This window comes from Rhizobium sp. CF142 (assembly GCF_000281145.1).
In the GTDB taxonomy this organism is placed as follows: Bacteria; Pseudomonadota; Alphaproteobacteria; order Rhizobiales; family Rhizobiaceae; genus Rhizobium.
In genome coordinates this window covers 1-55,416 of the sequence record NZ_AJWE01000099.1, presented here as the reverse complement: position 1 = coordinate 55,416, position 55,416 = coordinate 1, and the positions used below count along the sequence as shown (strand labels likewise).

58 protein-coding genes (1 of these 58 only partly in view) are annotated in these 55,416 nt (G+C 61.2%); 25 read left to right on the top strand and 33 right to left on the bottom strand.

Features of this window, described 5'->3' with window-relative positions; genetic code table 11:
* Nucleotides 1–676 carry the 5' portion of an acetylxylan esterase gene (locus tag PMI11_RS22385; RefSeq protein ID WP_007821581.1) on the bottom strand. The gene continues 290 nt to the left of window position 1, outside the view, so only the first 676 of its 966 coding nucleotides appear in the window; it begins with the start codon at nt 674–676; its stop codon lies beyond the left edge, outside the window.
* A 336-nt stretch (nt 677–1,012) separates the two neighbouring features.
* Between PMI11_RS22385 and otnK the strand changes: the two genes are divergently transcribed.
* Both otnK and PMI11_RS22375 read left to right on the top strand, forming a co-directional pair.
* Nucleotides 1,013–2,275, top strand: coding sequence for a 3-oxo-tetronate kinase (gene otnK / locus PMI11_RS22380; protein WP_007821580.1), 1,263 nt, complete (start codon nt 1,013–1,015; stop codon nt 2,273–2,275).
* Nucleotides 2,268–2,903 (top strand): 3-oxo-tetronate 4-phosphate decarboxylase, encoded by a 636-nt coding sequence (locus PMI11_RS22375; protein ID WP_007821567.1) that lies wholly within the window; start codon nt 2,268–2,270, stop codon nt 2,901–2,903. Before otnK ends, PMI11_RS22375 begins: the two co-directional genes overlap by 8 nt.
* Nucleotides 2,904–2,962: 59 nt before the next feature.
* On the opposite strand, the gene PMI11_RS22370 is transcribed toward PMI11_RS22375, so the two are convergent.
* Together PMI11_RS22370 and PMI11_RS22365 are read right to left on the bottom strand one after the other, a co-directional pair.
* A complete protein-coding gene (locus PMI11_RS22370; RefSeq protein WP_007821565.1) occupies nt 2,963–3,772 on the bottom strand; it encodes an endonuclease/exonuclease/phosphatase family protein in 810 nt (269 codons plus the stop codon).
* 70 nt (nt 3,773–3,842) lie between these two features.
* Entirely contained in the window at nt 3,843–4,757 is a 915-nt protein-coding gene (locus PMI11_RS22365) for an SDR family oxidoreductase (RefSeq protein WP_007821564.1), read from the bottom strand.
* Between the two features lie 100 nt (nt 4,758–4,857).
* Between PMI11_RS22365 and PMI11_RS22360 the strand changes: the two genes are divergently transcribed.
* From PMI11_RS22360 to PMI11_RS22350, 3 genes are all read left to right on the top strand, one after another.
* Nucleotides 4,858–5,427: a TetR family transcriptional regulator gene (locus PMI11_RS22360; protein ID WP_007821563.1), complete on the top strand. Its 570-nt coding sequence runs from the start codon at nt 4,858–4,860 to the stop codon at nt 5,425–5,427.
* A gap of 103 nt (nt 5,428–5,530) precedes the next feature.
* Nucleotides 5,531–6,682: a class C beta-lactamase gene (gene ampC, locus PMI11_RS22355; protein ID WP_037071888.1), complete on the top strand. Its 1,152-nt coding sequence runs from the start codon at nt 5,531–5,533 to the stop codon at nt 6,680–6,682.
* Between the two features lie 130 nt (nt 6,683–6,812).
* Complete coding sequence (locus PMI11_RS22350) at nt 6,813–8,321, top strand: mechanosensitive ion channel family protein (RefSeq protein ID WP_007821558.1); 1,509 nt, start codon at nt 6,813–6,815, stop codon at nt 8,319–8,321.
* A 3-nt stretch (nt 8,322–8,324) separates the two neighbouring features.
* Here PMI11_RS22350 and PMI11_RS22345 read toward each other — a convergent pair whose 3' ends face one another.
* Complete coding sequence (locus tag PMI11_RS22345; RefSeq protein ID WP_007821556.1) at nt 8,325–8,819, bottom strand: YcgN family cysteine cluster protein; 495 nt, start codon at nt 8,817–8,819, stop codon at nt 8,325–8,327.
* Between the two features lie 187 nt (nt 8,820–9,006).
* On the opposite strand from PMI11_RS22345, the gene PMI11_RS22340 reads away from it, so the two are divergent.
* The 3 genes from PMI11_RS22340 to PMI11_RS22330 all read left to right on the top strand — a co-directional run bounded on the left by PMI11_RS22340 (nt 9,007) and on the right by PMI11_RS22330 (nt 12,463).
* Nucleotides 9,007–11,190, top strand: a complete 2,184-nt coding sequence (locus PMI11_RS22340) for a transglycosylase domain-containing protein (RefSeq protein WP_007821554.1) — start codon at nt 9,007–9,009, stop codon at nt 11,188–11,190.
* Nucleotides 11,191–11,334: 144 nt separating this feature from the next.
* Nucleotides 11,335–11,922: a DUF1214 domain-containing protein gene (locus PMI11_RS22335; RefSeq protein ID WP_007821552.1), complete on the top strand. Its 588-nt coding sequence runs from the start codon at nt 11,335–11,337 to the stop codon at nt 11,920–11,922.
* Nucleotides 11,915–12,463: a DUF1254 domain-containing protein gene (locus PMI11_RS22330; RefSeq protein ID WP_007821551.1), complete on the top strand. Its 549-nt coding sequence runs from the start codon at nt 11,915–11,917 to the stop codon at nt 12,461–12,463. Before PMI11_RS22335 ends, PMI11_RS22330 begins: the two co-directional genes overlap by 8 nt.
* Nucleotides 12,464–12,478: 15 nt before the next feature.
* Here PMI11_RS22330 and PMI11_RS37735 read toward each other — a convergent pair whose 3' ends face one another.
* Nucleotides 12,479–12,649, bottom strand: coding sequence for a hypothetical protein (locus PMI11_RS37735; protein WP_007821550.1), 171 nt, complete (start codon nt 12,647–12,649; stop codon nt 12,479–12,481).
* Nucleotides 12,650–13,191: 542 nt separating this feature from the next.
* Between PMI11_RS37735 and PMI11_RS22325 the strand changes: the two genes are divergently transcribed.
* A complete protein-coding gene (locus PMI11_RS22325) occupies nt 13,192–13,398 on the top strand; it encodes a hypothetical protein (RefSeq protein ID WP_007821549.1) in 207 nt (68 codons plus the stop codon).
* 256 nt (nt 13,399–13,654) lie between these two features.
* Nucleotides 13,655–14,707 (top strand): DUF2336 domain-containing protein, encoded by a 1,053-nt coding sequence (locus PMI11_RS22320; protein WP_037071900.1) that lies wholly within the window; start codon nt 13,655–13,657, stop codon nt 14,705–14,707.
* Nucleotides 14,708–14,819: 112 nt separating this feature from the next.
* Here PMI11_RS22320 and PMI11_RS22315 read toward each other — a convergent pair whose 3' ends face one another.
* The 4 genes from PMI11_RS22315 to PMI11_RS22300 form a co-directional block, all read right to left on the bottom strand.
* Complete coding sequence (locus PMI11_RS22315; RefSeq protein WP_007821547.1) at nt 14,820–16,406, bottom strand: ABC-F family ATP-binding cassette domain-containing protein; 1,587 nt, start codon at nt 16,404–16,406, stop codon at nt 14,820–14,822.
* 124 nt (nt 16,407–16,530) lie between these two features.
* The gene (locus PMI11_RS22310) at nt 16,531–16,869 is read right to left on the bottom strand and encodes a DUF1491 family protein (RefSeq protein WP_007821545.1); all 339 of its coding nucleotides are present in this window, start codon (nt 16,867–16,869) and stop codon (nt 16,531–16,533) included.
* Nucleotides 16,870–16,906: 37 nt separating this feature from the next.
* Entirely contained in the window at nt 16,907–18,355 is a 1,449-nt protein-coding gene (locus PMI11_RS22305) for a methyl-accepting chemotaxis protein (protein WP_007821543.1), read from the bottom strand.
* A 113-nt stretch (nt 18,356–18,468) separates the two neighbouring features.
* Nucleotides 18,469–19,443, bottom strand: a complete 975-nt coding sequence (locus PMI11_RS22300; protein ID WP_007821540.1) for an oxidoreductase — start codon at nt 19,441–19,443, stop codon at nt 18,469–18,471.
* A gap of 54 nt (nt 19,444–19,497) precedes the next feature.
* Between PMI11_RS22300 and PMI11_RS22295 the strand changes: the two genes are divergently transcribed.
* Nucleotides 19,498–20,565, top strand: coding sequence for an AraC family transcriptional regulator (locus PMI11_RS22295; protein WP_007821538.1), 1,068 nt, complete (start codon nt 19,498–19,500; stop codon nt 20,563–20,565).
* A gap of 93 nt (nt 20,566–20,658) precedes the next feature.
* Here the strand turns inward: PMI11_RS22295 and PMI11_RS22290 are convergent, their stop codons facing one another.
* Both PMI11_RS22290 and PMI11_RS22285 read right to left on the bottom strand, forming a co-directional pair.
* Nucleotides 20,659–21,612 (bottom strand): peptidoglycan-binding domain-containing protein, encoded by a 954-nt coding sequence (locus PMI11_RS22290; RefSeq protein WP_007821536.1) that lies wholly within the window; start codon nt 21,610–21,612, stop codon nt 20,659–20,661.
* Entirely contained in the window at nt 21,584–23,122 is a 1,539-nt protein-coding gene (locus PMI11_RS22285; protein WP_007821534.1) for a sensor histidine kinase, read from the bottom strand. Before PMI11_RS22285 ends, PMI11_RS22290 begins: the two co-directional genes overlap by 29 nt.
* 450 nt (nt 23,123–23,572) lie before the next feature.
* On the opposite strand from PMI11_RS22285, the gene PMI11_RS22280 reads away from it, so the two are divergent.
* Together PMI11_RS22280 and PMI11_RS22275 are read left to right on the top strand one after the other, a co-directional pair.
* Nucleotides 23,573–24,112 (top strand): DUF5330 domain-containing protein, encoded by a 540-nt coding sequence (locus PMI11_RS22280; protein WP_037071898.1) that lies wholly within the window; start codon nt 23,573–23,575, stop codon nt 24,110–24,112.
* Nucleotides 24,113–24,321: 209 nt separating this feature from the next.
* Nucleotides 24,322–24,744, top strand: coding sequence for a SufE family protein (locus PMI11_RS22275; protein ID WP_007821530.1), 423 nt, complete (start codon nt 24,322–24,324; stop codon nt 24,742–24,744).
* 107 nt (nt 24,745–24,851) lie between these two features.
* Here the strand turns inward: PMI11_RS22275 and PMI11_RS22270 are convergent, their stop codons facing one another.
* Nucleotides 24,852–25,277, bottom strand: a complete 426-nt coding sequence (locus PMI11_RS22270) for a YciI family protein (RefSeq protein ID WP_007821528.1) — start codon at nt 25,275–25,277, stop codon at nt 24,852–24,854.
* A 432-nt stretch (nt 25,278–25,709) separates the two neighbouring features.
* Here PMI11_RS22270 and PMI11_RS22265 point away from each other — a divergent pair, with 432 nt between their 5' ends.
* On the top strand, nt 25,710–26,000 hold the full coding sequence (locus PMI11_RS22265) for a type II toxin-antitoxin system RelE/ParE family toxin (RefSeq protein ID WP_007821527.1): 291 nt from the start codon (nt 25,710–25,712) through the stop codon (nt 25,998–26,000).
* A 50-nt stretch (nt 26,001–26,050) separates the two neighbouring features.
* On the opposite strand, the gene PMI11_RS22260 is transcribed toward PMI11_RS22265, so the two are convergent.
* The 10 genes from PMI11_RS22260 to PMI11_RS22215 all read right to left on the bottom strand — a co-directional run bounded on the left by PMI11_RS22260 (nt 26,051) and on the right by PMI11_RS22215 (nt 34,170).
* Nucleotides 26,051–26,332, bottom strand: coding sequence for a type II toxin-antitoxin system RelB/DinJ family antitoxin (locus PMI11_RS22260; RefSeq protein ID WP_007821526.1), 282 nt, complete (start codon nt 26,330–26,332; stop codon nt 26,051–26,053).
* Between the two features lie 262 nt (nt 26,333–26,594).
* Nucleotides 26,595–27,026 carry a MucR family transcriptional regulator gene (locus PMI11_RS22255; RefSeq protein ID WP_007821525.1) on the bottom strand — a complete coding sequence of 144 codons (432 nt, stop codon included), beginning with the start codon at nt 27,024–27,026 and terminating at the stop codon, nt 26,595–26,597.
* A 438-nt stretch (nt 27,027–27,464) separates the two neighbouring features.
* Complete coding sequence (mnhG, locus tag PMI11_RS22250) at nt 27,465–27,797, bottom strand: monovalent cation/H(+) antiporter subunit G (protein WP_007821521.1); 333 nt, start codon at nt 27,795–27,797, stop codon at nt 27,465–27,467.
* Entirely contained in the window at nt 27,797–28,108 is a 312-nt protein-coding gene (locus PMI11_RS22245) for a cation:proton antiporter (RefSeq protein WP_007821519.1), read from the bottom strand. The genes mnhG and PMI11_RS22245 overlap by 1 nt, the downstream gene beginning before the upstream one ends.
* Nucleotides 28,105–28,584, bottom strand: a complete 480-nt coding sequence (locus PMI11_RS22240) for a Na+/H+ antiporter subunit E (RefSeq protein WP_007821517.1) — start codon at nt 28,582–28,584, stop codon at nt 28,105–28,107. The genes PMI11_RS22245 and PMI11_RS22240 overlap by 4 nt, the downstream gene beginning before the upstream one ends.
* Nucleotides 28,581–30,128 carry a Na+/H+ antiporter subunit D gene (locus PMI11_RS22235; protein ID WP_007821515.1) on the bottom strand — a complete coding sequence of 516 codons (1,548 nt, stop codon included), beginning with the start codon at nt 30,126–30,128 and terminating at the stop codon, nt 28,581–28,583. Before PMI11_RS22235 ends, PMI11_RS22240 begins: the two co-directional genes overlap by 4 nt.
* A 229-nt stretch (nt 30,129–30,357) precedes the next feature.
* Nucleotides 30,358–30,735, bottom strand: a complete 378-nt coding sequence (locus PMI11_RS22230) for a Na+/H+ antiporter subunit C (protein ID WP_007821513.1) — start codon at nt 30,733–30,735, stop codon at nt 30,358–30,360.
* Nucleotides 30,735–31,154 carry a Na+/H+ antiporter subunit B gene (locus PMI11_RS22225; protein WP_007821512.1) on the bottom strand — a complete coding sequence of 140 codons (420 nt, stop codon included), beginning with the start codon at nt 31,152–31,154 and terminating at the stop codon, nt 30,735–30,737. Before PMI11_RS22225 ends, PMI11_RS22230 begins: the two co-directional genes overlap by 1 nt.
* Before the next feature lie 322 nt (nt 31,155–31,476).
* Nucleotides 31,477–33,834, bottom strand: coding sequence for a putative monovalent cation/H+ antiporter subunit A (locus tag PMI11_RS22220; protein ID WP_007821511.1), 2,358 nt, complete (start codon nt 33,832–33,834; stop codon nt 31,477–31,479).
* A gap of 132 nt (nt 33,835–33,966) precedes the next feature.
* A complete protein-coding gene (locus tag PMI11_RS22215; protein WP_007821509.1) occupies nt 33,967–34,170 on the bottom strand; it encodes a hypothetical protein in 204 nt (67 codons plus the stop codon).
* A 216-nt stretch (nt 34,171–34,386) separates the two neighbouring features.
* On the opposite strand from PMI11_RS22215, the gene msrB reads away from it, so the two are divergent.
* Nucleotides 34,387–34,800: a peptide-methionine (R)-S-oxide reductase MsrB gene (gene msrB, locus PMI11_RS22210; RefSeq protein ID WP_007821507.1), complete on the top strand. Its 414-nt coding sequence runs from the start codon at nt 34,387–34,389 to the stop codon at nt 34,798–34,800.
* A gap of 44 nt (nt 34,801–34,844) precedes the next feature.
* Here msrB and PMI11_RS22205 read toward each other — a convergent pair whose 3' ends face one another.
* The gene (locus tag PMI11_RS22205; RefSeq protein WP_007821505.1) at nt 34,845–35,912 is read right to left on the bottom strand and encodes an NAD(P)/FAD-dependent oxidoreductase; all 1,068 of its coding nucleotides are present in this window, start codon (nt 35,910–35,912) and stop codon (nt 34,845–34,847) included.
* A 76-nt stretch (nt 35,913–35,988) separates the two neighbouring features.
* On the opposite strand from PMI11_RS22205, the gene PMI11_RS22200 reads away from it, so the two are divergent.
* Both PMI11_RS22200 and PMI11_RS22195 read left to right on the top strand, forming a co-directional pair.
* Complete coding sequence (locus PMI11_RS22200) at nt 35,989–36,528, top strand: GNAT family N-acetyltransferase (RefSeq protein WP_007821503.1); 540 nt, start codon at nt 35,989–35,991, stop codon at nt 36,526–36,528.
* Nucleotides 36,525–37,271 (top strand): class I SAM-dependent methyltransferase, encoded by a 747-nt coding sequence (locus PMI11_RS22195; RefSeq protein WP_007821502.1) that lies wholly within the window; start codon nt 36,525–36,527, stop codon nt 37,269–37,271. The genes PMI11_RS22200 and PMI11_RS22195 overlap by 4 nt, the downstream gene beginning before the upstream one ends.
* Nucleotides 37,272–37,336: 65 nt before the next feature.
* Here PMI11_RS22195 and PMI11_RS22190 read toward each other — a convergent pair whose 3' ends face one another.
* From PMI11_RS22190 to PMI11_RS22170, 5 genes are all read right to left on the bottom strand, one after another.
* Entirely contained in the window at nt 37,337–38,035 is a 699-nt protein-coding gene (locus PMI11_RS22190; RefSeq protein WP_007821500.1) for a pentapeptide repeat-containing protein, read from the bottom strand.
* A gap of 104 nt (nt 38,036–38,139) precedes the next feature.
* Entirely contained in the window at nt 38,140–38,718 is a 579-nt protein-coding gene (locus PMI11_RS22185) for a GNAT family N-acetyltransferase (RefSeq protein ID WP_280110105.1), read from the bottom strand.
* 3 nt (nt 38,719–38,721) lie between these two features.
* Nucleotides 38,722–39,390 carry a PAQR family membrane homeostasis protein TrhA gene (locus PMI11_RS22180; protein WP_007821497.1) on the bottom strand — a complete coding sequence of 223 codons (669 nt, stop codon included), beginning with the start codon at nt 39,388–39,390 and terminating at the stop codon, nt 38,722–38,724.
* Nucleotides 39,391–39,509: 119 nt separating this feature from the next.
* The gene (locus PMI11_RS22175; protein ID WP_007821495.1) at nt 39,510–39,830 is read right to left on the bottom strand and encodes a TraR/DksA family transcriptional regulator; all 321 of its coding nucleotides are present in this window, start codon (nt 39,828–39,830) and stop codon (nt 39,510–39,512) included.
* Between the two features lie 11 nt (nt 39,831–39,841).
* Complete coding sequence (locus PMI11_RS22170; protein ID WP_007821491.1) at nt 39,842–40,252, bottom strand: universal stress protein; 411 nt, start codon at nt 40,250–40,252, stop codon at nt 39,842–39,844.
* A gap of 197 nt (nt 40,253–40,449) precedes the next feature.
* Here PMI11_RS22170 and PMI11_RS22165 point away from each other — a divergent pair, with 197 nt between their 5' ends.
* Both PMI11_RS22165 and PMI11_RS22160 read left to right on the top strand, forming a co-directional pair.
* The gene (locus tag PMI11_RS22165; protein ID WP_081493290.1) at nt 40,450–41,418 is read left to right on the top strand and encodes a VOC family protein; all 969 of its coding nucleotides are present in this window, start codon (nt 40,450–40,452) and stop codon (nt 41,416–41,418) included.
* Nucleotides 41,419–41,689: 271 nt separating this feature from the next.
* Complete coding sequence (locus PMI11_RS22160) at nt 41,690–44,512, top strand: phospholipase D-like domain-containing protein (RefSeq protein WP_007821487.1); 2,823 nt, start codon at nt 41,690–41,692, stop codon at nt 44,510–44,512.
* A 118-nt stretch (nt 44,513–44,630) separates the two neighbouring features.
* On the opposite strand, the gene PMI11_RS22155 is transcribed toward PMI11_RS22160, so the two are convergent.
* Nucleotides 44,631–45,704 carry an aldo/keto reductase gene (locus PMI11_RS22155; protein ID WP_007821485.1) on the bottom strand — a complete coding sequence of 358 codons (1,074 nt, stop codon included), beginning with the start codon at nt 45,702–45,704 and terminating at the stop codon, nt 44,631–44,633.
* Nucleotides 45,705–45,799: 95 nt separating this feature from the next.
* On the opposite strand from PMI11_RS22155, the gene PMI11_RS22150 reads away from it, so the two are divergent.
* Complete coding sequence (locus PMI11_RS22150) at nt 45,800–46,699, top strand: LysR family transcriptional regulator (protein WP_007821483.1); 900 nt, start codon at nt 45,800–45,802, stop codon at nt 46,697–46,699.
* Between the two features lie 81 nt (nt 46,700–46,780).
* Nucleotides 46,781–47,947 (top strand): AI-2E family transporter, encoded by a 1,167-nt coding sequence (locus PMI11_RS22145; RefSeq protein ID WP_007821480.1) that lies wholly within the window; start codon nt 46,781–46,783, stop codon nt 47,945–47,947.
* A gap of 100 nt (nt 47,948–48,047) precedes the next feature.
* Here PMI11_RS22145 and PMI11_RS22140 read toward each other — a convergent pair whose 3' ends face one another.
* Together PMI11_RS22140 and PMI11_RS22135 are read right to left on the bottom strand one after the other, a co-directional pair.
* Nucleotides 48,048–48,833, bottom strand: coding sequence for a polysaccharide deacetylase family protein (locus tag PMI11_RS22140; RefSeq protein WP_007821478.1), 786 nt, complete (start codon nt 48,831–48,833; stop codon nt 48,048–48,050).
* Between the two features lie 159 nt (nt 48,834–48,992).
* Nucleotides 48,993–49,385 (bottom strand): DUF930 domain-containing protein, encoded by a 393-nt coding sequence (locus PMI11_RS22135; RefSeq protein WP_007821476.1) that lies wholly within the window; start codon nt 49,383–49,385, stop codon nt 48,993–48,995.
* A gap of 231 nt (nt 49,386–49,616) precedes the next feature.
* Here PMI11_RS22135 and PMI11_RS22130 point away from each other — a divergent pair, with 231 nt between their 5' ends.
* Nucleotides 49,617–51,725, top strand: coding sequence for a S9 family peptidase (locus PMI11_RS22130; protein WP_007821474.1), 2,109 nt, complete (start codon nt 49,617–49,619; stop codon nt 51,723–51,725).
* Nucleotides 51,726–51,776: 51 nt separating this feature from the next.
* Nucleotides 51,777–52,307 (top strand): DUF1697 domain-containing protein, encoded by a 531-nt coding sequence (locus PMI11_RS22125; protein ID WP_007821472.1) that lies wholly within the window; start codon nt 51,777–51,779, stop codon nt 52,305–52,307.
* 8 nt (nt 52,308–52,315) lie between these two features.
* Here the strand turns inward: PMI11_RS22125 and PMI11_RS22120 are convergent, their stop codons facing one another.
* A complete protein-coding gene (locus tag PMI11_RS22120) occupies nt 52,316–52,996 on the bottom strand; it encodes a TetR/AcrR family transcriptional regulator (protein WP_007821470.1) in 681 nt (226 codons plus the stop codon).
* Between the two features lie 219 nt (nt 52,997–53,215).
* On the opposite strand from PMI11_RS22120, the gene PMI11_RS22115 reads away from it, so the two are divergent.
* Nucleotides 53,216–54,163, top strand: a complete 948-nt coding sequence (locus tag PMI11_RS22115) for a homocysteine S-methyltransferase family protein (protein WP_007821468.1) — start codon at nt 53,216–53,218, stop codon at nt 54,161–54,163.
* An 18-nt stretch (nt 54,164–54,181) separates the two neighbouring features.
* The gene (locus PMI11_RS22110) at nt 54,182–54,421 is read left to right on the top strand and encodes a hypothetical protein (RefSeq protein WP_007821466.1); all 240 of its coding nucleotides are present in this window, start codon (nt 54,182–54,184) and stop codon (nt 54,419–54,421) included.
* Nucleotides 54,422–54,437: 16 nt separating this feature from the next.
* Here the strand turns inward: PMI11_RS22110 and PMI11_RS22105 are convergent.
* The coding region (locus PMI11_RS22105) for an MFS transporter (RefSeq protein ID WP_007821464.1) at nt 54,438–55,416 on the bottom strand (979 nt) is incomplete at its 5' end.

Genomic DNA, 55,416 nt, shown 5'->3' with positions numbered 1-55,416 from the left:
CGCTGCCGACAGTCGGCAATGTCAGCCAAAGCTTGCGGTTTCCGAATGTCGGCACCGTCAGGTGCCCACGCTTGATCCTGCTATCGAAGGGAATGCCCAGCGCACCGATGCCGCCGCCGAAGCTGATGCCGCTATAGCCGATATGGCCATCGAGCGTGGGATAGAGCGACAGCAGCGCCGACACGGCAACCCAGAGATCCTCAACGCAGCCACCGATGACGTAATGGTCGGGATCATCGATACCATGCAACACATGCCCGGGGGCGTCAGGCGAAATCGGCGGATGGGCACTGCGCGACATGCCGCGGAAACAGGGAAAGAGGATCGCGGCGTCCTCGACCGGAATATCGAATTCAGGCTGGTCCCGTCCGCCATAGCCGTGGCCGACAACGAGGCCACGCTTGACCTCGCCCTTGCGGGGCGTGAGCAGCCAGCCGCCGATGCGGAAGCTGTCGGTGGAGGTATAGACGATATCGCGTACCTGCCAGTCCGGATGGGTGTCCTTGCTTGGGCTCAGGCGCGGCTCAGGCTTCACCGCCAGTGCCCTGGCATAACGCCTCTGCCAGAAGGCATCGAAACCCGGCGGTGCTTCCGGCGGGCGGATCGCCTGCAGGTCGGCAAGCGTCATGCCATAGGTGGGGTCGAAGTCGAAAGGGTATTCTGTCGGAATGCTCATGCCCGTTTGTTGCCGCGAAACCGGTCTTGGAGCAAGGCCCGTGGCCAGTTCCAACCTATAATCAAACCCGACCCTCCGCCCGAAATTGCGTGACAGCCTTGCCCGGCTGGTCTTAACTGGAAACGCACTGTGCCCGCCGACTCAGGCGGTGGCGTGTTTTCGGTTTGCGTTCATTCATCGGTCGGAAGGACCGCTTCAGATGAAAATCCTTGTGATCGACGCAGAGTTTGGATGCCAGCCTTTCGCCCGGCTTCACAGCCGAGACATCCTTTGACGACATTATCCGCGTCCATATCGAGGACGAATTGAACAACAGACTGCCGGAGCGCGCCTGACATGCTGCTTGGAGCCATTGCCGACGATTTCACCGGCGCCAGCGATCTGGCCAATACCCTTGCCCGCGGCGGCATGTCGACCATGCAGTTCGTCGGCCCCGGCCGCGGCAAGGTGAATTGCGAAGCCGGTGTGGTGGCGCTGAAGACGCGCTCGATCCCAGTCGAGGATGCGGTGTTGCAATCCATGGATGCGGCGCGCTGGCTGCTGGATCAGGGTTGCGAGCAGATCTTCTTCAAATATTGTTCGACCTTCGATTCCACACGTGAAGGCAATATCGGCCCGGTGGCGGAGGCCCTGCAGCGGTTGACGGGCGCCGATGTCACCGTCTTCTGCCCGGCCTTTCCGGCGACCGGAAGGCGGGTCTTCATGGGCCACCTCTTCGTCAAGGACAAGCTGCTCAGCGAATCCGGCATGGAGAACCATCCGCTGACACCGATGACCGACCCCGATATCCGCCGCTGGCTGCGCCACCAGACGCGCGGCGGTGTCGGCAGCATCACACTCGATACCGTGCGCGAAGGTTCGGGCGCCATCCGCAGCCGCCTGCGCGACGAACTGACCGATGGCAACCGCCTCGTCGTCGTCGATGCTATCGAGGATGCCGATCTGATCACCATCGGTGAAGCCGTCGCCGACCATGCGCTGGTGACCGGCGGATCGGGGCTGGCACAGGGGCTGGTGCGCAATTTCGCCAAGCTTGGCAAGCTTTCCGGTGTTCCCGCCGAAGTGCCTGTCGTTACTGGCCCCGGCGTCGTCCTCTGCGGCTCCTGCTCGCTCGCCTCGCAAAACCAGGTCGCTTGCCATCTGGAGAACCATCCAGGTCTTTCGATCGATCCGGCTGCCATCGTGCGCGGCACCATGTCGATGGAGCGCGCCGCCAGTTGGGTCGCCGCCAATGCGGCGGATAATCCGATCGTCTATTCCACCACCTCGCCCGATGTCGTGAGCTTCGTGCAGCAGCGCTTCGGCCGCGAGGAATCGGCAAAGATCCTTGAGGATTTCTTCGGCGGCCTTGCCAAGCGGCTCGCCGATTCCGGCACATGCCAGATCGTTGTCGGCGGCGGGGAGACCTCTGGTGCGGTCGTCGAGGCACTCGGCCTCAAACATATGACCATTGGTGCGGAGATCGATCCCGGCGTGCCGGTGCTGGTGTCCGAGCGCGGCCGGCCGGCGCGGCCGATCGGGCTCGCGCTGAAGAGCGGCAACTTCGGCTCGCCCGACTTTTTCGCCAAGGCCCTGGACAGGATTGCAGGCCATGAATGAGGCAGCGTTGCGCGAAGCCATCGTCCGCTGGGGAAAATCGCTTTTCGAGCGGGGGCTTACGGCCGGCTCCTCGGGCAATATCTCGGTAAAGACCGCAGACTTCTATCTCGCAACGCCGACCAATTCCTGCCTGGGCTTCCTCGATCCTGAGCGGCTGTCGAAGCTCGATAGCGACGGCAGGCACCTCTCAGGCGATGTGCCGACAAAAGAACTGCCGTTGCATTTCTCCTTCTATGAGAAGCGGCCGCAGACGGGCGCGGTCGTGCATCTGCATTCCACCTATGCGACCGCCCTTTCCTGCCTTGCCGATACCGATCCCAAGGACGCCATTCCGCCATTGACGCCCTATGTGGTGATGCGCGTCGGCAAGGTGCCTGTCGTGCCCTATACGCGGCCGGGCTCGGTAGACGTAAAGCCGCTGATTGCCGAGATCGCCGGCGAGCATAGCGCCGTGCTGCTGGAAAACCACGGGCCGATCGTGTCGGCTGCCACGCTCGATTCCGCCGTCTTCGCGATCGAAGAGCTGGAAGAGGCAGCGAAGCTTTCGGTCATCACGCGCGGCATGAAGGTGCGACAGCTCAATAGCGAGCAGATCACCGACCTGGAGCGGCACTTTAAGCTGCGTTAATTCTCTGTTTTCACGCATTTCCGGACGCAAAACCGCTGCGCACTTTTGCTGGAATTGCTTTAGGCAAGGTCAATCAAGAGAGCCCGGTGATCGGAAACTTCGGGAGCCTCCACCACCTCGAAGCGCTCCACCACCACCTCCGGCGTCACCAGCATGTAATCGGCAAAGCGCCCTTCCTTCGGATAGAGCGAGGTGCGGGTATCGGTAAAACCCCTGCCGGTGACGAGATCGTTGAGGCCGAGGCGGCCAAGCTTTTCGAAGGTTATGCTGTCGGGCAGCACGTTGAAATCGCCACAGACGACCAGGCGTTCATCACCCGGCCAGACGCGTTCGATCAGCTCGACGAGCGCATCCGCCTGCGCATGCCGGGCCGGAATATCACCCTTGCCAGCGGGATCACGCAGGCCGTGGAGCTGGGCGATGGTGACGGAAAAGCCGCCGGCATAATCGAACAGGCGAATGCAATGGGCATTGCGCGAACGCGGATGCTCACCCCAGCCATTGGACGAGAAACCGCCATGGATGAAGTCCACCGCCTGGCCGATTATCGCATGCGACTTGCGCACGAAGGTGGCGATACCGAATTCGGTCGGGAAGACCGCCTCGCCGTGAAAGAGATCACCCCGTGCAAAGGGGCAGAAGAAGCCGTCATGATCAGGGAGAACGGCGGCGATCTCGTCATAGAGATGGGCGCGCTGCGGCAGCACAACGCTGCCGTCGCGATATTCCAGCCATCTCGGGGTATCGGTTGCGGACCGGACCACCTCCTGCAGACAGAAGACGTCGGCCTCCGCATGCGCAAGATAGTCGATCAGCGGCGCGTGGATACTGCCGCCCCAGGCATTCAATGAAACGATACGCAAAGCCATGCGAGCTCCCTCTTCGTCGAGAGACTAGCAGATTCGCATGGGGATCGATCCCTCGGGCGGCAGCGCCCGATCAGCGGTAGCCGGTGTCATCCGCCGGCTTGCCGGGTTCCTGCACCTCGGCGAGGTAACGCCAGCAGTCCGGCCGGCTGCCATCGAGATCGGTGAAACCGTAGGCGTCTGCCAGCTGGAAGCTTGAGAGCGACTGACCGTTCCATCTGTTGCGGTCGGGATCGGCCGCAAGTGCGGCGACCGCCCGGCCGGTGAAACGCGGCGTTTCCGAGATGACGAAATGCGGCTGGACTTTTGTACCGTCGCGCCAATTTTCTTCCTTAACCCCATAGATTTCCAGCATCATTTCCGAGCGCATCCAGCCGGGCGAGAGCGAGACGGCAGTGGCACCATGCGCTGCCAGATCTTTGGCGTGCGCCCAGGCCATACGGTTCGTGCCCGTTTTCACCAGATCGTAATAGGGGCAGAGCCTGTAATGTGTGGCGTTATACTCCGCCGTGCCATCGGTCATCTCCACCAGCAATCCGCCCGGCTGCTCGATCATCAGGGCCAGCGCGTAATGGGCGGTGATGAAATGGGTGTCGATCGCAAGCCGCAGCATGCGCAGGCCCTTGTCGAGGGAATGCTCCCAGACCGGTTTGTTCCACTCCGTCAGATGCTCACCGCCCCAGATATCGTTGACGAGGATATCGAGCCTGCCCTCCTCCGCGCGGATGCGGGCAACCAGCGCTTCGACTTGCTCCTGAACCAGATGATCCACCTGCACGGCGATGCCACGCCCTCCCGCCGCGCTCACGAGTTCGGCGGTTTCCTCGATGGTCTCAGGCCGGCCATATTCGGATTGCTGCGCGCGGGTCGTGCGGCCAGTCACATAGACGGTCGCGCCTGCCGCGCCCAGTTCCACCGCAATGCCGCGGCCGGCGCCGCGCGTTCCGCCGGCAACAAGCGCCACCTTTCCCTTTAAGTTCGCTGTCACTTCACTGTCCTCCCGCTAGAAACAACTAACCGGCCTCGTCGGCCACTTGTATATAAACGAACGTTCGTTCATAAATATGTCGAACGCAAGGGGAAATTTCATGCCGCGTCCGCGCACGCTTTCCGATGAACAGCTACTTTCGATGGTTCTCGATGTGATCCAGTCCGAGGGGCCGGATGCGGCGACCTTTGCGGCGGTCGCGAAGGCGAGCGGCCTTTCCGGCTCGACGCTGGTGCAGCGCTTCGCCACCAAAGCCGGCATGCTGCGCGCCGCCCTGCTCTACGCCTGGGACCGGCTGGACGCGGAAACGGCGCGGCTTGCCGACACGCTGCCGAAGACCGCTGACGGAGCGATCGCGCTGCTGACCGGTCTTTCCCAGGACTATGGCGACAATCCCGCCTCCTATGCGGAAGGCCTGCTTCTGCTGCGCGAGGATTTCCGCGATCCGGTGCTGCGCGCCCGTGGCGGGGCCTGGGGTGCTGCGCTGACTGCAGCGATTGCCGAGCGTTTTGGGGGACAGGGACAAGCGCAGACCATTGCCCGGCTGATGCTCTCGCAATGGCAGGGATCGCTGCTCTGGTGGGGCTTCTCGTCCGAGGGAGCTGTGGCCGATTACGTGGAGCGGGAACTGCGGCTCTTTCTTGCCGCCCTCGAGCCCAAATTAAACTAGGGTCTCCTGCGAGTTCTTATCGTTTGTGGAGGGACAAAAGGCCACGCTATCGACCGGGTATCGGCCATATTGCCGGACGCACGGAGAGGAACCGCTCGTGAATATGAGACACTGCCTTATCGCCCTTGCCGTGTCAGCAAGCCCGCTTCATGCGGCAGACATGACGGACAAAGCGTTCCAGGAGATCGCAGATCGCATTTTTCAGCCGGTGATTAGGGAATACGACATTCCGGGACTGGCCGTCGGCGTGACGATCAACAGCTCGGAATTCTATTACACCTATGGTGAAGCCTCGCGCGAGACGAAAGCGCCCGTTACCAGCGACACGATTTTCGAGCTCGGCTCCGTCAGCAAAATTTTTAACGTCACGCTTGCCGCACTTGCCGAACAGCGCGGCCTGTTGTCGATGGAGCAGCGGGTTTCGACCTACCTGCCGGAGCTCGAGGGCAGCGCCTTCGACAAGATCACCCTCGTCAATCTCGCCACCCATACGTCGGGCGGCTTGCCGCTGCAGGTGCCGGACAGCGTGACTGACGATGCTGATCTGATGACCTACCTGAAGAGCTGGAAGCCGGCCTACAAGGCGGGCACCATGCGCTCCTATTCCAATGTCAGCATCGGCCTTCTCGGGCGGATCTCCGGTGAACGTCTCGGCGGCACTTACAGGCAGGCGGCCGAGGGTGAGCTGTTTCCCGCCCTCGGTCTCAAGAGCACCTTCATCGCGGTTCCGCCTGATGTCATGGATCGCTACGCCTTCGGTTATTCCAAGGCCAACAAGCCGGTCCGCGTCGGACCCGGCGTTCTTGACGACGAGGCCTACGGCATCAAGACCACAGCCCGCGACATGGTGCATCTCCTGGAGCTGAATTTGAAGCCGGATACTCTGGTACCCGAATTCAAGGCCGCGATCGAGAAGACGCATACGGGCTATTTCGATACGGCCTATTACACACAGGACATAGTCTGGGAACAATATGCCTGGCCCGTGGCGCTCAAGAAGCTCCTCGACGGCAACTCGGCCAAGATGAGCCTGGAAAGCCAGCCGGTCAAACAGCGGGCGAAGCCGCTTGCGCCGCAAAGCGCAGTGCTGATGAACAAGACCGGGTCGACGAACGGCTTCGGCGCCTATGTCGTGCTGGTGCCGAAGGTGCATATCGGCCTGACGGTGCTGGCGAACCGGAATTATCCGAACACGGTCCGCGCCGAAGTGGGGCTGAAGCTCGTCCAGGCGCTGGAAGCTTACGCGGCGAAATAGCCCAAATGGCCGGTCGGGCAAAAATCCCGGCCGGCATTATCAACGGTCACGACACCCTATCCATTCGTGTCGGAGGACAGAACTTCTTCTTCCGTGATATAGGGTCCAACGCCCAATCAGGATGTACTGCATGTCATGGCAGATGCTGGAAGATCCGCTGTATCAGTTTATTGTTCTCGTTCTGGCCAGTGCCGCGGCGCGGTTCATTTTCGGACGGGAACCTGCCTTCCGGCTGATCGCCAACTTCATCTTTTTCGTGCTGCTGACCTTGCTGCTCGTGAAGCACGAGATTGCCCCCTATACGTCCGATATGGGCAAGGCCGACGATCTCTTCCGGCGCATCTTCGTCGGGGTCGCCAAGGCCGTCTGGTGGATCGGCGGCGCGATGGTGCTGGCGAGTTCGGTGCGGCTCTTCCTGATCTTCGAGCGCAAGCCGCGCGAGGCACGGCTGCTGCAGGACCTCGTCGTCGGCATCATCTATCTCGGCGCCGGGCTTTCGGTCGTGGCTTACGTCTTCGGCGCGCCGATCGGCACGCTGATTGCTACATCGGGTGTCTTCGCCATCGTGCTCGGCCTTGCGCTGCAGAGCACGCTGAACGACGTCTTCTCGGGCATCGCACTCAATCTCGGCCGGCACTATAGCGTCGGCGACTGGATCGTCCTCGACGATGGCGTGCAGGGCCGCGTGGTGGAGACGAACTGGCGTTCAACCCATCTTCTGAACGGCACCAACGACCTCGTCATCGTTCCCAACAGCGCGCTTGCCAAGGCGCGGCTGACGAACCTGACGAGCCCTGAGGAAGCGCATGGCGTCTCGCTGAAGATCCGGGTTGTTCCCTCGATCCCACCGGCGACCATCGAAGAAACGATGCGCACGGTACTTTTGAGCAGCAACGCCATCCTGAAATCCCCTACCCCTGTTGTCAGCGTCACGGGGCTCGACAGCAATGCCATCGAATTCGAACTTTCCTTCCGCGTCTCCGGACTGGGCGAAGCGACCGCCGCCCGGAACGAAGTCTACGATCTCGTCTATCGTCACGCCAAGGCGGCGGGCCTGCAGCTTGCGCCGCCGGCCGGCTCCCCAGTTCCCCCGGTTGTTGATGCTCTGGAGGAGGCTGGAAAGCACCCGAATTCGGCCTGGCGGCTGCTGAACGCCATCCCGCTCTTCTCAACGCTGACGGAAGACGAAAAGGAGTCGCTCGCGGCCGACATGAAACGGCTGAACTTCCGCAAGGATGCGCTGATCGCGACGCAGGATACCTCGCTGACCTCCCTGATGATCGTGCGGCGCGGCGTTGCCGTCGTGGAGCGGATCGAGGGCAACGAGATCATCGAGCTCGCCAGAATTGCGCCCGGCGATCTGTTCGGGGAACGCGGCGTGCTGATGGGGGCGCTCGAGCCGGCCAATATCCGCGCACTCACATCCGTCATCGTCTATGAAATCGCCAAGGACCATCTCGCCGCGATCATGCAGGAGCGGCCGGCGCTTGCCGAAGAGCTGGGACTGCTGCTGTCGCGGCGGATCGAATCCGAGAAACATCACTTCAGCGCCGGCGTATCGGCTGAAGGCAGCCACCCGACGACGCTGACGACGCGCATCCGGCATCTGTTCCAGATCCCCCATAGCACCTGGTCTTAGCGGTCAGCCGGCCTTTTCCTCGGCTTCCCGGGTTTTTTCGGCGTCCTCTCCGACCGTCAGCGGCCAGTCGACGACATAGTCCTCGAAATCATCGACATCGACGTCGTTTTCGCTGATGGTGCGGCCGCGGGCCGAGATGCCGGCAGTGTGGACGGTTTCCGGATCCCCTGATACCAGCGGGTGCCACCAGTAGAGATCGCGGCCCTCATTGATGAGGCGATAACCGCAGGTCGGCGGCAGCCATGCGATCTCGGAGACATTCTCCTTGGTGAGCTGAACGCAATCAGGCACGAAATCCCAGCGGTTCGGATAGCTGGAACATTGACAGCTCTCGCTGTCGAGCAGCTTGCAGCGGACCGAGGTGAAATAGACGTCGCCGCTATCCCATTCCTCGATCTTGTTGAGGCAACAGAGGCCGCAGCCGTCGCAGAGGCTTTCCCACTCCTCGGCATTCATTTCGGCAAGCGTCTTGCGCTTCCAGAAGGGCAGATCGTTCATCGTTCGTTTCTTGCAACAGCCGCCCGCAAATTCACGTGACGACCGTTCAACTCTCTTGTTCTTGTGCGCAAAATCAACCAATCATTCAACATGCTCCGGCTATCCGGAGAGTTGCGGCCCCTTTCAGGCCCCGCTCCTGCGTCCGGGTTTCACGGCCGCCGAGCGTGCTCAGGCGGGAATATAGGACGTGCAGGATCCGGACAACCCAGATAATGGGCCAGACGAGCCCGAAAACGGGCAAGGCAAGAAGCCTCAGAAGCAGCAGTCGAAAAACCGACACCTGTTGCTGCGTATCGATTCATGGATCGACTCGACCGTCTGGAATGCCGGCTTTCGCGCCGCCGAAATCTGGGAAGACACCACCATCTTCTTCCGCCGCTTCCGTGTTCGCGGCTGGAAACGCGCGGTTTTCGAACTCGCCGGCGAAGGGCTGACGCTCGGGGCCGTCGGCTTGGTGCTGATGCTGGCGCTCGCGCAGCCGGCTTTCGAGGCCACCAAGGAAGACTGGCGCAACCGCGGTGATTTCGCGGTCACCTTCCTCGACCGCTATGGCAATGTCATCGGCCATCGCGGCGTGATCCATCAGAATTCCGTGCCAATCGACGAGCTGCCGGATTCGCTGATCAAATCCGTCATCGCGACCGAAGACCGCCGCTTCTTCGATCATTTCGGCATTGACGTCATCGGCCTCTTCCGCGCCATGGTCACCAATGCCCAGGCCGGAGAAGTCGTGCAGGGCGGTTCGACGCTGACGCAGCAGCTCGCCAAGAACCTTTTCCTTTCCAACGAGCGCTCGATCGACCGCAAAATCACCGAGGCTTTCCTGGCGTTCTGGCTTGAAGCCAATCTCTCCAAGAAAGAGATCCTCGCCACGTATCTGGACCGCGCCTATATGGGCGGCGGCACATTTGGTGCTGCGGCTGCGGCGCAATTCTATTTCGGCAAGAACATCACCGACGTGAACCTCGCCGAATCCGCGATGCTCGCCGGCCTGTTCAAGGCACCGGCCAAATATGCGCCGCATGTGAACCTGCCGGCGGCGCGCGGCCGCGCCAACGAGGTGCTGACCAACCTCGTCCAGAGCGGGCTGATGACCGAGGGGCAGGTGATCGCCGCGCGGCGCAATCCCGCCACCGTCGTCGACCGCAACGAGGTGGAATCGCCCGATTTCTTCCTCGATTGGGCCTTCGACGAGGTGCAGCGCCTTTCGCCGCGCTTCCACCAGCGCTCACTGATCGTGCGCACCACGATCGACATGGGCATCCAGCAGGCGGCCGATGATTCCATCGAGACATCGCTGCGCGAATATGGCGAAGCCTATCACGCCAAACAGGGTGCGATGGTGATGATCGAAAATGGCGGGGCGGTGCGCGCCATGGTCGGCGGACGAGACTATGGCGAAAGCCAGTTCAACCGCGCCACCAAGGCGCTGCGCCAGCCGGGCTCCTCCTTCAAGGTCTATACCTATTCGGTGGCCATGGAGAGCGGGATGACGCCGAAGACGACGATCATCGATGCGCCCATCTCCTGGGGCAACTGGAGCCCGCACAATTACGCCAACCGTTATGCGGGCCGCATCACGCTCGAAACCGCGGTCGCCCAGTCGATCAATACGATTCCGGTGCGCCTTGCCAAGGAAAAGCTCGGCATTCAGCCGATCCGCGCCATGGCCAAGGCCATGGGCGTCGAAACGCCGATCCGCGACGACGTGACGATCCCGATCGGCACGTCCGAGGTGACCGTACTCGATCAGGCAACAGCCTATGCAGTGTTCCCGACCGGCGGCTATCAGTCTCGTCGCCATGGCATAACGCAGGTTCTCGATTACGATGGCGACGTTCTCTACGATTTCGATCGTGACGAGCCGCCCGCCCAGCGCGTGCTTTCCGAACAGGCGGACAGCTACATGAACCAGATGCTGTCGCGGGTGCCCTATGTGGGTACGGCGCGAAAGGCGGCGCTGGACAACGGCGTCGTCACTGCCGGCAAGACGGGCACGACGCAGGCCTATCGCGATGCCTGGTTCGTGGGCTTTACCGGCAACTACACCTGCGCCGTCTGGTTCGGGAACGACGACTACACGTCGACCAACAACATGACCGGCGGTTCGCTCCCCGCCATGACCTTCAAGCGCGCCATGGACTATGCCCATCAGGGTGTCGCGCTGCGCCCCATCCCCGGCATCGAAAACCCGCTGCCGTCCGAAAAGGATGTCGCCAAGGCCCAGGCCGACAAGCCGAAGGACGGCACGCCGACTCTCATTCGCCCGCGCATGCTCTCGGTGCAATCGACAAACATTCTCAAGGGCATCGGCGAGAAGCTGAAGGATGCTGCACCGCTCGAAGTGCAGAAGGTCGCGAGCGCGGAGTGATGTTTGCGCTGTTTTGGTCAAATCGGAATATCCGGTTTGGCAAGACTTGGGGGAGACATCGCCTCACGGCATTCCACCCTGCCAGAATCAGTGGTAACCCTTTCAACTGATTTGATCTTCAAGTCTGATCTTCAAGGGCGCAAGGTGTTTCGGTTTCCCCTTTTCATCCTGATCACGCTGATCGTCGCCTTCGGCGGCGGCATCATGATTTCGCTTTATGCGCTGGATGCAACGCAGGGATTCGGAGCGATCAAGCTCGGCGCCTGGGAGGCCTTTCCGGAACTGCAGACCGTCGACGCGGATCCCTATGCGAAGTCGCATCGCGCGCGCGCAGGCAAACTACTTTATGGCAGTGCCGAAGGCCTGACCTTTACAGCAAGCGTGGATGACAGCGGCGAACGGCTGAACGCCGCCTGCCATTACCGCATCACCGGCCAGACGCCGCCGGCGCGGCTGTGGACGCTGTTTACTGCCGACAATGCCGGCAACCCTGCTTCGCTGCAGGCGAGCCTGCCGGCGGCGCTGAATTCCTGGACGGTGCTGCGCCAGCCAGACAGCAGCTTCACCATCGATATTGCAACACGCGCTCAACCCGGCAACTGGCTGGCGCTGCCGCAGGCCGGCACGTTCCGGCTGGTGCTGACACTTTTCGACACACCAACGGCCGGCAGCTCCGGCGTGATCGACCTTTCGATGCCGAAGCTGACCAAGATCGGATGCGGCAATGCTTAGGGTGTTCTTCGCCCTCCTCACCGGGCTTTTCGGGGCAGCCCTTCTGCACCTCGTCATCATTCTCGCGCTGCCGCACTTCACCGGCCGCGATGCGGCGACGCGCGTGGAGGCGGAGGGCGATCCGAACACTTTCTATCTGCTTACCGGCCGCTATGACGAGGCAGGGCTCGCCAATGGCGATCCCTTCGTGCGCACCGCCGTCTGCTCCTTCGATGTGAGCGAGGCTCCAGTGCATTTCACCGCCAAGGGCAATGTGCCCTTCTGGTCGATCGCGATCTATGACGGCGCCTCTAACGAGGTCTTCAGCATGAACGACCGCACCTCCGTCGGCGGCGCGCTCGATGTTGTTGCGGCAAGCCCGATCCAATTGACGGACCTCCGCAAGAACCTGCCGCAGGAACTGCAGCAGACGATCATGGTGGAGATGGCACATCCTGAGGGATATGCAGTGCTGCGCACGCTGGCGCCGCAGGCAAGCTTCGATGAAGCCGCGCGAGCCTTCCTGACGCAAGCGGCCTGCGATGAACTGGACGCCCGCTAGGGTTGTTTTCGCGCGTTACTTGTTGTTGACACGCGGCGCAGGATGCGCCGGATTTTTCTTCGGGGCTTCGACGATCCGTTCGTAACGGACGCCGGTGAACCAGAGGATTTTTGCTTCGCGGGGCTCCTTGCCCGTGCGGCGCGGCTCCTCACGCAGCCGGTCCGCCAATGCGACTACAATTGCCATTCTCGTCTCCATGCACTGCCCGAGACGGATGAACTTGCGATGGATTTCACCCTGCCCGCCATGCTGCGGACCAGCGCGTCCTCAAGCGCCGGATGAACCGGACCGAGGGCATTCGCGCCTTTCTCACGGCACCTGATCGAAATACCGTGATGCTGCGGAGCTTCCACGATCCATATCCCCAAATCGCGTCGTTCCTGTCCGAATTGAGACACACGACCGTTAACAGATTACTAATATTCAGCCACTGCTCTCAGCAGTCTGCTCGACGCTGAGATAACGCGCAGAATGGTTGTTTGGTTTCAGTCGCGAAAAAGAAAAGACAGGCTGGAAGTCGCCCGATAAAATTAGAGACAATTCACATAGTTAACAGCTCTTCTCCGCTGAAGCGGCATCTGCGCCGTGGGTGTTGCAAATATGTGTCACAAAAATATTAATTGCTGCAAGGGTGGTTGGGTGTATTCTGCCCCTATCGGTCAAAGGTTTTAAGGCGATGGCCGCTTGGGAGATTATACGTGCTCTTGCTGTCATACGGAGAGCAACCCATGCCCTTTCTGTATAACTCCGCATTCACCTCAGAAGATTTGGATGTGCTGCGCGGCGCGCTTGACGCGTGGTGCGCGGAAAAACACATCGACATCAGAAGTGTCGAAGCGCAGTTCGCTGCTTCGACCGCGCTCGACCTTTACCAGTCTGGCCATGACGATCACGACAAACTGCTGTCGGCACTCAGAGGCCGCAAGGGTCTTTAGATTATTTGCCGGCTATTTATCCACATCTTTAAAAACTGGAAATCGCCCCGCTTCCGGGGCGTTCGATTTTATTTTGCCGGCTCATTAATCCACGACACGCGAAACGTGTATATTTCTATTGCATTTTAATAGAATCTTCAGCATCCATTAACCGTGCCGGTGTAGGATTTGTTCATAACCGTATGTCTGACATGCGTCCCGCCAGCGCTTGTCGGCCCACGGTCTCCCGCTTGTTCTGCGTTTTCGGGGTGTTCTTGTGCGTGACCGGTTTCGAGACCTAGAGGGCCCCATGGCCATCAGGAAGAAGGACGTGGTGTTAATGGCGACTGTCAGCAGTTTCGAGAACCTGTCACATCCGACACGCTCCGAACTGCGCCAGTTTGCCGAACTCTTCATGCCGCTTTTCCAGGCCTCCTCCGAAGAGGCAAGACGCCAGGCCGTAGCAGCTCTTTCCCAATGCGAGAACATTCCGGCAGCGGTTGCACTCTTCATCGGCAACCAGCCGATCGAAGTCGCCGCACCTTTCCTCGCTGCCTCCAAGGCAATCAGCGACGATACGTTGATCACCATTGCCCGCACCCATGGTGCTGCGCATGTGAAGGCGATCGTCAGCCGGGATTCCCTATCGCCGAAGGTCATCGATGCGCTGGTGGCGCTGCGCCAGGCCGAGCCGCGCCCGTCCTCCGCCGTACCTGCCGAGCAGCCGGCCATGCCGCTTTCGCCGATGCCTGCCGTACCCGAAATGGACCAGCAGGAAGCAGAACGCATTGCCAATGAAGAGGCGCTGCGCGAGCGCATCCGCGGCCTTGCCGGCCATCTCGGCCGCAACGATGAGGACCGGCTCGGCCTTCGCTCGCTGTCCGACATTCAGGAGGCGCTGCTCGTGCGCTTTGCCCGTTCTAGGGAAGCCATGCATTTCGCCACCGCACTTGCCGATGCGCTGTCTGCCAGCCGCTGGCTTGCCGAGCGTATCATGCTCGACCTCTCCGGCCAGCAACTCGCCACGACGCTGACGAGCCTCGGCATGGGCTTTCTCGATTCCGTCTTCGTACTGGAAAAGCTCTATCCGCATCTTGCCGAAGTGCAGCACAATGTCAGCCGCGCCTTCCTTGTTCTCGATGCGCTGGACCCGGAAGAGTGCCATGCCCGCGTCGAAGCATGGCGCCGCGCCGACAGCTACACCTACAATCCGCAAAGCCCGGCTGCAGCCCAGCCGGCACCCGCAGCACAGCCACAGGCCGCGCCGACCTATCGCTTCATCCGGCAGGCGCCGGTGCGCGACCTCAAAAGCGTCAACAGGGCGCGCTAACCTCAAGGTAGTCTCGACGATACTGCTGCGGCGCCACACCGTTTATGCACTTGAACGCGTTGCTGAAGGGGCTTTCCGACTGATAGCTTGGCCAGTCGACTCCTTCGCGTAACTATCTTGCAGGCAATTCCAGCCGGCGCGTGATGCCAACCATCTCCAGAAACACCTCGTCATGGCTGACGATCAGCAGTGCGCCGTCATAAGCCCTGAAACCCGCTTCGACGGCGGCGATGGAATCGATGTCGAGGTGGTTGGTCGGTTCATCGAGGATCAGCAGCGACGGCGGTGTCGCGCCGCCGAGAACGCAGGCAAGGCCGGCGCGCAGAAGCTGGCCGCCTGACAAAGTCGAAACGATTTGCAGCGCCGCATCCGCCCGGAACATGAAGCGGGCGAGCGCTGCGCGGCAGGCGTTCTCATCCGATTGCGGGTTCAGCCGCCGGAAATTGTCGCGGATCGAGGTCGCGGGGTCGAGCAGGCTGACGCGCTGGTCGAGCATCGAGACAGAGGTCAGCACGCGGACCGTTCCTTCCCATGGCTGCAGATCGCCTGAAATCAGTGCGAGCAACGTCGTCTTGCCCGAGCCGTTCGGGCCGGTAACGGCAATACGTTCAGGGCCGGTGATATCGAAAGACAGTTTGCGGATGATGGGTTCGCCCGTCTCGTAACCGGCCGTGACGGCGTCGAGCTTCAGCACAGATCTGCTTGGCGGCAGGCCGGTCGAGGGCAGCTTGACGGAGAGCGGCTGCAGGATCTCGATGCGCTTGCGCGCCTCCACGCCATCCTCGAGCGCCTGCATGTGACGTCGTTCGGCAAGGCGAGCATTCTCGCCGCTGGTATTTTCCGCCTGCCGCTTCAGACCGCCGGCAACGATGCGCGGCATGTCACCCTTGGCCGCTTTCTTCTTGCCGGCACTATCCTTGCGGGCCTTGCGCTCAGCCGTTTCCTGCGCGCTACGGGCGACCTCCGCCACACGTTTTTTGGCGTCCGCCAGATCATGCGCGGCGGCGGCAAGTTCCAGCGCCTTGCGGGCGCGGTAATCGCTCCAGTTTCCGCCGTAGCGGGTAGCACACAAGGTCGTCAGCTCGACGATGACGTCCATCGTCTCCAGCAGTTCGCGGTCATGGCTGACGACCAGAGCGCCGTGGCGCCAACCGCCGAGAAGCGAGATCACCGCTTCGCGTCCATCCCGGTCCAGATTGTTGGTCGGCTCGTCGAGGATGAGGAAATCCGGATCTTCGAAGATCAGGGCGGCGAGTGCCGCACTGGTGCGCTGGCCGCCGGAGAGCGTCGCCAGCAGCGTCTGCGGCCCGGCGGCGAGGCCGGCACGTTCCAGTGCGGCTTCCATGCGGGCTTCGAGCGTCCAGTCGGCAACGGCAAGCTCGTCAGCGCTCGCTTCGCCACTTTCGGCACGGCGGAGAATGGCAAGCGCCTGCGCCGCACCGAAGAGATCGGCGACCGTTTCATCCGGGCCGACCTGCACGCTCTGGCGCAGTATGCCTATGGTGCCGGATACGGCGACAGAGCCGGTCTGCGGCTGCAGCTCGCCAGCGACCAGCTTCAAAAGCGTGGTCTTGCCGACGCCATTGCGACCGACGAGACCGGTGCGCTCTGCGTTGAAGCTCAGATCGATATTGGAGAAAAGCGGCCGGCCGTCAGGCGTGGACCACGAAAGATTGGAAAGCGTAATGGATGCAGGCATGGAAATCCCCGATGGCAAGGCGAATTGGCATTGCGATCAGGTTGGAATCCATTTTGCACCGTCATGTTGGTATTGCGGATGGCGGTAAACTAGGCGGGAACTGGCGTAAATTCAAGGCAGGCCGTCAGCCGGCCATCGGGATAAGTTCCGAGACCTTGTCTGTCTCCAGCTCGACAATCCAGAGATCGGGGTCGAACTTGCGCTCGCGGTCCAGCATCTCCCGCACCTTGTCCGGCTCGGCGCGCTCCAGCCTGACTTCGAACAGGCGATCACCGCTGCTCTCCTCGTCGAAGAAGCTCTGCGGAGCAGGCGCATAAAGGGTTTCGAGGCCGTCACGGAAGCGCTGGCGGATGAAGATAGCGCCAGCTTCCTCTGCGCCCTTCTTCTCTACGGCAGCAAAATCGCCCGCGGAGAAAACCCTGCGGACGAGAGCGGAAACGTAGATATCGGCGCGCAATCTCATGGGCGCGGTATAGACCGTGCGGCAGGTGGCGGCAACGCTATACCTTGACCGCCAGCCGCAGACCGCCCCAATGCCGGCCACGAACGGTGATCGGGGCGGAAATATCCTTCATCATGACGAAATTGCCGCCGCCCATGTCCCGCCGGTAGGTCTGGACGAGGAAGGGCGCAGTGCTTCTGCCGGCGGCAAGGCCGACACGGTCGTTGAAGATGCGGCGATTGCGGCAGTTCGCAGTATTCCAGACGATATCGCCCGGCCGCTGCGGCTCAGAGAATTTTCTGACATGGGTCGGCAGGTAGCCATTTTCATCGACGGCGGCGCAGAAGGCGATGCGCTGGTCGGAGCCGGCCACCGGCTCCTGGATCGGCGGCAGCAGGCGGTCGGTGAGATCGGTGAAGAGGGCCATCATCTGCACCGGATCGGTGCCCGGAATCGGCTGGTACTGGCGGTTAAACAAGCTCTCCATGCCGATTGCACCTTCGGCAACGGCACGCTCCAGAGCATGCGATATCTGGCCAGCGACGGATTGCGCCTGTTCGATCCAGTGGCGATCGGCGGTTTCCACGCCGGCGCTCGCGGTCAGCTGGATCAGCGTTTCCGACAGACCGACGACGCTGTCGACGCGTTTTGCCGCCTGCTGCAGCCTGCCGTTGGAATCCAGCACCTCGGCGGACATTTCGCCAAGCTTGGCGACGAAGCCGGCGCAATCGCGGTCCACGGCCTCGGTCGTGTTGGCCATGACGGCGGATGAATCGAGGATGCTGGTGATGACATGTTCCATGGTTTCGAAGGCGCCGCGCATCGCCTCAGACTTTTCGCTGACGCCAGCGGCACTCTTGCGCGCCCCGCCGCCGACAGTCGAGAGACGGTCGATCTTGACGCGAAGCTGCTCCAGCGTTTCCTGAATGGAGCCCGTCGCCTTGGAAGTCTGCAGCGATAAAGCGCGGATTTCCGAAGCGACGACGGCAAAGCCCTTGCCCGCCTCGCCGGCGCGGGCGGCCTCGATCGCCGCATTGAGCGCCAGAAGATTGGTCTGGCGGGCGATGGTGCTGATTTCGGCCGCCACCTTGTCCACATCGGTCAGTGAGCGAGAGAAGCCTGCGATTTCCGTGCTGATCTCTTCCGATGACTGAACCATATGGCGGGTTTCCTCGACCGAGCCGGACAGGCGATCGGCCGATTCCTTCAGCATGTGGCGCGCTTGTGTGGCGGTACTGTCCGTCTCGCGCAGCGAAACGGCGACGGAGCGATTGGTCTCGGCGATGGAAAGGGCTGTGCGGGTGACGTCGTCGAAGTCGGCGGCATGGCGGGCGGACATCGCCGCCATGTCCTGGATAGCGCCGGCTATATCGACGAGGTCAACACCGAGCGTGGAGGCCTCTTCGGCAAGGCGCGAGAGGATATGGCGCAGCGCGTCACGATCCGGTCCATCCGGTTCATAGGCCGGGCTTACGGCATTCTCCTCCACTGCCTTCAACGCCTGCATGATCGAGCTCCCCCAAGCTACATTAGAGAAGCTTCAAACAACATGGTTAACAATTGCCTAAGAATATCGGGGGTTAGACTTAGGTCTTAAGGCCTCTGCCCTCTCTTATGCCTTCAGCTCTGCGTCAGACCCGTCAATCTTTCACTCATCTGCCATAGGCGTTCGGCGAGTTCTGGATCGGTCGCCCAGGGGCGCACGCCGAGCAGTTCCTCGGAGTCGGCAGGCACGGCCTTGGCGATATCGCAGTTCTCGCAATAGACGCCGCCCATGCCCTCCAGCTCGTCGCTGACGGCGCACCAGACGGTGGTTGCCGCGCCTTGGGCGATGGTCTTCTTGTTATTTTCGGGATCGATGACTGGATTGCCATCGGCATCCACATAGCCGCTAGCCAGAAGATATTCGCGCGACTGATGGCGGATGAGATCGGTCGTGACGATGCCGCCCGGATGCAGCGAGAAGGCGCGCACACCCTCTCTTGCGCCCAAAGCATCCAGCGAGACGGCAAAAAGCGCATTCGCCGTCTTCGACTGGCCGTAGGCGACATAGGGCAGGTATTCGCGGTTCTCGAACATCGGATCGTCGAAATCGATGCCGGCGCGGACATGACCGCGAGAGGAGACTGCAACGACGCGGGCTCCCTCCGCCTGCACCAGCGCCGGCCAGAGGCGAGCGGCGAGTTGGAAGTGGCCGAGGTGATTGGTGGAGAACTGCGATTCATAACCGCGGCTGTCACGCGTCAGCGGGTTGGCCATGACGGCGGCGTTGTTGATGAGGAAATGCAGCGGTTCGCCATTCTCCAGAAAACGGTCGGCGAAGTCGTCGATCGTGTCGGGATCCATCAGGTCCATGTAGTCGAGCTTCAGACCCGGAACGACTTCGGCTGCCGCCCTCGCCTTTTCGATGTTGCGGGCGGGAACGATGACCTTGGCGCCGGCGGCGGCCAGCACGCGGGCGGTTTCCAGGCCGAGGCCGGCATAACCGCCGGTGACGATCGCCACCTTGCCGGTGAGATCATGGCCGGCAATCACCTCTTCTGCCGTGGAAGCTGCGCCGAAGCCGGAGCCGATAGGAGCTTGGGGAGTGGACATAGGATGTCTCCTTTCTAGTCGGAGAACATCTATGTCCGGCGGGCGGGATTCTGAATGCTTGTAAATCCCGATTTCTTGCGCCATCGTACAAAGATGACTAGTGATCCCCTCTCCGAAATGCTCAGTCTGCTTGATGCCCGCTGCCTGATGGCCGGCGGGCTGATTGCCGGCGGCGCCTGGGCGCTCGCCTTTCCGCAGCCGAACCGCATCAAGATCAGCGCGGTGGCCAAAGGCCGATGCTGGCTGGTGCTCGACAATGGCAGCGAGCCGATCCTGCTCGAAGCCGGCGACGTCGTCCTGCTCAATGGCAAGCATTCCTTCGTGCTGGCAACCGATCTTGCGATGACGCCGGCCGATGCCGTCACGACCTTCAAGGAGAAGAAGGTCAATGGCATGGCGCGGCATGGCATGGGCGAGGATTTCCTTTATATCGGCGGGCATATCGCGCTTGGACCGACCGGCACGGCATTGCTGCTCGACGTGCTGCCGCCGGTCATCCATGTGCGGGCGACCCTTGCTGAGGCCGGCGTGCTGCGCTGGCTGCTGGATCAGCTGGTGCGGGAAATGGCGGCAGGTAAACCGGGCGCACTGCTTGCCTCCACCCAGCTTTCGCAGCTCATCTTCGTACAGGTGCTGCGCGCCCATATCATGACATCTGAGCCGCTGACGGTCGGCTGGCTGCGCGCCTTCGGCGACGAGAAAATCGCGCCGGCGCTGCGACTGATGCACTCGGACCCAGCCCATGACTGGCAACTCGGAGAGCTTGCGAAATCGGCAGGCATGTCGCGCACCAGCTTCGCGCTGCGCTTCAAGACGGTCGCGGGCGTCGCTCCGCTCACCTATCTGACCGCCTGGCGCATGCGCCTTGCCGAACGGGCGCTGCGCGAGGGCTCGATGTCCGTCTCCTCGCTGGCGCTTTCACTCGGCTATACTTCGGAAAGCGCATTCAGCAATGCGTTCAAGCGCGTAACCGGCATTGCGCCGAAACGCTATCGGACGTCGGCTGGCATCAATATCGGGCCGATCGAGGAAGTGGTCGATGTGGAAGGGCGGGTGCCGACGGTGGACTACCGGCTCCTGCGGGTGGCGAACCAGCCATCGTCCCTTGCGCGCCAGGTTTGACGACAGGGTTGTCGCCATCAGCAGCCGGTTTTGGTCCGTCTTTTGTACCCAATTCCGGAAGCAAAACCGGTACGCACATTTGCTGGGATTGTTTTAAAGCGCGCCGATTTCCTTGAGTTTCTTCAGCACGGCTTCGCTCGGCTCGCCATTTTCCGGAAGATTATAGTGCTTCTGAAAGTGTCTGATGGCAGCGCGGGTCTGTTCGCCGGCAACGCCATCGACGCCGACATTGGCGTAGGCCATGTTGGTGAGGCCCTTCTGGATCTTCAGCACCAGATCGACGTTGGAAATTCCTGACAGCGGAACCTGTTTTGGCGCGGACGGCGCCGTCTTGACGGTCTTTTCGGCGCTGCGGATGGCAGCTGCGACCGGATCCTCCTCCGTCGCCTTCGACGTCACGTCCTCCCGCGGCTTTTCGACGGGTATGGTCGAGGGACCGGCGGCATCGGTTCTGAGCGCTGCGAGCACTTCGGGCGTCGCGTCGCCGCTCTGCGCCATGCCGACCGTTTCCTCGAAGAAGAGGATGGCAGCACTGGTGCGCGGGCCGATGACGCCATCGGCATTGCCGTTATAGAGACCGCGGCGGATCAGCTCTTTCTGGATATCCATCACGAGCTGGTTCGGCTGCTGGCCGGCCACGGTAGATGGCGGCGTGGTCTGGGTCGTCGCGCTGGCATCGTCCGGTCGCTCGATGCGGAAAGTGGTGACATCGCCCTGCAGCTCGGGCTGCGGGCGGAAACCCATAACGTTCGGCGTATTCGGATCGCGCGTGCGAAAAATCGGATGCGGGTGCGCGCCTGGCTGATACCAGAGCGCATTGGCGGCGACGAATGAGAAGATGACGACGAAAGCGATCGTGCCGCCGGCAATGGAAGGATTGCGGCCGATGACACCGCCGAGCGCACCGGCACCCTGAAGACCGAGACCACCCAGCGCGGTCGCGCCCTGCAGGCCGACACCGCCGAGCGCCGCCACACCGGTCATCAAAAGGCCCGGCTGCTGCCGCCCTTTCCTGCCCTTAGGCGATTTTCGCTTGCGCGCGGCCATCGAAGAGCCCCTCCTCCCGTTCTGCGGCATCCACCGCACCCTTCAGCCGCGGCGGAAACTCGACGGCACCCGTCTGGCCGGTGTCCTCGCCAGTGCAGGCGCCGGAACCATCAGCGGCGATCTCGATGGTGATGATCGTGCCTTCGCCCGGCTGGCTGGCGATAGCGAAATGACCGCCATGCAGGGCGACCAGGCCTTTGACCAGCGAGAGACCAAGACCCGTGCCCTCGAATCGGCGGGTATAATCATTCTGGATCTGGACGAAAGGTTGGCCGAGGGTCGCCAGCCGATCAGCCGGAATGCCGATGCCGGTATCGCTGACCGTCAGCTTGAGAATGCCGTCGCGCATGGCCGCATCGACAGTGACCACGCCGCCGGCCTCGGTGAATTTCACGGCATTGCCGACGAGATTGATGAGGATTTGCTGTAGCGCACGCTGGTCGGCCACGACCTCTTCGATACCGCGCTGGACACGGTTCGTCAGCGTGACACCCTTGCTTTTCGCCTGCAGGGCCAGCATCGATTCGCAGGAGCGGATCGATGCGCCGATATCGAAAGGCTCGAGCATCAGCTCATAGCGGCCGGCCTCGATCTTGCTCATATCCAGCATCGTGTTGACGACGGAGAGCAGATGCGCGCCGGATTCACGGATCAGGCCGGCATATTCACGCTGACGCTCATTCTCGAACTTGCCGAAATATTCGCCGATCAGGATATCCGAAAAGCCGAGGATGGCGTTCAGCGGCGTGCGCAGCTCGTGGCTGACGGCGGCAAGGAAGCGGGATTTGGCGTCATTGGCCGATTCCGCATCAGCCGCGCGCGTCTGCGCCTCGGCGCGAAGCCGCTGCTCTACCGAAACATCATGCAACTGGGCAATAACGGCCGAAAGTGCGCCATCGATATCGCGCCGCGCGGTCATATCCATGCGCAGGTAAGCGAACTGCCTGTTATCGCGCGAGACGGAGGGACGCTCCAGTCTGAGATCGACGATCGCCTTTTCTTCGCCCTGGCGGAGTGCATCCAGCGCCTGCAGGAAAAGAATGCGGTCGGAAACATGCACCTGCTCGAAGAAGCCTCGGCCTTTTAGGTCGCGCATCCAGGCGAGATAGTCGCGCTTGTCGCGGCCACCCGTCATGGTCACGCTGCCATGCGGATCGAGGAAGAGCACGAGACCCGGGCTCATCTCAAGGAAGAGATCGTCGGCACTGGCTGCCGCCACGTGCTGGGGGATGGCCTGGCGAGCGAGCGCGATGCTGCCGACGGCGGAAAAAAGAAAGGCGGCGCAGACGGTGGCGACACCGGCCGGCAGTGCAACAGCGGGGCTGGTGACGATGGAGAGGCCGACTGGAGCGGCAATAAGAGCGGCAGAAGACAGGAAGACGAGGCGGCGCAGAATCGCGAGCTCACTCTGGCGCACAGCTTCGCCACCGCTCGTCCGGGAGAGCCAGCCTGCCGCTGCCCGGTCCACGAGGGCTGTCGCCCGACCGCCAATGTCACTCAATACACGCACGCAATACCTGCCCGAAAAGGCCTTTCATTACCCCGGACAATAGGCCCCCTCGGCTTAAGGAAAGGATAAGGCAAAGTCGCCTTCCACAGCCCAAAAACGCTAAAAGTCCCGTTTTGGGCCATCCGCATGGCTCTTTGAATTTTGTGGTTAATAGCAGGTAAGCGACGGATTTTCCTCATATTTCAGCATCGCGTTAACTCTTGTGGCAGAGCGGCGGGCCAAAAGCCCAACGATTGCAGGCGACGGCTGCCACCATGCTTAACGACATCTGGTAGAATTTGACTGAAATGCCCCGAAAATACCGATCATTAAAATTCGAGACAAATTTGCCGCAAATGCCAGTGAGTTTCGAAAAGCGGCATTCGCAACTTGGCGGTAGGGTGCAAACACACCGGACAACCGGCCCGATTCGGCGACAAGACCGGACGGGAAAACAGGATGGGCAAGACAATGTGGTTTCTGATCAAAGGATCATTCTGGTTTGGCCTTGTGCTCGTCGCTCTCTCCGTCTTCAGCTCGGAGAGCTTCGACAATGCCGGCCACCCGCAATTGCAGCTTTCCGACGCCTTCACGGCGGCGAGCGGCGCCTATGACTATATGACCGGCATGTGCTCCGAAAAGCCCGAGGTCTGCACCAAGGGCGGGGAAACCCTGACGGCTCTCGGCTACCGGGCCCGCGAAGGCGCTCGTGTCGCTTATGAACTGCTCGACAGCCAGTTTAGGGATGACAGCTCCAAAATGGCTTCCGCAAAGACGGCCGTGCCGCCGGCGCCTGTAGCACTCGCCGTTCCTTCCCTGCCAGAGGCCGTCACCGACACCGTGCGCGAGGCACAGGCCGCACTGAACCAGCCGATGCCGCACCTGCCGCAGCCCTACCGCCCGCCGGTCGATGACGGCGCCTCGGCCGAACGGGTCGTGACTGGCACTATCTCGGCTGGCACCATTCCGGCAGGCTCGATCCCGTTGCCGACGCCGAAACCGGCGATCTGACGAATTTCGCGGGCATCCGCCCGCCCCCAAACTTGCATCGGTGGTCCGCATGACGCGGAGATGCCCCATGCCTGACGTGCCTGCCCTGTTTATTTCAGCACTTTGCTGCGCCGTGAGGATGCCCATCCCTCACGGCGTTTCTTTTTAACTGTTCAAATCTGCGGTCGTTTCACCTATATCATCCGGTAACAGTGAAAGGCCTGACAAGCATGGCAACCCTCGACCAGATCATCGACGACTTCTCCTTCCTGGACGATTGGGAAGACCGCTATCGCTACGTCATCGAACTCGGCAAGGCGCTGCCGGACCTGGCCGATGAGAAGAAGATCTCGGAGAACAAAGTGATGGGCTGCGCCAGCCAAGTGTGGCTGGTGACGCATACGTCAGGCAATCCGGACAATCCCGTCATGACGTTCGAAGGCGATTCCGATGCGCATATCGTGCGCGGCCTCGTCGCCATCGTGCTCTCCACCTATTCCGGCAAGACGGCGTCCGAGATTGCCTCGCTGGATGCTTTCCAGATCTTCTCCAAGATTGGGCTCACCGAGAACCTGTCGTCGCAGCGCTCCAACGGGCTGCGCTCGATGGTCAATCGCATTCGCGAGGAAGCACGCGTGCGCGCTGTCGCCTGAGCGGCATGATCGATCGTGCTCAGCGCAGGACGAGCGGATCGTGACGGGTGCAGTTAAGCGTCCGGAGAAAAAACCTCCGGACGCCGGATATCGTGTTTCCGATCGAATTATTTGCCGTCGGCCATCTTTTCGCGCAGGCGCTCTTCCTGTTCGACAAGCTCCGGCGTGAAGGCTTCGCCGAAATCGGCGGCTTCGAAGACCTGACGGATCTCGATCTCGCTCGGGCCGGGCATCGGATTGGGGCAACGCTTGATCCACTCGATCGCCTCATCCATGTCCTTGACCTGCCACAGCCAGTAACCGGCGATCAATTCCTTGGTCTCGGCGAAGGGGCCGTCAATCACCAGGCGCTTCGGACCATCGAAGGCGACGCGTTTGCCCCTGGAGGAAGGATGCAGACCCTCGCCCGCCAGCATGATGCCGGCATTGACGAGATCCTCGTTATATTTGCCCATGGCGGCCAGAAGTTCGGTCGAGGGCATGACGCCCGCTTCGCTGTCCGCAGTCGCCTTGACGATAACCATTACGCGCATTGTCTCTTCTCCTCTTATTGCGGCGGCATGAGCGCCTGCCTGTCCTTGAGACGGATGGGTAATCGTTAGACCGACATTTTTGCCGCGTTTTTTGAAGATAAATGACGAGAGTCGAGGTCAGGCTTAGGCGTCATGAAACGAGAAAGAGTATCATTGGTCGACAGGCGAGGTCGGGACGGGCTGTGTTTGGGACCAGGTATCCGAACCACCCGGGATACCTTTCAACGATTGAACGGACGCAAGCAATATGAGTTGCCCAATACAACCCCTTGACAAATCAATAAAAAACGGTTAACGTATAAAAGTCGCCGTCTATCATTTTAAACGGCGATGGCGGCCACATGGCCCAATGTCGATTTGTATTCGTTGCTGATGATCAATTTGCATATTGGACCCCGGCTGTCAACAGTCAACCGAACAGAGGAGTCCAACATGGATACTCAGAATACCCTCACTCTTATGTGGGGCGATGATGCCGCAGCCGACTTCAAGAAGATCCTTGATTTTCTGGAAGAAAATAGTCCCGCTGCAATGGAACGCCTGATCGCGGCGGTGGAGAACAAGACCGAAGAGCTGCGGTCTTTTCCCAAGATGCACCGGATTGGACGGATGGACGGAACTCGCGAGATGCTCGTCAAGCCGAGTTACGTCATCGTCTACACCGAAACCGATGAGGTGATCCGCATCAATCGGATGCTGCACACCTCTCAGCAGTGGCCGTAAGCTTCGAAAAGGCTCTTGCTGGCCAGGTCTTTTGGCCAGCAAGATGCGCTTTATTTTTTGAGTCTGGCCTTAGCCGCTTCCATGACGACCTGATGCGCAACGCCTGGTCGTGTATCAGTCAGCGCTTCCCTAACCTTGTTTCGAAACCAGGTGTCGTAGGCCTCTGGATCAGCTGTCAGACCCGCCGGCAAAGCCTTTTCCTTTTCGATGCGCGTCAGAAGAATCTTCACGGCATCCGATATGGTCAGCCCAAAGTCGGCGAGGATTTCAGCGGCGTTTTGTTTCAGCCGTTCATCAACTCGAACGTGCAGCATAGTGGTTTGCGCAGTCATCTAAGTCTCCTTTACGAAGCCTATGTATCTCATTTGAGATACAATTGCAAGGATAAATGCGCCTGCTGTGAGACGGTTCCCAACAGGCGCAAGCTCAAGAGCGAGGCGCCCGAAGCGTCTGTTTGCAACCTTTTGTCTGTCTTTTCACGTCACGTTTTGAGAACTGCGGGATTGTGTCTTTCGTCTTACTCGGAGTGGGTACGCAAAAAAGCCGGGCACCAGGCCCGGCTCTTCGTATCGTCCAGCGGCGGTGGGAGAAGCCTCAGCCGCGGCCGCGCTTGCGGCGCTGTCCCAGGCCCATTTCCTTTGCGAGGCGCGAGCGCGCTTCGGCATAGGCCGGGGCCACCATCGGGTAATCGGCAGGCAGGTCCCACTTCTCGCGATATTCTTCCGGCGCGAGATTGTGATGCGTCATCAGGTGGCGCTTCAAGGACTTGAAGTTGCCGCCACATTCCAGGCACGTAATCTGCTCGTCCTGTACGGACTTGCGGACAGAGACTGCGGGCTTCTGCTTTTCGACGACCGCTGCCACCGGCTGCGGTACGGATGTGTTGCTCAATGCCGAGTGTACATCGGAAATCAGATTGGCCAAGTCGCTGACCGGGACAACGTGGTTGCTGACATAGGCCGCGACGATATCGGCCGTCAGTTCCACAAGCAGCTCCGGCGCATTGCCGGTCGCCATATCCGTCATATTCTTTCTCCTGTTAGCATGCTCAAACGGTCCTTCTCCCAAAAAGACGAAGAACCCTCGTCGTAGAGCCAAACAGCAAAAGAGCAGGTCACAGCCTTTGTTTCGAAAAACCGGAAATCCACCCCTAGATTCCGAAGACCGTATTCTGCACCAATACTGCCTGAAGGTGAGCTACTACGTATTCTTCCAGGCCGTCACCCAGTTAGACATTGGTAATCGAGGCTAGGGGACTTGGAAGCAGTACGTTTCTAATTCACAATCAGAACTCTACTTGGATTTTCAAATAGCATCGTTTTCGCAAAAGGCCAATTATTAATTGCGATTTTCCTAGAAAAAAAATCCATCACAAAGAATTGGTCAGCAGTTCAGCAAGCTTTACTCGTGCTTCCGGTGCATAAGTTTGCGTAAAATTGCTTAAAATTCTGAGTAGCCCCGCCTTCAGCGCATTCGCATATCGTCACGTACTGAGATATCGGCCGGGAAATGTCCTGATATATGCGAAGCTCTCGCAAGAAGGTGTGCAGAAACCGGTGCCGTCAGGATGAAGAAGAGGAAACCGGCCAGCGCTCTTGCAAGCACAGCAAGTTCGCCCGAGTAAAGCCCGGCGGCAAGCAACAACAAGCCGGAACCGACCGTGCCGGCCTTGGAAGCGGCATGCATGCGCGTATAGAGATCCGGCAGGCGCACGATACCGATCGCGGCCACCAGCGCGAAGAAGGCGCCGGCCAGCAGCAGGACGGCGGTGATTATAGCAAGTGCATAGTCCATCATCATTCGCTCCTCTTTCGCGTCTCAGGGCCAGCGTCTCCGCGCGAGAGCACGAAACGGGCGAAGGCGACGGTTGCCAGAAAGCCGACGAGGCCGAGCGCAATAGCGATATCGATGTAAAGCGAGAAGCCGGTGCGCACCGCGACGACAGCGATGAAGCCGATGGCGATGCCCGTCAACATGTCGAGCGCCAGGATGCGATCCGGCAGGCTGGGGCCGACAACAACCCGCCAGACCGTTATCAAGAGCGCCACGCAGAGGATGCCAAGCGCTGCGAATGCGGCAGTGGAAACGATGGCGGCGGGCGTTATCATCCAAAGGCCTCCATGATACGGCGCTCGAATCCGTCAGCAATATCGCGTCTGACAGCCAGCGGATCGGCACAGTCCAGCGCGTGCACATAGAGCGTGCGCCGATCCGCTGACACATCGACCGAGAGTGTGCCGGGCGTGAGCGTGATGAGATTGGCAAGCAGAGTGATCTGGAAATCGCTCGTCACCGTCAAGGGGAATGCGAGAATGCCGGGAGTAAGCCGCATGCGCGGCGAAAGCACCGTCAGCGCCACCCGCCAGGCTGAAAGTGCCAATTCTTTCAGGAAAAGGCCGGCAAGCAGGAGGATGTGCAGCGGGCGGATACGGCGCGGCGGCGAACGGTCGGCAAAGGCCTCGCGCACGACGGCGAGCGACAGTAGCGACAGGACGAGGCCGAAAACGAAATTATGCGGCGAGGCGCTGCCGGTCACGGCGACCCAGGCGATGGCAAGCGGCAGGCTGAGGAACAGGACGATCATCGTATAGTCCCTTCCGGAAAGACCGAGAAGATATAGGCGGAGGGATCAGCAAGCCCGTCGGCGGCCGAGCGGACGAGTTGCAGAAATTGCTCCGGCAGGACGCCAAAGCCGATGACGAGTATCGTCAATGCAGCAAGCGGCAGACCGGCCGTCCAGCCGGTTCGCACCGGCGGGAGCGTCAGGGAGGCGGGACGCCAATAAGCAAACAGGAAGACGCGGCCACAGGCGATCGTCAGCAGGAAGCCGCCGAACAGGATTGCGCCCGCCAGCCACCAGGCGCCGACATCGAGCGAGGCCTTGACCAGCAGCACCTTCGGCCAGAAGCCGGAAAAGGGCGGCAGGCCGCAGGCGGCCAGGAGCAGCATGAGCGAAATCGCGGCAAACCAGCCGCTCTGGCGATAAAGGCCCCCGAGCGCGGCCAGCGAGAAGGAGCCGCCCCGCCTGCCCGCTTCGCCGGCCAGAAGATAGAGCGCCGTCATCAGCACCACTGAATGCAGCGCATAGAAGACCGCGCCGCCAAGGCCGTCGGCGGTGCCGAGGGCGGCACCGACCAACATGTTGCCGATGCCTGATATCACCACATAGCCGAGCAGACGACGCAGGTCGGTCTCGGCGAGCGCGCCCAATGCGCCGACGAGAACGGTCAGGGCTCCAACGATTGCGATCAACAGACTGAGTTCATCGCGCTCGGCCGGCAGCAGCATGACCAGAACGCGCAGCAGTGCATAGATGCCGACCTTGGTCAGCAGGCCGGCAAAGAGCGCGGAAACGGCGATGCGAGGCGTGTGATAGGAGGCCGGCAGCCAGAAATTGACCGGAAAAGCCGCAGCCTTCATGGCGAAGGCGAGCAGGAAGAGGCAGGCGAGCGTCATCAGTGGCGCCGTGTGGCTCAAGCCCGCTGCCCGCTCGGCAATATCGGCCATGTTGAGCGTGCCGAAACTCGCATAGAGGATACCGACAGCAATGAGAAACAGCGTCGTGGCGATGAGGTTCAGCACCGCATATTTCAGCGCGCCATCGATCTGCGCCCGTTCGGAACCGAGGATCAGCAGGCCGAAGGAGGAGATGAGCAGCACCTCGAACCAGACATAGAGGTTGAAGATATCGCCGGTCAGGAAGGCGCCGGTGACACCTGCCATCAGCAGCATCAGCAGCGGGAAGAAACCGTAGCGCCGGCCGCTTTCTGTCGTATCCGAGAGCGCATAGATGCCGGCCGAGAGGGCCGCGACCGCTGCGGCGAGCGCCATCAGCGCGCTGAAGACATCGACCGTAAAAGCAATGCCGAAGGGCGGCAGCCAGCGGCCCATGACCATGGTGAGCGGGCCATGCTCGACGACCTGCTGCAGAAGAGCAGCGTCGAGAAGCAGCAGGATAGCAAGGCCGGTGATGGCGATCCATGCCTGCAGGCGGGGAAAGCTGCGCAGCATCAGGAGCAGCGCGCCGAGGCTGATGCAGAGCACGACCGGCAAGATCGCCAGCCAGTGGGCCGGCGGGACCGGGGTGGTAACCATGGCGGTGGCGAGGTCGGAGACGGGGGCGGCCATCAGGTGGTGCCTCCAGAGGCCTTTGTTGGGTGGGCACCCCCCTCTGCCCTGCCGGGCATCTCCCCCACAAGGGGGGAGATCGGCAAGCGGCGAGCCCTTCGCATATCGCTGACGTCCCGCAGTTTGCAACGCCTATTGTTTGGGGAAACCGGTGCACCCAGCCAATCTCCCCCCTTGTGGGGGAGATGCCCGGCAGGGCAGAGGGGGGTGAGCATCCGCACAACCATTCTCAATACCCCACAGGCGGCAGCGGCCGGTCGTCGGGCTCGGCATCGTGCATGCAGGTCGTATCGTCGGTGCCGAGCTCCTGATAGGCGCGATAGGTCAGCACCAGCAGGAAAGCGAGGAAGGAAAATGAGATGACTATGGCCGTCAGGATCAGCGCCTGCGGCAGCGGATTGGCCGCACCTGACGGCAGCATGTCGGCCCCGGCGGGTATGATCGGCGGCACGACGCGGGTCAGCCGTCCTGCGGTGAAGATCAGCAGGTTCACGGCGTTACCGAGAATGGCGATGCCGAGCATGATGCGGATCGAGAAGCGCGACAGGATCAGATAGATGGCGGCCGAAAAGAACAGCCCGACGAGGATGGCAAAGAGCGCTTCCATCAGTCCAGCTCCCTTTCTTCCAGCGCCAGCGCAATCGAGGCGACGGCGCCGAGCACCACGAAATAGACGCCGAGATCGAAGAGCATGACGCTGGAGAGCGGCACCTCCACGCCTGCCACGACGGGATAGACCCAGAGGCCGGTCATGAAGGGCACGGCAAAGAGGATAGAGATCAGGCCGGCGAGGCAGGAGAGCAGCAGACCAAAGCCGGCAATCGCCAGCGGGTGGAAGCGGATCGCCCGGCGTACTGCCTCAACGCCGAAGGCAATGCCGTAGATCGCCAGAGCCGAAGCCGCGATCAGCCCGCCGATGAAGCCGCCACCCGGCTCATTGTGGCCGCGCAGCAGGATGAAGACGGAAAAGAGCAGCATCAGCGCAGTAATAAAGGGAGCGATCGTGCGGAAGATGACGGTGTTCATGCGGCGCCTCCGCTTCTCTGCGTTGTCGGGCATGCAGACACGGGAAGGCGGATGCCGGTCGATCTGGCCTGCCGAAACCTATTCTCCCTCATCAAGTCAACAAATGAGAACAGCGGTGCCTGTGGCCCCCTCACCCTAACCCTCTCCCCGGTGGGTAGAGGGGATGTGCCGCACGATGCCCTTGAGAATGCGGTGACGGTGCGGCAACTCCCCTTCTCCCCTGCGGGGGTCCGAAGGACGGGTCGAGACCCGTGGCTCGACCCCGGCACAGGTGCCGGCAGGCGGATGAGGGGGCGGAACCGCAGTACATAAGCTACTGTCCTCATGCCTCCTCCGCATCCGGATCGTTCGTCGCAAGCCGGCGCTCCGTATTGCCGCGGATGCGGATAAGCGCGAGGATGGCGAGGCCCGTCACCGCCACGACGGCGATTTCACCAAGCGTGTCCGTGCCGCGGAAATCGACGATGATGACGTTCACGACATTGGCGCCGTGAGCGATCAGCTTCGAATGGGCATTGAAGAAATCGCTGAGCGCCGTGTTGAACGGTGCTTCCGTGGCACGCATCAAAAGCAGCGCGAAGCCGAGGCCGCAGGCGAGTGAAAGCGCGATATCGAAGAGGCGGCGGGCGCCGTGGCGCGGATCGGTCGGCGAGAGGCGCAGACGAGTCATGACGAGGGCGAGGATGACGACCGCGAGCGTTTCGACCATGAATTGGGTGAAAGCGAGATCCGGGGCGCCGAAGAGCAGGAAGATCAGCGCCACGGCAAAACCCTGAATGCCGAGGGAGACGATCGCCGTCAGCCGGTCGCGGGCGATCAGCACGGCGACAAGGCCGAGCATGGCGATGAGCATGATGCCCGCTTCACGCAGGCGCAGATCTGCGGGCCAGGCAAAGGCCAGCGGCAGTTCGCCATGGATGATGAGCGGCACGAGCAGGGTCGCGGCAACGCAGAGGAAGGTGCAGGCGACATAGATATCCAGCCGCCTTGGCTGGACGACGCCGATAACATGGTGCGCGAAACGGACAAGCCCGGAGATGACATAATCGAAACCACGATCCGGGCCACGAACGGAGTGCAGCAGGTACGCGACAACAGTCCGGGCGCGGTCGAGCTGCCAGTAGACAGCGACGCCGACCAGTATCGTCAGCGCCGACAAGGCAAGCGGCACGCCGATATGCGGGGCGAGAGAAATGGAAACTGCCTTGGGAGCGCCGGCAACGGCTGATGCCATGGGCGAGGAGATTGCGCCATGGGTGAGGCCGGAAAAGATTGCGGCAAGCAGCCCTGCCAGGGCAAGAACGGCAGGACCGAGCCAGAGCAGGACCGGTGCTTCATGCGGGTGCTTCGGCGTCTCGACCGGCCGTCCGAGGAAAGGCCGCAGAGCCACGGCAAAGGCGATCGCAAACATCAGGGCATTGCCGAAAACGGCGACGGCCGTGACAAGGATGGAATAGGGATCGGCTGCGGCCAGCGCCGTATAGATCTCCTCCTTCGCAAGGAAGCCGAAGAAGGGCGGCAGGCCGGCCATAGAAAGGGCAGCCGCCATGGCGATCGTAAAGGTCAGCGGCATGGCCTTTCGCAGGCCCCGCAGACGGGTAATGTTCCGCGTGCCGGTTTCGTGGTCGATGATGCCGGCGATCATGAAGAGCGCGCCCTTGAAGAGCGAATGTGCCACCAGATAGAGCACCGCCGCTTCGATGGCCGAGTGCGAACCGAAGCCGGTCAACAGCACCAGCAGGCCAAGCGAAGAGACGGTCGTATAGGCGAGCTTTAGCTTCAGATCCGTCTGGCGGATCGCGAGCACCGAACCGGTAACGAGCGTCAGGCTGCCGAAGACGGGCAGCAGGACTTCCCATGCTGATGTCGCGCCCATGACCGGGTTCAGCCGCATCAGCAGATAGACGCCGGCCTTCACCATTGTTGCGGAATGCAGGTAGGCAGAAACGGGTGTGGGCGCTTCCATGGCATTCGGCAGCCAGAAGTGAAATGGAAACTGTGCCGATTTGGTGAAGGCACCGCCGAGCACCAGCAGCAGGGTGGCGAAATAGAGCGGGCTACCCCTGATGACATCGCCGAACTGCAGCAGTTCGGACAGCTGCGCAACGCCTGTCAGTCCCCAGAGAACAAGCAAGCCGGCGAGCAGCAGCAGCCCTCCCCCGCCGGTGACGACAAGTGCCTGCAAAGCGGCGCGTCGTGCCGCCTCTCGCTCATGATCGAAGCCGATCAGCAGGAAGGAGGTGATCGAGGTAAGCTCCCAGAAGACGAAGAACATCAGGAAGCTGTCCGACACCACGACGCCGAGCATCGCGCCCATGAAGAGGAAGATGAAGGAGAAGAACCGGCCCTGATCCGGATGACCCTTCAGATATCCGCCGGCATAGAGCACGATGAGCGTGCCGATGCCGGTAATGAGCAGGGCGAAGGCGAGCGACAACCCGTCAAGGAACCAGGAAAAGCGCAGACCCAGTCCCGGCACCCAGTCATAACCGCCGGTTATGATTTCGCCGTGAGCGATCTGCGGCGCGAGACGCAGGAAATGCAGGAAGGCGAGCAAAGGGGCGACGGCGAGCAGCCAGGCGCCGCCTGCGCCGAAGGCACGAATGATGAAGGGAGCCGCAAGAGCGCCGATCAACGGCAGACACAGGGCCAGAAATGTCAGAGCCGTGACATCGGCCATGTCCCCTCCCCGTGGGTACGGATGGAAGCCGGCAAGCAGCCTTTTCCAAGGCTTAGGCGAATCGGCTGATAGCCTCAAGCAATTTCGGCAACCCGCAATGGATGCAGGCAGCGGCTTTCACAGGCTTGACGTTCAGGAAAGGCGCGCGGCGAGACGGGAAAAGGAGCCGTGCAGGACGAAGAAAGCAAGCGGCAAAGGCCAGAGAATGCAGGCGATCAGCCCGGCAATGCGATGCACTGTCCAGCGGTCGTGATTGACCCAGCCTTCCAGCAGGGTCACGCCCAAGGCGATTGCGGCGACTGCGCCGTACAGAACAATCATCAGAGTATGAAACACCGTTTGTCCCCGAAACACGCAGCGTTAAGCTTAATGGCACACTAAAGATAAAGCACGGGTGATTCGCCGTCTTCCCCCGAATTGGGTAGATGGCAATTGGGGCCTTGACGCGGCAGGTTTGATCGTGAGGCCTGATCCCAGACTTGATCAATCGTGCTCAACGCACCACATTTGCGCACGAAATGAGATTGCCCCCATCGGCGAAAGGAGCACTCCATGGCCGAAACGACCACTACACCAAAAGTTCACAAAACCGATGCCGAATGGAAGGAACTGCTGACCCCCGAGCAGTACCGCATCACGCGCCAGCACGGCACCGAACGTGCCTTTACCGGTCCCTATTGGGATTCCTTCGAGACCGGACTCTACCGCTGCGTCAGTTGCAATGCGCCGCTCTTCCGCTCCGACACAAAGTTCGATGCAGGATGCGGCTGGCCGAGCTATTTCGAGCCGGCCTCTGCTGAGTCCGTGACCGAACATCGCGACACCACCTATGGCATGGTGCGCACGGAAATCCGCTGCGGCACCTGCGAGGCCCATCTCGGCCACGTCTTCCCTGACGGGCCGCCGCCGACCGGCCTGCGCTACTGCATCAACGGGCATGCAATGGTTTTCGAGCCCGGCAAGTAAAGGCTTGTCAATAAAAGAAAAGCGGACCCCACCAGGTCCGCTTTTCATATCAGCCCGGCGGATGGGATGAGCGGCGAGCGCCGATCTTCCAGTACATGTTCGGCGGCAAGCCGCCCGAGCAGCGGCGCGAGAATGACGCCGGGATGGCCGACGGCGACATAGGCGCCCTCGATGCCGGGCAGGAAACCGAGCCGCGGCATTCCATCGGAGAAGAAGGGCCGGTAACCGGCAGCAGCCTCGACCAGTGACACGCCTTCGGGCAGGCGCAGGCGCTCATGCATGACCTTCAAGATCCGCTGGCCGACCCTTTCCGGCGCGTTTTCCTTGCGATCGTCGATATAACCCTTGGCGACATGCAGCATGTTGTCCGCCGACTGGCGGATTTCCAGGCCGGGGCCACGAAGGATGCGGCTCACGACTGGCTCCGCACAGGCATAACGCAGGATGATCGAGGGCGACGCTTCGACGCCGGTTCGGAAGCCCAGGCTTTCCGTCAGGCGGTCGACCGCTGTTCCGCCTGCGAGGATCACGAGATCGGCCTCGATCGTGCCATCGGCAAGACGCACGCCACTTACCCGGTCGCCCGAACGGATGAGACCTTCGACCTTCCGGCCAAAAGTGGCGGTTACGCCGGCGGCATCGATCATGTCGCGTGACAGCCTTGCAGGGTCGAGCGCGAGATCGCCGGGCGAGAAGATCGCGCAGGCGGGAGGCTGACGCAGATTGGGCTCCCATGCAGCAATCGCCGCGGCATCGACCAGTTCGACGTCCGTGCCTGCAGCGTGATGGGCTGTCGCAAAGGCCTCGGTCTCGGCAGTACCTTTGAGCCAGAACAGAGAGCCGGGACGCGCGGCGACGAAGGCATCCGGCAGATCGGCCTGCAGGCGGGCATAGTCGGCGAGCGCTTCCTGCACCAGGCGGTAGTTGACTGCTCCCGGCGCGATGTTGATGATATTCACCCAGCCGAAGGCACGTGCCGTCACGCCGCTGCCGGCCTGCACATTCTCCTCCACCAGATGGACGACGGCTCCGCGCCGGGCGAAATGGAAGGCGAGTGAAGCGCCGACAATGCCGGCGCCGATAATGATGACGCGTATCTTTGCAGATGCCATGGCGGGAACTCTTATATAAATCGGCAGGAAGAGGTTGGCGCGACTTAGGCGCGCTCCATGACAGAGGGATGAAACAATGTCCATCATCCGGGAAATCCTGCGCAGCGACCGGCTGGTGTTGCGGGAAATCACCGTCGCGGACTTGCCGACGCTCGAACGCATCTTCGCGGATCCGCTGTGCATGCGGTATTACCCTTCCGTGAAGGATGCCGCAGCAACGCGCGATTTCTTCGACAGGCTCGCCTTCGGAAGCTACGAGAAAAATGGTTTCGGCCTCTGGGCGATGATCGATCGCGACAGCGGCGATCTGCTCGGCGACTGCGGGATCACGCTGCAGGACACATCACGCGGAATGGAGCCGGAGCTTGGCTACCATCTCTGGCCGGATTACTGGGGCAAGGGCTACGCCACCGAGGCCGCGGCTGCCTGCCGCGATCATGCCTTCTCGGTCATGGGACTGTCGCGCCTCGTCAGTATCGTCAGCCTGGAAAATCTTCCCTCGCAGAAGGTCGCCGGGCGGGTGCATCAGCGACGGGAGGTCTTCAGCAAGCAGAACGCGGCCGGGGAGACAGTGGAACGCTATCTCTACATCAGCGAGAAGAATTCAGGCGCATGAGCACGATTTCCGACGACCCCCTCTACAGCGACCCTTCGCTTGCACAATTCTATGACGCGGCCAATCGCTGGGGACCGGATTTCGACTTCTGCGTGAAGCTGGCGGAAGGCGCCAATTCCGCGCTCGACCTCGGCTGCGGGACGGGCGAACTGACGGCAGCGCTCGCCGCAACGCGCAACGTCACCGGCGTCGATCCTGCTGCCGCGATGCTCGATATCGGCAGGACGCGTCCTGGCGGCGACAAGGTGGAATGGGTCGAGGGTGACGCCCGCACCGTTCGCCTCGGGAAGAAATACGATCTCATCGTGCTGACGGGCCATGCGTTCCAGGTCTTCCTGACGGAAGAGGACCAGCGCTCCGCCCTTGCGACGATTGCCGCACATCTCAGCCCTGCCGGCCGGTTCGTGTTCGATACGCGCAATCCCGGTTTCCACGGCGAGAGGGATGTACGCCATGGCCGCGTGCGCCAGCTCGAACATGCGGAGCTCGGTGTGATCGAGGCCTCGGACGAGTCGCATTACGATGAGACGACCGGCATTCTTTCCTATGAGAACGGCTATCGGGTGCTCTCGACCGGCGAGCGCTTCGCCGGGCGCTCGCAAATCCTCTACACGCCGCGCGACAAGCTTGCGAGAATGATCGGCGACGCCGGGCTCACCGTCGATGCATGGTACGGCGACTGGGAAGGCAATCCCTTCAATGCGCAGTCGCGCGAGATCATTCCGGTTGGTCGCCTCGCGTGAACCAAAAGGCCCTGTTTCCACGCAATTCCGAACGCAAAACCGCTACGCACTTTTGCCGGACTTGCTTAGTCCTGCTCCTGCGGGCAGGGCCAGTTTGACGGGATGGAAAGCCCCGAAGGCAGCTTCGTCGAGGAATCGCCGCAGGCAAGGTCGATCTGCGCCTGCTGCAGGCCAGTGGCGGCGGAGAGATCCAGCCCCTCGATGCGGGTCAGAAACATGAAGGCTCGGTCGAAACTGATCGGACCTTCAAAACTTGCGCCCGTCAGATCGGCACGGGAGAGATTGGCGAGTGCGAAGCTGACGCCTGTCAGCACAGCCTTGTCGAAATTGGCCCGACCAAGCTCGGCCTTCTCGAAATTGGCCTTCGTCAGTTGCGCCCCGGTGAAATCGGCCCGCTGCAGCTCCGCACCGGCAAAGCTTGCACCATCGGCGATAACGCCTGCAAAGGTGGAACGATAGGCCTCGATCTTGCCGAAATTCGCGCCTTGCACGGTAGCGCCTTCAAGCGAGGCGCGCACGAGGGTCGCCTTTTCCGCATTGGCGGATTTGAGGTTGGCGCCGCCGAGATCGGTCAGCGAGAAATCCGTGCCGGCCAGATTGGCGCCCTGGAGGTCGCTGCCCTGGAGCATCAGGTTCTTCTTGTTGCACTCCTGCCAGTCGAGCTCCGGCGAAGCCGTGCTGCCGCAGCTGGCCGCCATCGCCGGCAGAGAATAGGCTGCCATGGCCAGAAAAGCCGAAAGACCGAGCACCGAGCGTCCAAACATCAACCTCTCCTCCGCGAGTCGCACCACCAGAGATTTCTACAAGGCGCAGACTACGATAAAAATATGGTTAGTCCTCGCCGGCAATCAATCTGGAGATGGCCCTGTCAGGCTTTCGGTACGCGCAATTCCATGCAGGTGAGATCCAGCCAGCGGCCGAATTTGATGCCAACCTCGGAAAATGTGCCGGCGATGCGGAAGCCAAGTTTCGCGTGCAATTTGATGGAGGCGGTATTTTCGGCCTCAATGCCGGCGATCATGACGTGGATATTGCCGGCGCTCGCACGCTCGATCAATGCGCGCATCAGCTTTTCGCCGATGCCGGCACCGCGGCAATCCTTGTCGACATAGACGGAATGTTCGACCGTGTGGCGGTAGCCATCGAAAGCGCGCCAATCGCCATAAGAGGCGTAACCGGCAACCTTGCCGTTCATTTCGGCGACGATGATCGGAAAGCCCCTGCCCTTGCGCGCCTTGAACCATTCCAGCCGGTTGTCGAGATCGACGAGCGTTTCGTTCCAGATTGCCGTGGTGTGCTCGACGGCGTGATTGTAGATATCTCTGATAGCAGGAAGGTCAGCTTCGGCGGCGTCCCGGATGAGAACGATATCGGTCATTTGGCAGGCCCGGTTCGGAATGGTCTTCTGCCGGGGCATACGCCGGGCGCGGGCCGATGTAAACGCCAGATATCAGAAGGCGGGTACCGAGAGACTGAAGCAGGTCAGCACAGCCGAATAATGTACTGCGGCGGCGGCCACCACGAAGCCGTGCCAGATGGCATTCTGGAAGCGCAGCCTCTCCCAGACATGGAAGATGACGCCCAGCGAATAGATGATACCGCCGATGATGATCAGCAGCATGGAAGCATAGGGAATGCGCGAGGCGACGGGCTCGGCCACCAAGACGCCGCTCCAGCCCATGGCGAGATAAAGCAGGATCGCCAGCCGGTCATATTTGCCCGGAAAGACACATTTGACGAAGATGCCGAAGGCGGCAATCAGCCAGATGACGATCAGCATGCCAGACAGCAGCGGATCGTCGGCGCCGCGCTCCAGAAAGGGTGTATAGGTGGCGGCGATCAGGATGAAGATCGCCGAATGATCAAGCCGGCGCAGATACCATTTGGTGCGCGATACCGGCCAGATATTATAGGAAAAGGAAATGCCGAGGGTCAGCACCAGCCCGACACCGTAAACCCAGGCGGCAACCAGCGCGCCGGCGGGGCTCCAGAGGGTGGCGTAGAAGATCAGCACAGTCACGCCGATCAGGGCAAAGAACAGTCCGACGCCATGGACGATGCCGTCCGCGATCAGTTCATATCTGTCGTAGGCCCAGCGAATGCCGTTGATTTCGCCCATGCGCGCACCCCTACTCAGCAGAAGGGATCGTCGCATTGAATTGGCCAAGGCGCAACCGGACGCCCGGTGGCGTCAGGTTAAATCTTTGTGACGAGCCATGCTCGTTTTTGATGACACGCTTACTTGCCTGCCGCGCAATCCTCGCAGAGCGGCGTCTGGGGCAGCACCGCGAGGCGAGCTTCCGATATCCTGGCACCACAGCGGGCGCAGGTGCCATAGGTCCCCTTGGCGATGCGTTCGAGGGCGGCGTCGATGGCCCGCAACTCATCCTCGCCTGCCTGGCCGAGACCTTCCAGCACTTCGTCATTCTCGTTTTCGATGGCGCGGTCGTCGTCATCGGTCGCCTTGGTGCGGCCGAGGTCCGTGTCGATCTTGCGGAGGCGCGCCGTCAGTTCGTGCCAGCGGTCGCGCAGGATCTTTTCCTGAAGTTTCATATCCATAGCTTCACGTCCTACCGATCCACCAGCACCGAGCACTTGGCGTGGCGCACCACGCGGTCGGCGGTGGCACCGATGAAATAATTGTAGATATCGGGAATGTGGGAGGCAATCATGACGAGATCGGCACCATGGCTTTCCGCCGCGGCAAGAATGCCGTTGGCGGGCGGGCCGTTGCGGACTTCGACAGTGGCCGGAATGCCGGTCTTGGCGACGAGTTCATTCAGCCGGTCGCGGCCTTCCTTCATCGCATCCTCGACGACATTTCCCGGCAATTCGATGGCGACATAGGTCGGAATATCCTCGACGACATTGAGGAGGATGATCTCACCGCCATTGTCGAGCAGCTTTGCCGCCTTGCGGAAAATCTTCTCGCCTTTTTCGATGCCGCCGATTTCAACTGGAACGATGATCTTCTTGTACATGCGATCCTCCTTGAGGTGTTGCTCTTCGTCGTCAACCTCCTCCCTGGATAGATAAAGCGCATTGACTGATATCAAGTGGGCGCGAGCCATCGTCAACATTTGCAGAACGCTTCATCGTCAAAAACGAGCCTTCTGTGAACAATGAGAATGCGCCATATAGGGATCAAGTACAGCAGCCGAGGGGAGCTTACAGGCGAATGGACCGGCGAAAATTCCTCGCGCTCGCTACGGGCGGCACATTTGCCGCCACCGCCGGTACGCCTTTCAATTCCATGGCCAATTCCTGGGCAGGAGATCATTCCATGACGTCATCAGAAACATCCTATGCGCTGACGCGCCCTGCCTATATCGACCAGTCGCATCTGGTCGTGAAAGACCTGTCCGCGGTCTCCGGTTTCTATCAGAAGATGCTTGGCCTTTCGGTGCTCGAAAAGACCGCAAGCGGCGAAGTTCTCGGCGTTGCCGGCCTGCCGCTGCTGACGCTGACGACGGATAGCAATGCGCGCGAGGCCCCCCGCAATGCCGCCGGCCTCTTTCACACCGCTTTCCTGATGCCAAACCGCATCGAACTTGCCCGCTGGCTGCGCCATGCTGCGCACAACAATGTCGTCCTCGAAGGCGCGTCCGACCATGTGGTCAGCGAGGCGATCTACCTTTCCGATCCGGAAGGCAACGGCATCGAGATCTATGCCGACCGGCCGCACGAGAGCTGGAAGTTCCATGCGGACGGCATGGTGGAAATGGCGACGCTGCGGCTCGACCTGCAGGCGCTCTACAACAGCGCACCAGAGGACACCTGGACCGGCATGGCTGACGGCACCGCGATCGGTCACATCCATCTGCAGGTCGGCGACATTCCGCAGGCAGATGCCTTCTATCGCGACGTGCTTGGTCTGAAGATAATGGCACGTTATCCGAGCGCGAGCTTCTTTGCGAGCGGCGGCTACCACCACCATCTCGCAGCCAATATCTGGAACAGCCGCGGCGCCGGCACGCGCGCCGACCACATGACCGGCCTTTCCGACTACAAGATCCGCTTCAACGACAAGGAAACGCTCGACAAGGCCGTTGCCAAGCTCGACGAACTGGAGATCAAGAGCGAGAAGCGCGACGGCGGCGTCTTCCTTAGAGATCCGTGGGGCATCGGGCTTACGCTTTCAGCCTAAAGGAATATCTTTACGGCACTCGGAAAGGACCGTTTTGGTATTTCACCGAAACGGTCCTTTCTGTTTTCAGGGAACTCCCAAAACAGCCGCGGCATATTTCTCGATATTTGCTTTCGAGACGACCGAACGGTCGCGCAAGCGCTGGGCTCGACGCCATCATGCGGCTGTAATAAACTGGACGTATCTTCCCAGTTTACAACCCTCAATAGATTTCGCAGCCAATCCCCATCGTACACCGACGAAATGTCCGCCATCGGACGGAGGAGGCAGAATGACAGTGGAGGACTCCCAGCGCGTCCGGCAAGTGGCGGAGCAGGTTGCAGCCGCTAGCTCGCCCGATGTTCGAGCAGATATCAACGCGCTGATGAGCAGCGCGCAAAAGCCTGGCTGGCTCGATGAAGCCGGCCGCGCCATGAACGTCCGTTACGGCGGCGTGCGCGCATTGATGAACCGAGATCAGCCAGTCGAAGAAGGGATCGATATCGGCCCGCCTCCGGTCGGCGACTTGGAGACGATCGTCTTTGCCGTGGGTACACCGGTTTTCCTTGTCAGGAACAATGCCATCGACATCGACAGCGCCCGCGAGGAAGCGAAGGCCTGGCGCCGCATCCTGACGGACAACGCTGCGAACGTGGACCGGGCGATGGTTTCGATCGGCCGCGTCGACGTCACCAATGCCGACCGCGACTATGCCGGAACGGCATGGGTGATCGATGACGGCCTTGTCATCACCAACCGCCATGTGGCCAACCTTTTTGCGGAAGCAAGCGGCACCGGCTTCAAGTTCAAGATCGGCTTTGACGCGCGCCGCGAGATCGGCGTCAATATCGACTTCCTGGAGGAATTCGGTAACGCCACCAGCGACGAGGTGAAGATCGAACGTGTCGTCTGGGTAGCGCCTGAAAACGGACCCGATGTTGCCTTCCTGAAGCTGGAACAGAAATCCTCGCCGGTCGGCCGTCTGAAGCTCGACCTTGCCTCCGAGGTGCCGGTGCGCAACCTGCCGGTTGCTGCAATCGGCTATCCCGCCAGCGATTCCCGCTTCTCCGATCAGAGACTTGCCGAAAAGATTTTTGGCGGCGTCTTCACCAAGAAGCGGCTTGCAGTTGGCAACCTGCTGGCCGCCGACGAGAACCGTGTCACCCATTCCTGCTCTACCCTCGGCGGCAATTCCGGCTCTCCGTTGCTCGACATCGGCACTGGCAGGGTGATGGGGCTTCACTACAGCGGAACCGAATTCATCGAGAATGACGCGGTGCCGGCGGCCGTTCTGCGGCGTTGCCTGCAGCGCGCCCGAGGACTGCTACAGCCATTGAATGGGGAGGTCATTGTGAGCAATAACGAGGAAAGCGGAAGCGGCACCAGCGGCGGCGGCGGCAAGGTGACATTCACGGTACCGCTGAAGATTACCGTCGAACTGGACACTGCAGCATTGCAAGCCTCGCTCGCAGGCGGACCGGCGAACGCGCCTTCGGGGCCGTCCATCGTGGTGAGCGCGACCGGTCCCGGTCCCAATCCGCCGTCCCCCTCGCCGATCGCAATGCCGACCAAGGAGCAGGTATTTGCAGCGGTCCGCAGCGCGAGATCCCAGTTTGCCAACCGCGACGACGTCGTCGCCATCAAGCCAGGCTATCGCTTCGAGAATGGCGAGATCACCGATCAGCGCGCCGTCGTGATCGCTGTCAATCGCAAGCTCGAGTTGGGCGCCCTGGAATCGCGCGGCCGCACGAAGCTGCCGGACTATATCGATGGCGTTCGCACCGACGTCACCGTCGCCTCGGCGGAGGATCTCTTCGGCATCGATATGGACGAGGCCGCGACGGCGAGCTGGCATACGAACTACAAGCCGCGCCCCGATCTGCCGCTGACCCGGCGTCCGGTCAATGGCAAATTCGTCATCCATACCGGACCCGATGCGAGCTGGCCGCAGCTTGGCCCATTCCTGTCGAAGACCAGGAAGTCGCTGGTCGTTGCCATGTACGATTTCGGAGCGACGAATGTCGCCAACGGCGTGCTGGATGCGGTCAAGGGACAGGCCGAAACCATCTCCATGGTGCTGCAGATGGGCGGCAAGGTGCATGACGGCGATCTGACGGATGCCGAAGCGGTCGCGCAGATCCGCGATGCAAAGGGTAACAAGTTCGATTTCGCGCCCGCGAGCGTCGGGGCGAACGGCATCTTCGATTCCGCCTACCATATCAAGGTCGCCGTGCGCGACCACAATGCCATGTGGCTTTCGAGCGGCAACTGGCAGAGCTCCAACCAGCCCAATGTGGCGCCTTTGACAAACAAGGATGACGCTCCATCGGCGCTCCGGCTCTACAATCGCGAATGGCATGCCATCCTTGAAAACCCTGAGCTCAGCAAACTCTACGAGGATCATATCCTGCGCGATCTCGAAGAGGCCAAGACCGTAACGGAGGCCGGCATCGTGTCGGAACAACTGGTCTTCCTGCCCGCCAACGTCGCCATGGACACGCTCGAAGCGCCTCAAAAGCCGCGCTATTTCCAGCCGCTGACCGGTGAGCGCACAATCGACGTGCAGCCGATCCTGACACCCGACAACTATATCGACCTGGTGCTGCCGTTCATTCAATCGGCCAAGAGCCGGATCTACTTCCAGAACCAGAGCTTCAACACCAGAACGGTGGGCGACAATTATCGCCGGCTGCTGGATGCGCTGCTCGAAAAGCAGAAGGGCGGGCTCGACGTGCGCATCATCTTCCGCAGCTTCGGCTCCGAGGATCGCGACGTCATCAGCAACGCCAAGGATTACGGCTTCGATACCAATAAGATCCGCAAGCAGAAGAACTGCCATACCAAGGGAATCATCATCGACAGCGAAGCCGTGCTGATGGGCAGCCACAACTGGACCACAGCCGGCACCGGCTTCAACCGGGATGCGAGCCTGATCTTCTATGATGCCGAAATCGCCAAATTCTACGAGGAGATCTTCCTCTACGACTGGAACCGGATCGGCCCGGCGAAAATAGATGAAAATTTGCCGCCGCCGGTACTCGCACCGGCCGGAGGGGAGACGGCACCGCCGTCAGGCTACATTGCCGTCCCGCTCTCGATCGCGCTTGGGCGGTGACTTCGCAGCGGCACGAACGGCGATTGGAACGCGCAGGGGCTGCGCTTTCGAAGCAAAATATCCAGACGACAAATGGCGCCGTTTCCGGCGCCATTTGCTCATTTGCATACCTCAGACTTCAATGACGGGGCTCAATGGTCACCTCGCCGAACATGACGCTGCGCGTCAGTGGTTTGGCGAGGAAATCATGCGGGAAGCCGAGAACGATGGCGCTTGCCTCGGCGAGGCGGGTGCGATGTTCATCCGACAGCACGACATCGAGCGCACCGAGATTGTCCTCGAGCTGGGTCATCGTCTTTACGCCCATGATCGGCGAAGTCACGGCCGGATTGGTGAGTGTCCAGGCGATCGCCACCTGCGCAGGCGTCTTGCCGATCTCGGCAGCGATTTCCTTTACGACTTCGGCGATGCCGAGGCTGCGCTCGGTCAGCGAACCGTTGCCGGCAGCGACATTCTTGCGGGTGCCGACGGCACTTGCGGTGCCATCGCCGATCTCGAGGTCGGCACGACTATATTTGCCGGTGAGGACACCCATGCCGAGCGGCGACCAGGGAATGACGCCGAGGCCGAGTGCAGCGGCCATCGGGATCAGTTCGCGCTCCACCGTGCGTTCGATCAGGCTGTATTCGATCTGCAGCGCCACTAGCGGCGCCCAACCACGAAGGTCAGCCAGCGTCTGCATGCGCGCGACCTGCCAGGCCGGCGTATCGGAAATGCCGGCATAGACGATCTTGCCGGCACGGACGAGATCGTCCAGCCCGCGCATGACTTCCTCGACCGAGGTCGTGAAGTCCCAGGCGTGCAGGTAGAAGAGATCGATGTAATCGGTGTTCATCCGCTTCAGGCTGTCTTCCACGGAGCGGACCATGCTGCGGCGGTGATTGCCGCCGGAGTTCGGATCCCTGGGGCGCGAGGTGATCGTGTATTTGGTGGCAATCACCAGTTCGTCGCGGTGGCCTTCGGCAAAGCGGCCGATGAGTTTTTCCGAAGTGCCGCCCGTATATTGATTGGCGGTATCGATGAAATTGCCACCGCGATCGACATAGGCATCGAACATGCGGCGAGACTCCTGCTCATCCGCGCCCCAGCCCCAGTCTGTTCCGAAGGTCATGGCGCCGAGCGACAACGGCGAAACGCGCAGGCCGGAACGGCCGAGGAGACGGTAGCGGTCAAGGGACAATGTATCCGTCATGGATAATCTCCTGTGTTGCAGACAGAAGATGCGCCTTGCCGATACTGACAACAATGCTACATTATCGGCATAAGTTCTTTAGAAAAGAGGATACAATGCGCGGCAGCGACTATGCCGAACTCAGGGCTTTTGCTGCAGTTGCCGAGCACGGCAACTTTGCCCGTGCGGCCGCCCGGCTCGGCATATCGGCCTCCGCACTCAGCCAGACGATCCGCACGCTCGAGGAACGGATGGGCATCCGGCTGCTGAACCGCACGACGCGCAGCGTGGCACCGAGCGAGGCGGGCCAACGGCTGCTTTCAAGGCTGCTGCCGGCGCTTGCCGATCTCGACCAGGCGGTGGCAGATGTTTCGGCGCTGCGCGATACGCCGGCCGGCCTGTTGCGCATCAACGCGCCGCGGGTTGCGATCGGGCACGGGCTGGCGCCGCTGATTGCGCCCTTCCATGCTGCCTTTCCGGATATCGTCATGGACATTATCGTGGATGACAAACTCTCCGATATCGTCGCCGATCGTTTCGATGCCGGCATCCGGCTGGGCGAGATGGTGGAAAAAGACATGGTGAGCGTAAAACTCGGCGGCGAGATGCGGCTCGTCGTGGTCGCCTCGCCCGACTACATCGCGCGCCACGGCATGCCGGACACGCCGCGCGACCTGCGCGACCACTCTTGCGTCGTCTCCCGCTGGCCGACGGATGGCAGCCTCTATCATTGGGAATTCGAGCGCGGCGACGAGAAGCTCGAAGTGGCCGTCTCGGGGCCACTCAGCACCACAGACAACGACCTGATGCTGCGGGCCGTGCTCGATGGCGTCGGCATCGGTTATCTCTTCGACTATCACGTGGCCGAACATATCACCGCCGGCCGGCTGGTGAGCGTGCTGGATGACTGGACACCGCCCTTCCCCGGTTTCCACCTCTATTATCCGAGCCGGCGCCAGATGCCGCCGCCGCTGCGCGCCTTCGTGGATTTCATCGGGCGGCGGCGGGCTGCCTAGACGCATCGATACCAGGGGGGAACCTGTAGCAAGCCTGCGCGTTGATTGGCGGAGCAATGGGGCTTCGGGGACACATCGCACATGGGCATCGCCAACGGCATCCGGAAACAGGCAAACAAGATCGGCCTCGGCGAACGCCATACCAGCGCATGGGCACGAACGCTTCAGGAAGCTACTGAGGAGCTTCCGCCGGCACCGGTGCGGCGCGTCGAGAAGGACGGGCTCGATGTCAGCATGGCCTGGGCCATCATCGGCATCTTCGGCATCCTTGGGCTTGCCGCGGTCTATATGATGTCGCTGATCCTGATCCCGATCACCCTTGCCGTGGTCGTCGGCATGATCCTCGGCATGGCGGCGGAGAAGCTTTCAAAGCTCGGCGTGCCGCGGCTTGCCAATGCGGCAATCCTCTCCTTCGCTGTTGCGCTTGTCATCATCCTGCTGGCCAATTCGCTTGCCGGCCCCCTATCGATGCTTGCCAGCGAAGCGCCCGGCTTCATCGACCGCAGCACCCAGCGTATCATGCCCTATCTGGAGCGGATCGAATGGCTGCACATCACGCCCGCAACCTTTCAGAGCGGCCCGATGTCCATCGATTCGCTGCTCGCCAACACCGGCAACGTGCTGCATGTGGTGACGACCAACCTGACGCCGGCGCTGGTGCAGGGGCTGATCTTCTTTGCGGCGCTGCTGCTCTTTCTGGCGAGCCGCGTGAGCCTGCGCAAATCGATCATCATGACCTTCCGCGAGCGCGCTCAAAGGCTAGCGGCCATCCGCGTCATCAACGCAGTGGAACAGGCGCTTGGTTTCTATTTCGCCACTGCCTCGCTGATCTATGTGGCGCTCGGCGTCGTCATGACTGTTATCGCCTACGCCGGCGGGCTCCCGACGCCTGTGCTTTGGGGCTTTTTCGCCTTCCTTTCGAGTTTCATTCCCTATCTCGGCATTACGATGATGACCTTTGCGGTGGCGATGGCCGGCATTATGTCTCATGACGGTATCGTCATCGGCCTTATCCCCGCCGCGGCTTTCTTCACTGTGCACCTTGTCATGGAGAACCTGATCTTCCCCGCAGTCATGGGCCGACGGCTGGAGATCAATCCCTTCATCGTTTTCCTGGCGATCATCTTCTGGACATGGATGTGGGGGGCGGTCGGCGCGATGCTGGCGCTGCCGCTTTCGCTCATCGTCATGACCATCATCGATGAACTGCTGATCGAAGAAAAACCCCAACCGCAATTGCCAAAATGACCCCCCAGCGACCGATGGGAGATCGACGGTATGCCTCGCGAGATGGAAACCCTCTATGGATTCGATGCGGACGGAAGACGAGCTGAAATAAGCTTCGTCCCTACTCCGTCGTCTTGTCGTCGCCGGTATCGGCCACATCCTGCAGGCGGACGAATTCCGTGCCCTTGGCCTTGAGGTCAACGAGCGCCCTGGCGACACCTTCGCCGGCCGCATGGGTCGGCTGGTTGATATGGGAGATCACGACATCGCCGTCCTTCGCCGAGGAAATGCGCTTTTCGGTTACCGTGGCACCGAGCAGGGAACCGCCGTCGCCATTCACGGAATAACCGGCGATGCGGTAACCCATGGCGCGGATCTGGCCGATGGCCGAGAGATCATACTTGGCGGTCGAGCCACGGAACCAGCGGGGCGCCGGAATGCCCGACGCGACCATAGCGGCAGCGCCGCCTTCCACTTCCTGCCTGACGGCATCGGGCGAGCCGGCAGATGCGATACCATAGACCAGCACCGGCTTGTCGATTGCCGGGATATGCTTCTCGCCGTGATTTTCCAGTTCGAAGAGATCGGGGTTCTGCAGGAAGACGGCAACCGCCTTCGGATTGCGCTTCAGCCAGCGGGCGGTGACGAAGATCGTCGCCGGGATGCGCTCGTTGACCAGCGTCGAGAGAATGCGCTCATCGGCCTCGCCCATGCAGGCATCGAAGGTGAGCGCAATGCGCGCGTGGCCCGATATGTTGGAACGAGCGATGTGCAGGTGCGGCTCTACCAGCTTGGGACCTACTGCCACTGGCGGATGGCCGGGTACGGCGGCGGGAAGCGCTTCGGCGGCAAAAGCCGATGAGGCGGCAGCGAACAGCAGCGCAGAACCAAGAAGAAAGCGTTTCATGAAGAATCAGATTCAGTTGATGTTTCAGCCAGTATAAAACAAAGAAATGAAGCGGCTATGTGGCCTGATGCCGCCCGGCGAGGATGGGTCATGTCTCAATCTGCCCGCATTCCTGTGCCTGTCACGGGAATGCGGAAGAGCCAAGAAGAGGCCAAGGGCTCAATCGTAAAGATAATATTTGGTCCAATTATCCTTCGGTACCTTGTCACCGATCTTGTACTTCAGGTCGCGCACATTGATGTGCTGCGGGCCGGTGATGCAGGTATAGGAAAGGTGATACCAGTCGCCCTTGCTGCGGAAGACGGCGCCGGGAGCTTCGAGCCGGTCATCGCTCGGGATCGGGTCCTTGAAGGTGTAGGCGATGACCTTGTCCGGCCGGAAGCCCGTGCCGTCACTGTTGATGCGGCTCATGGCTTCGGTATCGCAGCTCTGCTCGAGGCGGGTGGCCGGATCGAGCTTTTCGAGCTGCTTCTTGATGGCGGGATCGACCGCAAGGGCGGACGAGGCGGCAAGGCCCGCAAGCGACATAAACAGGACCAGACGTTTCGGCATTACGGGGAAACCTTTACTGTCATGTACTCGTCATACTGCCGCCGACCGTTTGCCGGGACCTGACGCGGGTGTAATTTTCGCGCAATGCAGCGGACATTCTTAAATAATGTGGTGACATCAAGGCGGCGCGCCGGTCATCTTGTCTCAATAAGGTTCACCGGCTGATGCTTGATCCTGACCTGCAGCACCTCTATCTCTTGCCCCACCGACACCGCCCTTACGGAGCTTTCCTTGACCGCTTTCAAGAACCTGCCTGTCCCGCCCGCCGCTGAAAAAAGACCCGCCTCCGACACGCGCCACGGCATCACGCGGACCGACGACTATGCCTGGCTGCGGGCCGACAACTGGCAGGCCATGTTCAAGGATCCCTCCATCCTCGACCCCGATATCCGCGCCCATCTGGAAGCCGAAAACGGCTACATGAACGCGGCCATGGAAGACACCAAGCCGCTGCAGAAGACGCTGTTTGCCGAGATGCGCGGCCGCATCAAGGAAGACGATAGCTCAGTACCGATGAAGGATGGGGCCCATGCCTATGGCACCTCTTTTGTCACCGGCGGCGAGCAGCCGCGCTATTTCCGCATTCCGCGCGATGGCAACGTGAAGGACGAGACGATCCGCATCATCCTTCTCGACGGCGACAAGGAAGCGGCGGGCAAGGCCTATTTCCGCCTCGCCGGCCTCGACCATTGCACGGACCACAGCCGCGGCATCTGGGGCTATGACGACAAGGGCTCGGAATTCTTCACGCTGAGGGTTCGTGATCTGGCGACCGGTGAAGACCTGTCCGACGTGATCGAGAATACCGGCGGCGGCGGGGTCTGGGCGCCGGACGGCAAGAGCTTCTTCTATTCGGCTCTCGACGAGAACCATCGCCCTTCGAAAGTTTTCCACCATATTCTCGGCACGCCGCAGAGCGAGGACCGTCTGGTCTACGAGGAAGAGGATGCAGGCTTCTTCATGGGCGTCGGCGGTTCGCTGCTCGACGACTTCATCTACATCGATATCCACGACCACGAGACGAGCGAATACCGGCTGCTGTCGACCAAGGATCTGATGGCCGAACCGAAGCTGGTGGCCGTGCGCGAGGAAGGCATCGAATATTCGCTGACGGAAGGCGGCGACGTCTTCTACATCCTGACCAATGACGGCGGCGCCAAGGATTTCAAGATCATGGAAACGCCGGTTGAAAAGCCGGGCAAGGAGAACTGGCGCGAGGTGGTGCCGCACAAGCCGGGCACGCTCATCATCAGCCATATGGCCTATGCTCGCCACCTGCTCTGGCTGGAGCGCAAGGACGGCCTGCCGCAGATCATGATCCGCGACCGCCGCACCGGCGAGGAACATGCAATCTCCTTCGACGAGGAAGCCTATTCGCTTGGGCTATCGGGTGCGGCCGAATACGATACCGACGTCATCCGCTTCTCCTATTCGTCGATGACGACGCCCTCGCAGCTTTACGACTACAACATGGTTACCCGCGAGCGCACGCTCTTGAAGACGCAGGAAGTCCCGTCTGGCCATAATCCCGACGACTATGTCACCCGCCGCGTCTTCGCGCCCGCATGGGATGGCGAGACGGTGCCGGTCACCCTGCTCTATCGCAAGGACACGCCGCTCGACGGTTCCGCGCCCTGCCTGCTTTATGGCTATGGCGCTTACGGCATCACCATTCCGGCCGGCTTCAATACCAACTGCCTGTCGCTTGCCGATCGCGGCTTCGTCTATGCCATCGCCCATATCCGCGGCGGCAAGGACAAGGGCTTTGCCTGGTATGAAGACGGCAAGATGGACAAGAAGACGAACACCTTCAAGGACTTCATCGCTGCCGCTGACTATCTGAATCAGGAGAAGTTCACGTCTTACGCGAACATTATCGCCGAGGGCGGATCGGCCGGCGGCATGCTGATGGGCGCGGTCGCCAACATGGCGCCGGAGAAATTCGCCGGTCTCATCGCCGCCGTTCCCTTCGTCGACGTCTTGAACACCATGCTCGATGACACACTGCCGCTCACCCCGCCGGAATGGCCGGAATGGGGCAACCCGATCGAGAGCCGCGAAGAATACGAACAGATCGCCGCCTATTCGCCCTATGACAATGTCGGCGCCAAGCCCTACCCGCCGATCCTGGCGCTCGGTGGCCTGACCGACCCGCGCGTCACCTATTGGGAGCCGGCGAAGTGGGTCGCAAAGCTGCGCGACAGGACGACAGGCAATGCGCCCATCCTGCTGAAGACCAACATGGATGCTGGCCACGGCGGCGCATCCGGCCGCTTCCAACGGCTTGAGGAAATCGCGTTCGAATATGCGTTTGCCGTCAAGGTGGCAGGCAAGATGTAGAAGCTGAATGTGGCGTGCCTTGCGCACGCCACACCGTCAAGGGAGGGAGAAATGGCCGTCTATGTCGCGCTGCTCCGCGCCGTGAATGTCGGCGGCACGAGCTCCCTGCCCATGGCCGAGTTGAAAGCGATATGCGAGGGGCTCGGCTTTACCGACGTGAAGACCTACATCCAGAGCGGCAACGTCCTGTTCCGCTCTGATGGAGCCGAAAAGGTAGTCGAGGAGAAGCTCGACGACGCGCTGGGCAAGAAATTTGGCAAGCGGCCCGGCGTGATGGTGCGCAGCCGTGGGGAGATCGATGGCATCATCGCCGACGCGCCCTTCCCCGAGGCCAAGCCCAATTTTCTGCTGGTCTATTTCCTGCCGGAAGCGGCACCCAAAGATGCCCTGGAAAAGATGGTGGCGCCCGATGGCGAGGAAGCAAAGCTCGCCGGGCGCGAGATTTATGTGCACTATCCCATCGGCTCTGGCCGGTCGAAGCTGAAGCTGCCGGCGCTGAAGGCGGGTACCTCCCGCAATCTCAACACTGTGCGCAAGCTCGCCGACTTGGCGGCCGAGCTGGAAGACGGCAAACCTGAATAAAGCTGGGCCTAAAGCTGTCCGCCACTTCTCACCGGGCCATAGATGTGGTCCTGCCTGACGGCAACGAGCGGAGACTCGATGGCCGGCAGGAAGAGCATCCTCACGAAGGTGCGCAGCATCAGCACCTGTTCGGCGAGCGTATTCGGTTCCTTGAGCGTCTTTGAGAGAACGATACCGCCTTCCAGCACCGAAGAAACCATATCGGCGAGCTGGTCGACATCCACAGGCTCGCGTGGCGAATAGACTTCCATGATCTCGCGGAACATGCGGCCGAAGCGGCGGCGCCAAGCGAGGACGGCATTGCGGTTGGTCTCCTGGATCTCGCGGTCGAAGAGCCGCTCGTAGTAGCAGACAGTCGCCACGAGACAGCCCGGATGGCCGTTCGGCAGGTCGGCCACCAGTTCGGAGAGCAGCTTCAAGCCGAGCAGAAAGGATTGCAGCGGATCATCCATCAGATCGCGCGCGCGGCTGAAGATCTCGTCATAGATGCGTTCGTCGTTCTCGATGTAGCGGTTGAGCAGCGCTTTCGCGAGCTCGTTCTTGTCTTTGAAGTGGTAAAAGAAGCCGCTCTTGGTAATGCCTGTTTCAGCGATCAGTTCCTCAATGGAAGTACCGCCGAAACCCTTCTGCAAGACCGCTGCTTCCGCCACATCAAGGATGCGATTCCGCGTTTCCTCGCCCTTTCGCATATGCCCCTCCTGTACCCACGGTACAGTTTTCAGTGCAACAGGATCGGGCCTGCTTCCGCCCCCGGCAGCATCGGCCCATGCAAGGGATTGATTTCAATCCGCAAAATTCGAAACCCGCAATAGTATACCGCAAGTCGCCTAGTTTGGCATCAGATTAAGCGTCAGAACATCACCATCGACGGCAGCCATTACAGGCGCCGCGACAGGAGAGGTTTCACAATGGCAAAGTACAGGCATGGGCTGCCGCAGCTAAAGGGCGGCACCTTCATTAGCGATGGCGGCATGGAAACCACGATGATCTTCCACGACGGCATCGATCTTCCGCATTTCGCCTCCTTCGTATTGCTTGCTTCCGAGGACGGGCGGGAGCGCACGAAGAATTACTATCGCCGCTATCTGGACATCGCCCGGCGGCACGGAACGGGCTTCGTGCTCGACACCGCCACATGGCGTGCCAATCCCGACTGGGGCCAGAAGCTCAACTATACGACCGAGGCGCTACAAGCGGCAAACGAGCAAGCCGTCGAGCTTCTCGTGGGCTTACGCCGCGCCTATGAGCGGCCGGAGCAGCCGATCGTCATCAGCGGCGCTATTGGCCCGCGCGGCGACGGCTACAAGGCGGGCGTGATGAGCGCCGACGAGGCGGAGGACTACCACGCCTTCCAGATCGAGACCTTCGCAGGCACCGAGGCCGATATGGTCGCCGCTTTCACGCTGACCAATATCGACGAGGCGATCGGCATTGCGCGGGCAGCCAGCACGCTTGGCATGCCCTGTGCCATCTCCTTCACGCTGGAGACGGATGGTCGGCTGGTGACCGGCCGCAGCCTTCAGGACGCGATCGAGACAACGGACGCGGCGACCGGCGGATCGCCGGCCTATTACATGATCAACTGCGCCCACCCGACGCATTTCGAAGGGGCGCTCGATCACGGCAGCGCCTGGGTGAAGCGCATTTCCGGCATCCGCGCCAATGCCTCGACCATGAGCCATGAGCAACTCGATAACAGCGAGGTGCTGGATGCGGGCGATCCTGCCGATCTCGGCCGACGCTACCGCGAACTCCTTCGCCGCATGCCGCAGGTGCGGGTGCTCGGCGGCTGCTGCGGCACCGACCACCGCCATGTTGCGGCGATCTGCGAGGCCTGCCTGCCGCAGGCGGCGTGACGGGGCGAGCAGGAGGGCATGATTGTGACGATGGTGGGGGCAATGACGCGCCAGCGCAGCTGGCGTGATCTGTGGCTTGCGATCGCAGGGCGGCAGACGCAAGCCGAACCGGAGGCGGCTGTGGAGGTGGCATTGCAGGATATGGATCTTGCAGCTTTCGAGGACCTCGACGGCCGCATGGCCTACGGGCTTCAGGCGGACCAACGCAAGGGGCGTCCATTGCGGCGCCGGCGATTGCGGGAGCCTGTCGGCCTCTAACGAAGAGGAAGGCGCCTCAGCTTCCGGCTGCGGCGCCTTTCACCTGCTTGGCCTTATAGCCGCTGATCTCTTCGCCTGCGGTCGGTGAGAAGCGCAGGTTCCAGATGGTGGCGCTGATCGAAATGATCGCAACCACGATGAAGGCGGTGGAGAAATCGCCAAGCTCGGGCGTTTCGACACCGTTGAAGGCCATGGAGGCGTGCAGCGCCAGTGCACCGATGCAAATGCCGAGCGAGAGCATCAGCTGCTGGAAGGTGGTGTAGAAGCTCGTTGCCGAGCTCATCCGTTCCGGGCCGATATTGTCATAGGCAATGGTGTTATAGGCCGTGAACTGGAACGACATGAAGAAGGCGCTGAGCACCAGCGCGATGAAGATCAGCGGCATCGGCCAATCCGGCCGGAAGGCGGCGCAGAGACCGTAGCCAATGGTGCCGAGCACGCCGTTGATGATCAGGCTTTTGCGGAAACCGACGCGCCGGAAGAAGGCCTTTGCCAGAGGCTTCATGAACAGGGCGCCGAGTGCCGTGGAAATGACGATCTGGCCAGCGGCAGCGGCCGAAAGGCCGAAGCCGATCTGGAAGAGCAGCGGCAGCAGGAAGGGCTGCGCGCCCTGCGTGATGCGCGTCAGCGAGCCGGCGATGACCGAGGTGCCGAAGCTCGGCACCTTCATCAGCGAGAAATCCATGATCGGGGCCGGATGCTTACGGGCATGGCGGAGATAAGCAATGCCGAACAGCAGGCCGATGGCAATCAGGAAGATCGCGAATGAGCCCTGCCCTTCATGGCTCGACAATTCGAAGCCGAAAAGCATCGAGCCGAGCGAGATACCAGAGAGGATGAAGCCGAGCGTATCGAAGGGGCCGGCGGCCTTGCCCTTTACCTCGTCGATATAGATCGAAACGAAGATCATACCGATGATGCCGATCGGCACGTTGATGTAGAAGATCCAGCGCCAGTCGAGATAGGTGACGATGAAGCCGCCGAGCGGCGGGGCG

Excerpts from the sequence above, each read along its gene's own strand:
- PMI11_RS22280 (WP_037071898.1), top strand. The coding sequence starts at position 23,573 with ATGTGGTTTCTGATCAAAGGATCATTCTGGTTTGGCCTTGTGCTCGTC.
- PMI11_RS22175 (WP_007821495.1), bottom strand. The coding sequence starts at position 39,830 with ATGGATATGAAACTTCAGGAAAAGATCCTGCGCGACCGCTGGCACGAA.
- PMI11_RS22220 (WP_007821511.1), bottom strand. The coding sequence starts at position 33,834 with ATGGCCGATGTCACGGCTCTGACATTTCTGGCCCTGTGTCTGCCGTTG.
- PMI11_RS22205 (WP_007821505.1), bottom strand. The coding sequence starts at position 35,912 with ATGGCATCTGCAAAGATACGCGTCATCATTATCGGCGCCGGCATTGTC.
- PMI11_RS22135 (WP_007821476.1), bottom strand. The coding sequence starts at position 49,385 with ATGCCGAAACGTCTGGTCCTGTTTATGTCGCTTGCGGGCCTTGCCGCC.
- PMI11_RS22140 (WP_007821478.1), bottom strand. The coding sequence starts at position 48,833 with ATGAAACGCTTTCTTCTTGGTTCTGCGCTGCTGTTCGCTGCCGCCTCA.
- PMI11_RS22350 (WP_007821558.1), top strand. The coding sequence starts at position 6,813 with ATGTCATGGCAGATGCTGGAAGATCCGCTGTATCAGTTTATTGTTCTC.
- PMI11_RS22325 (WP_007821549.1), top strand. The coding sequence starts at position 13,192 with ATGCCCTTTCTGTATAACTCCGCATTCACCTCAGAAGATTTGGATGTG.
- PMI11_RS22305 (WP_007821543.1), bottom strand. The coding sequence starts at position 18,355 with ATGCAGGCGTTGAAGGCAGTGGAGGAGAATGCCGTAAGCCCGGCCTAT.
- PMI11_RS22360 (WP_007821563.1), top strand. The coding sequence starts at position 4,858 with ATGCCGCGTCCGCGCACGCTTTCCGATGAACAGCTACTTTCGATGGTT.
- PMI11_RS22115 (WP_007821468.1), top strand. The coding sequence starts at position 53,216 with ATGGCAAAGTACAGGCATGGGCTGCCGCAGCTAAAGGGCGGCACCTTC.
- PMI11_RS22120 (WP_007821470.1), bottom strand. The coding sequence starts at position 52,996 with ATGCGAAAGGGCGAGGAAACGCGGAATCGCATCCTTGATGTGGCGGAA.
- PMI11_RS22255 (WP_007821525.1), bottom strand. The coding sequence starts at position 27,026 with ATGACGGATATGGCGACCGGCAATGCGCCGGAGCTGCTTGTGGAACTG.
- PMI11_RS22245 (WP_007821519.1), bottom strand. The coding sequence starts at position 28,108 with ATGATAACGCCCGCCGCCATCGTTTCCACTGCCGCATTCGCAGCGCTT.
- PMI11_RS22260 (WP_007821526.1), bottom strand. The coding sequence starts at position 26,332 with ATGACTGCGCAAACCACTATGCTGCACGTTCGAGTTGATGAACGGCTG.
- PMI11_RS22180 (WP_007821497.1), bottom strand. The coding sequence starts at position 39,390 with ATGGGCGAAATCAACGGCATTCGCTGGGCCTACGACAGATATGAACTG.
- PMI11_RS22155 (WP_007821485.1), bottom strand. The coding sequence starts at position 45,704 with ATGACGGATACATTGTCCCTTGACCGCTACCGTCTCCTCGGCCGTTCC.
- PMI11_RS22195 (WP_007821502.1), top strand. The coding sequence starts at position 36,525 with ATGAGCACGATTTCCGACGACCCCCTCTACAGCGACCCTTCGCTTGCA.
- PMI11_RS22275 (WP_007821530.1), top strand. The coding sequence starts at position 24,322 with ATGGCAACCCTCGACCAGATCATCGACGACTTCTCCTTCCTGGACGAT.
- PMI11_RS22125 (WP_007821472.1), top strand. The coding sequence starts at position 51,777 with ATGGCCGTCTATGTCGCGCTGCTCCGCGCCGTGAATGTCGGCGGCACG.
- PMI11_RS22230 (WP_007821513.1), bottom strand. The coding sequence starts at position 30,735 with ATGGAAGCGCTCTTTGCCATCCTCGTCGGGCTGTTCTTTTCGGCCGCC.
- PMI11_RS22300 (WP_007821540.1), bottom strand. The coding sequence starts at position 19,443 with ATGTCCACTCCCCAAGCTCCTATCGGCTCCGGCTTCGGCGCAGCTTCC.
- PMI11_RS22290 (WP_007821536.1), bottom strand. The coding sequence starts at position 21,612 with ATGGCCGCGCGCAAGCGAAAATCGCCTAAGGGCAGGAAAGGGCGGCAG.
- PMI11_RS22315 (WP_007821547.1), bottom strand. The coding sequence starts at position 16,406 with ATGCCTGCATCCATTACGCTTTCCAATCTTTCGTGGTCCACGCCTGAC.
- ampC (WP_037071888.1), top strand. The coding sequence starts at position 5,531 with ATGAGACACTGCCTTATCGCCCTTGCCGTGTCAGCAAGCCCGCTTCAT.
- PMI11_RS22265 (WP_007821527.1), top strand. The coding sequence starts at position 25,710 with ATGGATACTCAGAATACCCTCACTCTTATGTGGGGCGATGATGCCGCA.
- PMI11_RS37735 (WP_007821550.1), bottom strand. The coding sequence starts at position 12,649 with ATGGCAATTGTAGTCGCATTGGCGGACCGGCTGCGTGAGGAGCCGCGC.
- PMI11_RS22375 (WP_007821567.1), top strand. The coding sequence starts at position 2,268 with ATGAATGAGGCAGCGTTGCGCGAAGCCATCGTCCGCTGGGGAAAATCG.
- PMI11_RS22270 (WP_007821528.1), bottom strand. The coding sequence starts at position 25,277 with ATGCGCGTAATGGTTATCGTCAAGGCGACTGCGGACAGCGAAGCGGGC.
- otnK (WP_007821580.1), top strand. The coding sequence starts at position 1,013 with ATGCTGCTTGGAGCCATTGCCGACGATTTCACCGGCGCCAGCGATCTG.
- PMI11_RS22150 (WP_007821483.1), top strand. The coding sequence starts at position 45,800 with ATGCGCGGCAGCGACTATGCCGAACTCAGGGCTTTTGCTGCAGTTGCC.
- PMI11_RS22295 (WP_007821538.1), top strand. The coding sequence starts at position 19,498 with ATGCTTGTAAATCCCGATTTCTTGCGCCATCGTACAAAGATGACTAGT.
- PMI11_RS22145 (WP_007821480.1), top strand. The coding sequence starts at position 46,781 with ATGGGCATCGCCAACGGCATCCGGAAACAGGCAAACAAGATCGGCCTC.
- PMI11_RS22310 (WP_007821545.1), bottom strand. The coding sequence starts at position 16,869 with ATGAGATTGCGCGCCGATATCTACGTTTCCGCTCTCGTCCGCAGGGTT.
- PMI11_RS22225 (WP_007821512.1), bottom strand. The coding sequence starts at position 31,154 with ATGAACACCGTCATCTTCCGCACGATCGCTCCCTTTATTACTGCGCTG.
- PMI11_RS22330 (WP_007821551.1), top strand. The coding sequence starts at position 11,915 with ATGCTTAGGGTGTTCTTCGCCCTCCTCACCGGGCTTTTCGGGGCAGCC.
- PMI11_RS22190 (WP_007821500.1), bottom strand. The coding sequence starts at position 38,035 with ATGTTTGGACGCTCGGTGCTCGGTCTTTCGGCTTTTCTGGCCATGGCA.
- PMI11_RS22160 (WP_007821487.1), top strand. The coding sequence starts at position 41,690 with ATGACAGTGGAGGACTCCCAGCGCGTCCGGCAAGTGGCGGAGCAGGTT.
- mnhG (WP_007821521.1), bottom strand. The coding sequence starts at position 27,797 with ATGATGGACTATGCACTTGCTATAATCACCGCCGTCCTGCTGCTGGCC.
- PMI11_RS22235 (WP_007821515.1), bottom strand. The coding sequence starts at position 30,128 with ATGGCCGCCCCCGTCTCCGACCTCGCCACCGCCATGGTTACCACCCCG.
- PMI11_RS22165 (WP_081493290.1), top strand. The coding sequence starts at position 40,450 with ATGGACCGGCGAAAATTCCTCGCGCTCGCTACGGGCGGCACATTTGCC.
- PMI11_RS22370 (WP_007821565.1), bottom strand. The coding sequence starts at position 3,772 with ATGGCTTTGCGTATCGTTTCATTGAATGCCTGGGGCGGCAGTATCCAC.
- PMI11_RS22170 (WP_007821491.1), bottom strand. The coding sequence starts at position 40,252 with ATGTACAAGAAGATCATCGTTCCAGTTGAAATCGGCGGCATCGAAAAA.
- PMI11_RS22240 (WP_007821517.1), bottom strand. The coding sequence starts at position 28,584 with ATGATCGTCCTGTTCCTCAGCCTGCCGCTTGCCATCGCCTGGGTCGCC.
- PMI11_RS22345 (WP_007821556.1), bottom strand. The coding sequence starts at position 8,819 with ATGAACGATCTGCCCTTCTGGAAGCGCAAGACGCTTGCCGAAATGAAT.
- PMI11_RS22110 (WP_007821466.1), top strand. The coding sequence starts at position 54,182 with ATGATTGTGACGATGGTGGGGGCAATGACGCGCCAGCGCAGCTGGCGT.
- PMI11_RS22200 (WP_007821503.1), top strand. The coding sequence starts at position 35,989 with ATGTCCATCATCCGGGAAATCCTGCGCAGCGACCGGCTGGTGTTGCGG.
- msrB (WP_007821507.1), top strand. The coding sequence starts at position 34,387 with ATGGCCGAAACGACCACTACACCAAAAGTTCACAAAACCGATGCCGAA.